The organism is uncultured Shewanella sp., from assembly GCF_947501665.1.
GTDB lineage: Bacteria > Pseudomonadota > Gammaproteobacteria > Enterobacterales > Shewanellaceae > Shewanella.
The window spans coordinates 1-57671 of sequence record NZ_CANMWS010000009.1; the positions used below are offsets into that span (position 1 = coordinate 1).

General features: G+C 38.6%; 55 protein-coding genes and 1 tRNA gene (1 of these 56 running past the window's edge). 38 read left to right on the forward strand and 18 right to left on the reverse strand.

The annotated features are described in order from the left end of the window. Positions 1-537 precede the first annotated feature (537 nt). The 3 genes from Q0976_RS08045 (at position 538) to Q0976_RS08055 (ending at position 3497) form a co-directional block, all read left to right on the forward strand. Positions 538-2028 carry an AlkA N-terminal domain-containing protein gene (locus tag Q0976_RS08045; protein WP_299492805.1) on the forward strand — a complete coding sequence of 497 codons (1491 nt, stop codon included), beginning with the start codon at positions 538-540 and terminating at the stop codon, positions 2026-2028. After that, the gene (locus Q0976_RS08050) at positions 2028-2567 is read left to right on the forward strand and encodes a methylated-DNA--[protein]-cysteine S-methyltransferase (protein WP_366525073.1); all 540 of its coding nucleotides are present in this window, start codon (positions 2028-2030) and stop codon (positions 2565-2567) included. Before Q0976_RS08045 ends, Q0976_RS08050 begins: the two co-directional genes overlap by 1 nt. Positions 2568-2648: 81 nt before the next feature. Then, the gene (locus tag Q0976_RS08055; RefSeq protein WP_299492806.1) at positions 2649-3497 is read left to right on the forward strand and encodes an isocitrate lyase/phosphoenolpyruvate mutase family protein; all 849 of its coding nucleotides are present in this window, start codon (positions 2649-2651) and stop codon (positions 3495-3497) included. A 123-nt stretch (positions 3498-3620) separates the two neighbouring features. Here the strand turns inward: Q0976_RS08055 and Q0976_RS08060 are convergent, their stop codons facing one another. Beyond that, positions 3621-4094: a type III secretion system chaperone gene (locus Q0976_RS08060; RefSeq protein ID WP_299492808.1), complete on the reverse strand. Its 474-nt coding sequence runs from the start codon at positions 4092-4094 to the stop codon at positions 3621-3623. Between the two features lie 809 nt (positions 4095-4903). Between Q0976_RS08060 and rsgA the strand changes: the two genes are divergently transcribed. The 3 genes from rsgA (at position 4904) to Q0976_RS08075 (ending at position 7182) form a co-directional block, all read left to right on the forward strand. Further along, complete coding sequence (rsgA, locus tag Q0976_RS08065) at positions 4904-5965, forward strand: ribosome small subunit-dependent GTPase A (RefSeq protein ID WP_299492810.1); 1062 nt, start codon at positions 4904-4906, stop codon at positions 5963-5965. A gap of 218 nt (positions 5966-6183) precedes the next feature. Next, positions 6184-6426 (forward strand): hypothetical protein, encoded by a 243-nt coding sequence (locus Q0976_RS08070; RefSeq protein ID WP_299492812.1) that lies wholly within the window; start codon positions 6184-6186, stop codon positions 6424-6426. A gap of 138 nt (positions 6427-6564) precedes the next feature. Then, positions 6565-7182 (forward strand): DUF6624 domain-containing protein, encoded by a 618-nt coding sequence (locus Q0976_RS08075; protein WP_299492814.1) that lies wholly within the window; start codon positions 6565-6567, stop codon positions 7180-7182. A gap of 115 nt (positions 7183-7297) precedes the next feature. Here the strand turns inward: Q0976_RS08075 and Q0976_RS08080 are convergent, their stop codons facing one another. From Q0976_RS08080 to Q0976_RS08090, 3 genes are read right to left on the reverse strand one after another with little or no spacing between them, the layout of a single operon-like run. Beyond that, positions 7298-8539 carry an FAD-dependent oxidoreductase gene (locus tag Q0976_RS08080; protein ID WP_299492816.1) on the reverse strand — a complete coding sequence of 414 codons (1242 nt, stop codon included), beginning with the start codon at positions 8537-8539 and terminating at the stop codon, positions 7298-7300. A 2-nt stretch (positions 8540-8541) separates the two neighbouring features. Continuing rightward, on the reverse strand, positions 8542-9936 hold the full coding sequence (locus tag Q0976_RS08085) for an FAD/NAD(P)-binding oxidoreductase (RefSeq protein WP_299492818.1): 1395 nt from the start codon (positions 9934-9936) through the stop codon (positions 8542-8544). 2 nt (positions 9937-9938) lie between these two features. Further along, positions 9939-10259, reverse strand: a complete 321-nt coding sequence (locus Q0976_RS08090) for a 2Fe-2S iron-sulfur cluster-binding protein (RefSeq protein WP_299492820.1) — start codon at positions 10257-10259, stop codon at positions 9939-9941. A gap of 362 nt (positions 10260-10621) precedes the next feature. On the opposite strand from Q0976_RS08090, the gene Q0976_RS08095 reads away from it, so the two are divergent. From Q0976_RS08095 to Q0976_RS08125, 7 genes are all read left to right on the forward strand, one after another. Further along, positions 10622-10698 (forward strand) — tRNA-Trp (locus tag Q0976_RS08095). A 285-nt stretch (positions 10699-10983) separates the two neighbouring features. After that, positions 10984-12099, forward strand: coding sequence for a calcium:proton antiporter (locus Q0976_RS08100; protein ID WP_299492822.1), 1116 nt, complete (start codon positions 10984-10986; stop codon positions 12097-12099). A 158-nt stretch (positions 12100-12257) separates the two neighbouring features. Next, positions 12258-12884, forward strand: a complete 627-nt coding sequence (locus tag Q0976_RS08105) for a hypothetical protein (protein ID WP_299492824.1) — start codon at positions 12258-12260, stop codon at positions 12882-12884. 740 nt (positions 12885-13624) lie between these two features. Next, positions 13625-13798, forward strand: a complete 174-nt coding sequence (locus tag Q0976_RS08110) for a hypothetical protein (RefSeq protein ID WP_299492826.1) — start codon at positions 13625-13627, stop codon at positions 13796-13798. Between the two features lie 132 nt (positions 13799-13930). Further along, positions 13931-14962: a nitronate monooxygenase gene (locus Q0976_RS08115; RefSeq protein WP_299492828.1), complete on the forward strand. Its 1032-nt coding sequence runs from the start codon at positions 13931-13933 to the stop codon at positions 14960-14962. 185 nt (positions 14963-15147) lie between these two features. Then, complete coding sequence (locus Q0976_RS08120) at positions 15148-16350, forward strand: multidrug effflux MFS transporter (protein ID WP_299492829.1); 1203 nt, start codon at positions 15148-15150, stop codon at positions 16348-16350. A 171-nt stretch (positions 16351-16521) separates the two neighbouring features. Beyond that, positions 16522-16884 carry a hypothetical protein gene (locus Q0976_RS08125; RefSeq protein ID WP_299492831.1) on the forward strand — a complete coding sequence of 121 codons (363 nt, stop codon included), beginning with the start codon at positions 16522-16524 and terminating at the stop codon, positions 16882-16884. Between the two features lie 72 nt (positions 16885-16956). Here Q0976_RS08125 and Q0976_RS08130 read toward each other — a convergent pair whose 3' ends face one another. From Q0976_RS08130 to lolB, 3 genes are all read right to left on the reverse strand, one after another. Next, entirely contained in the window at positions 16957-17904 is a 948-nt protein-coding gene (locus tag Q0976_RS08130; RefSeq protein WP_299492833.1) for a ribose-phosphate pyrophosphokinase, read from the reverse strand. 68 nt (positions 17905-17972) lie between these two features. Then, positions 17973-18827, reverse strand: a complete 855-nt coding sequence (ispE, locus tag Q0976_RS08135) for a 4-(cytidine 5'-diphospho)-2-C-methyl-D-erythritol kinase (protein WP_299492835.1) — start codon at positions 18825-18827, stop codon at positions 17973-17975. A 2-nt stretch (positions 18828-18829) separates the two neighbouring features. Beyond that, a complete protein-coding gene (gene lolB / locus Q0976_RS08140; protein ID WP_299492837.1) occupies positions 18830-19441 on the reverse strand; it encodes a lipoprotein insertase outer membrane protein LolB in 612 nt (203 codons plus the stop codon). A gap of 299 nt (positions 19442-19740) precedes the next feature. On the opposite strand from lolB, the gene hemA reads away from it, so the two are divergent. From hemA to Q0976_RS08165, 5 genes are all read left to right on the forward strand, one after another. After that, positions 19741-20991, forward strand: a complete 1251-nt coding sequence (gene hemA, locus Q0976_RS08145; protein ID WP_299492839.1) for a glutamyl-tRNA reductase — start codon at positions 19741-19743, stop codon at positions 20989-20991. A gap of 13 nt (positions 20992-21004) precedes the next feature. Beyond that, the gene (prfA, locus tag Q0976_RS08150; RefSeq protein WP_299492841.1) at positions 21005-22090 is read left to right on the forward strand and encodes a peptide chain release factor 1; all 1086 of its coding nucleotides are present in this window, start codon (positions 21005-21007) and stop codon (positions 22088-22090) included. A gap of 108 nt (positions 22091-22198) precedes the next feature. Then, a complete protein-coding gene (gene prmC, locus Q0976_RS08155; protein ID WP_299492843.1) occupies positions 22199-23041 on the forward strand; it encodes a peptide chain release factor N(5)-glutamine methyltransferase in 843 nt (280 codons plus the stop codon). 157 nt (positions 23042-23198) lie between these two features. Then, positions 23199-23858: a class I SAM-dependent methyltransferase gene (locus tag Q0976_RS08160; protein WP_299492844.1), complete on the forward strand. Its 660-nt coding sequence runs from the start codon at positions 23199-23201 to the stop codon at positions 23856-23858. A gap of 17 nt (positions 23859-23875) precedes the next feature. Beyond that, the gene (locus tag Q0976_RS08165; RefSeq protein ID WP_299492845.1) at positions 23876-24583 is read left to right on the forward strand and encodes a transporter substrate-binding domain-containing protein; all 708 of its coding nucleotides are present in this window, start codon (positions 23876-23878) and stop codon (positions 24581-24583) included. A gap of 41 nt (positions 24584-24624) precedes the next feature. Here Q0976_RS08165 and Q0976_RS08170 read toward each other — a convergent pair whose 3' ends face one another. Together Q0976_RS08170 and Q0976_RS08175 are read right to left on the reverse strand one after the other, a co-directional pair. After that, complete coding sequence (locus Q0976_RS08170) at positions 24625-26115, reverse strand: CoA-acylating methylmalonate-semialdehyde dehydrogenase (protein ID WP_299492846.1); 1491 nt, start codon at positions 26113-26115, stop codon at positions 24625-24627. A gap of 14 nt (positions 26116-26129) precedes the next feature. Then, entirely contained in the window at positions 26130-27473 is a 1344-nt protein-coding gene (locus Q0976_RS08175) for an aspartate aminotransferase family protein (RefSeq protein WP_299492847.1), read from the reverse strand. 325 nt (positions 27474-27798) lie between these two features. Between Q0976_RS08175 and Q0976_RS08180 the strand changes: the two genes are divergently transcribed. From Q0976_RS08180 to kdsA, 11 genes are all read left to right on the forward strand, one after another. Beyond that, a complete protein-coding gene (locus Q0976_RS08180) occupies positions 27799-28698 on the forward strand; it encodes a nitrilase-related carbon-nitrogen hydrolase (protein ID WP_299492849.1) in 900 nt (299 codons plus the stop codon). Between the two features lie 32 nt (positions 28699-28730). Beyond that, positions 28731-30200 carry an NCS1 family nucleobase:cation symporter-1 gene (locus tag Q0976_RS08185; protein ID WP_299492851.1) on the forward strand — a complete coding sequence of 490 codons (1470 nt, stop codon included), beginning with the start codon at positions 28731-28733 and terminating at the stop codon, positions 30198-30200. Between the two features lie 64 nt (positions 30201-30264). After that, positions 30265-31518, forward strand: coding sequence for a cytosine permease (codB, locus tag Q0976_RS08190; RefSeq protein ID WP_299492853.1), 1254 nt, complete (start codon positions 30265-30267; stop codon positions 31516-31518). Between the two features lie 376 nt (positions 31519-31894). Then, complete coding sequence (locus Q0976_RS08195) at positions 31895-32341, forward strand: nucleoside deaminase (RefSeq protein WP_299492855.1); 447 nt, start codon at positions 31895-31897, stop codon at positions 32339-32341. Positions 32342-32439: 98 nt separating this feature from the next. Continuing rightward, positions 32440-33882 carry a dihydropyrimidinase gene (gene hydA, locus Q0976_RS08200; protein WP_299492857.1) on the forward strand — a complete coding sequence of 481 codons (1443 nt, stop codon included), beginning with the start codon at positions 32440-32442 and terminating at the stop codon, positions 33880-33882. A gap of 74 nt (positions 33883-33956) precedes the next feature. Beyond that, complete coding sequence (locus Q0976_RS08205) at positions 33957-34511, forward strand: hypothetical protein (RefSeq protein WP_299492859.1); 555 nt, start codon at positions 33957-33959, stop codon at positions 34509-34511. Positions 34512-34625: 114 nt separating this feature from the next. Next, positions 34626-34946: a hypothetical protein gene (locus Q0976_RS08210; protein WP_299492861.1), complete on the forward strand. Its 321-nt coding sequence runs from the start codon at positions 34626-34628 to the stop codon at positions 34944-34946. A 113-nt stretch (positions 34947-35059) separates the two neighbouring features. Further along, positions 35060-35455, forward strand: coding sequence for a SirB2 family protein (locus Q0976_RS08215; RefSeq protein ID WP_299492863.1), 396 nt, complete (start codon positions 35060-35062; stop codon positions 35453-35455). After that, positions 35455-36243, forward strand: a complete 789-nt coding sequence (locus tag Q0976_RS08220; RefSeq protein WP_299492865.1) for a tetratricopeptide repeat protein — start codon at positions 35455-35457, stop codon at positions 36241-36243. Before Q0976_RS08215 ends, Q0976_RS08220 begins: the two co-directional genes overlap by 1 nt. Positions 36244-36413: 170 nt before the next feature. Beyond that, positions 36414-37670 (forward strand): DUF819 family protein, encoded by a 1257-nt coding sequence (locus tag Q0976_RS08225; RefSeq protein WP_299492867.1) that lies wholly within the window; start codon positions 36414-36416, stop codon positions 37668-37670. 90 nt (positions 37671-37760) lie between these two features. After that, on the forward strand, positions 37761-38609 hold the full coding sequence (kdsA, locus tag Q0976_RS08230; RefSeq protein ID WP_299493147.1) for a 3-deoxy-8-phosphooctulonate synthase: 849 nt from the start codon (positions 37761-37763) through the stop codon (positions 38607-38609). A gap of 518 nt (positions 38610-39127) precedes the next feature. Here the strand turns inward: kdsA and Q0976_RS08235 are convergent. Continuing rightward, positions 39128-39229: a MetS family NSS transporter small subunit gene (locus Q0976_RS08235; RefSeq protein WP_299492869.1), complete on the reverse strand. Its 102-nt coding sequence runs from the start codon at positions 39227-39229 to the stop codon at positions 39128-39130. Beyond that, positions 39229-40740, reverse strand: a complete 1512-nt coding sequence (locus Q0976_RS08240) for a sodium-dependent transporter (RefSeq protein WP_299492871.1) — start codon at positions 40738-40740, stop codon at positions 39229-39231. Before Q0976_RS08240 ends, Q0976_RS08235 begins: the two co-directional genes overlap by 1 nt. A gap of 253 nt (positions 40741-40993) precedes the next feature. Between Q0976_RS08240 and Q0976_RS08245 the strand changes: the two genes are divergently transcribed. Then, a complete protein-coding gene (locus Q0976_RS08245; RefSeq protein WP_299492873.1) occupies positions 40994-41449 on the forward strand; it encodes a DUF6515 family protein in 456 nt (151 codons plus the stop codon). Positions 41450-41900: 451 nt separating this feature from the next. Here the strand turns inward: Q0976_RS08245 and Q0976_RS08250 are convergent, their stop codons facing one another. Together Q0976_RS08250 and Q0976_RS08255 are read right to left on the reverse strand one after the other, a co-directional pair. Then, positions 41901-42833, reverse strand: a complete 933-nt coding sequence (locus Q0976_RS08250; RefSeq protein WP_299492875.1) for a 2-dehydropantoate 2-reductase — start codon at positions 42831-42833, stop codon at positions 41901-41903. A gap of 69 nt (positions 42834-42902) precedes the next feature. After that, positions 42903-43259 carry a VanZ family protein gene (locus tag Q0976_RS08255; protein ID WP_299493149.1) on the reverse strand — a complete coding sequence of 119 codons (357 nt, stop codon included), beginning with the start codon at positions 43257-43259 and terminating at the stop codon, positions 42903-42905. Between the two features lie 146 nt (positions 43260-43405). On the opposite strand from Q0976_RS08255, the gene Q0976_RS08260 reads away from it, so the two are divergent. Then, complete coding sequence (locus Q0976_RS08260; protein WP_299492877.1) at positions 43406-43891, forward strand: YajQ family cyclic di-GMP-binding protein; 486 nt, start codon at positions 43406-43408, stop codon at positions 43889-43891. A gap of 64 nt (positions 43892-43955) precedes the next feature. On the opposite strand, the gene Q0976_RS08265 is transcribed toward Q0976_RS08260, so the two are convergent. Beyond that, entirely contained in the window at positions 43956-45326 is a 1371-nt protein-coding gene (locus Q0976_RS08265; protein ID WP_299492879.1) for an MFS transporter, read from the reverse strand. Between the two features lie 152 nt (positions 45327-45478). Between Q0976_RS08265 and Q0976_RS08270 the strand changes: the two genes are divergently transcribed. Further along, a complete protein-coding gene (locus Q0976_RS08270; RefSeq protein ID WP_299492881.1) occupies positions 45479-46756 on the forward strand; it encodes an MFS transporter in 1278 nt (425 codons plus the stop codon). 83 nt (positions 46757-46839) lie between these two features. Here Q0976_RS08270 and Q0976_RS08275 read toward each other — a convergent pair whose 3' ends face one another. The 3 genes from Q0976_RS08275 to Q0976_RS08285 form a co-directional block, all read right to left on the reverse strand. Then, positions 46840-47160, reverse strand: coding sequence for a hypothetical protein (locus Q0976_RS08275; RefSeq protein ID WP_299492883.1), 321 nt, complete (start codon positions 47158-47160; stop codon positions 46840-46842). Positions 47161-47309: 149 nt separating this feature from the next. Next, the gene (locus tag Q0976_RS08280) at positions 47310-47897 is read right to left on the reverse strand and encodes a peptidylprolyl isomerase (RefSeq protein ID WP_299492885.1); all 588 of its coding nucleotides are present in this window, start codon (positions 47895-47897) and stop codon (positions 47310-47312) included. A gap of 10 nt (positions 47898-47907) precedes the next feature. Next, complete coding sequence (locus Q0976_RS08285) at positions 47908-48513, reverse strand: YajG family lipoprotein (RefSeq protein ID WP_299492887.1); 606 nt, start codon at positions 48511-48513, stop codon at positions 47908-47910. Between the two features lie 204 nt (positions 48514-48717). Between Q0976_RS08285 and Q0976_RS08290 the strand changes: the two genes are divergently transcribed. The 6 genes from Q0976_RS08290 to Q0976_RS08315 all read left to right on the forward strand — a co-directional run bounded on the left by Q0976_RS08290 (position 48718) and on the right by Q0976_RS08315 (position 56922). Then, entirely contained in the window at positions 48718-49791 is a 1074-nt protein-coding gene (locus tag Q0976_RS08290) for a DUF2804 domain-containing protein (RefSeq protein ID WP_299492889.1), read from the forward strand. 122 nt (positions 49792-49913) lie between these two features. After that, the gene (locus tag Q0976_RS08295; RefSeq protein WP_299493151.1) at positions 49914-50825 is read left to right on the forward strand and encodes a sterol desaturase family protein; all 912 of its coding nucleotides are present in this window, start codon (positions 49914-49916) and stop codon (positions 50823-50825) included. A gap of 396 nt (positions 50826-51221) precedes the next feature. Continuing rightward, on the forward strand, positions 51222-52760 hold the full coding sequence (locus tag Q0976_RS08300) for a hypothetical protein (RefSeq protein WP_299492891.1): 1539 nt from the start codon (positions 51222-51224) through the stop codon (positions 52758-52760). A gap of 509 nt (positions 52761-53269) precedes the next feature. Beyond that, entirely contained in the window at positions 53270-54724 is a 1455-nt protein-coding gene (locus tag Q0976_RS08305; RefSeq protein WP_299493153.1) for an alanine/glycine:cation symporter family protein, read from the forward strand. Between the two features lie 671 nt (positions 54725-55395). Further along, positions 55396-56253 carry an alpha/beta hydrolase gene (locus Q0976_RS08310; RefSeq protein WP_299492892.1) on the forward strand — a complete coding sequence of 286 codons (858 nt, stop codon included), beginning with the start codon at positions 55396-55398 and terminating at the stop codon, positions 56251-56253. A gap of 276 nt (positions 56254-56529) precedes the next feature. Beyond that, positions 56530-56922, forward strand: a complete 393-nt coding sequence (locus Q0976_RS08315) for a hypothetical protein (RefSeq protein WP_299492894.1) — start codon at positions 56530-56532, stop codon at positions 56920-56922. A gap of 61 nt (positions 56923-56983) precedes the next feature. On the opposite strand, the gene Q0976_RS08320 is transcribed toward Q0976_RS08315, so the two are convergent. Then, positions 56984-57671: the 3' portion of a methyltransferase gene (locus tag Q0976_RS08320; RefSeq protein WP_299492896.1), read on the reverse strand. The gene runs 491 nt beyond the window's last position; the window shows 688 of its 1179 coding nt (coding positions 492-1179); its start codon lies off the right edge, out of view; it ends in the stop codon at positions 56984-56986.

Here is a 57671-nt window from a genome sequence, read left to right on the forward strand (position 1 = left end):
TTTTTAGGTTATCCATAACAAACCATAAAGCGAATGTAATAAATACAATTAGATCATATTTTTACTTAGATTGGTATCATTTCATGTGATAGTAGGGTGAAGAGTCTGCGGTTATCAAGCAAAGCTTGATGCTGGCTCTGGTAGAAAATTATTCCCGACATTGTCTACATTCCTCACATCCCTGTGAGTCTACGCGGAGGGTGGTGACCTATATGGATATAGGGAATGCCAGTCTATGCAGGATGCAGATTGATGGCCCCGTAGCTGGCCATGATAGGCGCCCTCTTGTTTTTATATCAATCTAGAAAACTAACTGATTAACTTAGCCCACTCTCTAGAGCATATTTTGTCACTTGCCCAGTGTTTCAATGAACATGTTCCAAGCATAAAAATATTATCGACAATATCGTTATCATTTTTGAGTACTTCCTTTCGAGGCAAATTTTTTTATCACATTCAGTTCCGATTCTGGCTAGTTTACTTTCTGAGTCAGGATATACTGGTTTCATAAAGTCTGAGAGAAGGAGGGGACGCTTAATGTTGGATACGAGTATTTGTCAGAAAGCGAGATTATCGAGAGATCCTCGCTTTGATGGACAGTTTTTTACTGCAGTAAAAACGACGGGGATCTATTGCCGTAGTATTTGCCCTGCAAGCCCTCCAAAAGAGGAAAATGTACAATACTTTTCTTCTGCTATTGAGTGTGCAACTGCGGGATTCAGACCTTGTTTAAGATGTCGTCCTGACAGTGCACCTTACTCGCCAGCATGGAAAGGTGTCAATGCGACATTAGATAGAGCAATGCGTTTAATCGATGAGGGGGCGTTGCAATCTCTATCATTGGCACAGTTATCTGAGCGGTTAGGGATCAGCGATCGTTATTTGAGGCAAGTATTTAAGCAACATTTAGGCATGTCGCCGAAGCGTTATTCCCTTTATCAGCAGTGCTTGTTTGCTAAGCAATTATTACAGCAAACTCAGTTACCTATTATTCAAGTGGCACTAGCAAGTGGTTTTGACAGTATTCGACGTTTTAATGATTGCTTTAAGGCCGAGCTTAAATTAACGCCCTCTCAAGTACGCAAAACGGGGGGGGATAAGTTTAATCAAGTGACATTGAAGCTTTATTATCGGCCACCATTTGATTGGTCTTTAATGCAAGGAACCCTAGCAGCTAGAGCGGTAGATAAGCTCGAATGGTGTGATGAACACTCTTATGGGCGCACGTTTAATTGGTATGGCACTGTTGGGTGTTTCACTGCTAAGCATCATGCCAAGCAGAATATGTTTGGGGTGAATATTGAGTTAAATGAGGTGAAACATCTTAAAGCGATTATTAATAATATTCGTCGTATTTTGGATTTAGATCTTGATGTACAAGCTGTTGAAGCAGATTTAAAAGCGTGTTTACCAGCTTCTTTTCCTTTTAAATCTGGTGTGAGATTACCAGGCATTTGGAGCTTATTTGAAGCTGGTATTCGTGCCATTTTAGGTCAGCAAATTTCGGTGACAGCAGCGCGTAATTTGGTGACAACGTTGGTTAACGAGTTAGGTGAGTCTTATGGGGAACATATCTTGTTTCCTTCACCTCAAGCCATTGCGATGAGTGAGCTGGCTTTTTTAAAAATACCAGGCTCTCGTAAGCAAACTTTGCGTAATTTGGCGCAACACTATTGTGACATGGCCGCTCAGGGCTATTGTGATATGACGGCCAACAGTGCTTGTGATAAAACCACTCTGGGGAATTTTGAAGGTACACAAAACGGGTTAGAAGAAAGGGTAGTAAACGATACCAGTCAATGGTTGACGTTAAAAGGTATTGGGCCGTGGACTGTTGAATATGCTCGCATGAGAGGCTTAAGCGATCCAGATATTTTTTTAGTGGGAGATTTAGGAGTTAAAAAGGCATTAGCCAAAGTGTTAATCAATAAGAATGGTGATGAAAAAGATCCTATAGAGGAACTAAGTTCAGAGCAAGTTTCTCCTTGGGGCAGCTATTTAACTTTTCAATTATGGAGCCAGTTGTAATGTCGATGTATACCGATTATTTAGAGACACCACTTGGTTTGATGGAATGTAAGGCATCTGATAGTGGTATTCGCCAGTTAATATTCTGTGGCTCAGATAAAGGCGTCGAGAGTGCTAATAATGTGACAGATGACTGTAAGGTGCAATTACTTGAATATTTTAATGGATCACGTCAAGGCTTTGATTTACCCATTGATGCGCAAGGCACGAATTTTCAAAAAGCGGTTTGGCAGTGTTTGAGTCAAATCCCTTTTGGGCAAACCGTGACCTATGCTGATATTGCAAAAATGGTGAATAAACCTAAAGGCGCACAGGCGGTGGGAGGGGCAAATGGTCGAAACCCTATTAGTATCATTGTGCCGTGTCATCGTGTCATTGGTGCCAATGGTTCGCTCACCGGTTATGCTGGCGGACTTGAACGTAAGTTATGGTTATTGCAGCATGAAGACATTGATATCAAACAATCAATTTCTCAGTCTTATAGTGATGTTGGCTCTATTATTTCCAAGCGTCAGGCGAAAACACAGTTTCTAGATTAATTTGACCTGAACTTGGGTAAGAAGTGCCGTTAAATATCGCTACTTTTTAATAATAAAAAAATTATATCAACGGAGTGACAAATGAATGCTTATGATAATTTTAAAAAACTGCACGCACAAGAAGCACCACTTTTACTGCCGAATGCATGGGATGCACTCTCTGCTCTTATTTTAGAACAAGCTGGCTTTAAGGCAATAGGAACCACAAGTTGGGGAATGGCCAATAGTCTAGGGTATCAAGATGGTGAGATGATTTCTTTTCAGGCATGTTTATCGATTGTCGAGAAAATGATGGCTGTGGTCAGTATTCCGGTGACCGTTGATATTGAGTCGGGTTTTGCAGAGACAAATGATGAGATTATAGATAATGTGATAACACTGGCAAACCTAGGTGTAGTTGGCATCAATATCGAAGATTCATTTAAACCTTTTGCCAGTCATTTGGCTGACAGTGTTGAAGGTGGTCTGAAAGATACCGCTGCTCATGGAGAGCTTATCAAGTCAATTCGCTCGGGATTGGACGATGCGGGTTATCAGGATTTTTTCATTAATGCCCGTATTGATGCTTATTTTCATGCTAAAGATCCGCTTCAAGAGACGATAACGCGGGGCAGTTATTATATTGCCAGCGGGGCGAGCGGTATCTTTGTGCCCGGCATGATTCAAAGTGATGACATTAAGGCGGTGACTCGCAGCATTGCGGCCCCCGTTAATGTTATGTCGCTACCGGCTCTTACTGATATAAGTCAGTTACAAGATTTAGGTGTGAAGCGTTTTAGTATTGGTAATGCGCTCTCAGATCTGACAATTGCTTTTATTGAGCATACCGCCTCTACTTTGCTAAAGCAGAGCAACACGGCTGCCTTATATCAAAACCCTGCCTTTAATACGCAAGTTAGTACAGTTTTTAAAGTTAATGCGTCTGTGTAATCGGTGATATTGAGGAGGGCTTTTGGCACTCTTTATTTGTTAATGAGTGCATAAGTAAAATAGACTGAAATTTGAGAATAGTGTTTGAGTGTTGCAAGTTCCCATCTAGAGGTTTGTTTTTTATTACATAGAAATAAAAGAAAATTTATTAGCGGGGATCTGGTGTTTGTCTTGATATTTTGTTTTAGTGAGTGTGTCTTGCAAAAGATCATTAATGTGTTTTTTCCAAGTTATAATGGCGTCGTTCAAGTTGTTTATCAGGACTTCTAATGTGTTTGAGTTAATCACGGACTCATCAATTGATCTTGATAAAAGTAACCAATGCGTTTCTGGGTGAATATTAAAGTTGAACTGATGGGTGTCTTGGTTTAAAAAGTTTTCTGTTAATAACTTAAAGAGTAAATTAGCAGATTTTATGCTAGTTAAATCAGCAACTTCTGAATAAAGGGCTACAGCATCCCTATTCTCATTAATTTGACAGTGAATTGTGTGTTGATCGTTCAGGGTTATGGGTAAATAACCCTCGCCGTTAAATTGTAGTTCACCTATTTTTAGTGACAGTCCCAGTTGTTCAAAGGCCGTAAGAATTCTTTTCATTCTAGCATTTATCCTAATAACAATAATTTACGACCATGGTATACGACTTTGGTTTAATATCTATCAAAAAAGTCATCAATTTTAAATTTTATCTTATATTATTTTTTATGTTTTTAACTTATTGATATTTATTGGTTTGATTTTATTAAATAACCTGAAATCGGGATCATGAGTGTCAAAGAATATTGGTAATCCATTTAAAGTTAATAGGGTTAAAATCATTCAACTAATTCTTTATTGTTTAATATGGCTAAATAGCGCTATTAAGCGGCGCTGCTTACCCCGAGTTCAGGTTAAATAGTGTTAACGATAGTGATTTTTATTGAAATTGACTAGGCGAGAATATTCTTGAGGAAAAGGTCAATCGAATAATTGACAACTTAAAGCAGGATTGAAACAAACGTGTATTGATGACATATTTTGTCACTTTTTATTGTGGGAATAAGCTCAAAAAAACAGCATCGGTACTGTTGCTATTACTGTTTTTCTGGTAGGCTTTTTGAGTCAATAGATAATGAGAGGATGTAAGATGATTGTAATTAATACCTTATATACGGCAGTAAAAGTCATACGCGTATAAATGGGAATGATAAAGCAGTGATGTTAGATTAAGTGTTTTTTATTTTAAGGTTTGCTTATCAATTATTTCTTATTGGATAACTTACTATCCCTTTGGTTCCTGTTTGCGTTTCTTTTACCCAGTGTATGTTTGGAGCCGGGGTCATAATACCTAAATTAGACCCTAACTTAATTGTTTTTGATGTTGCGAAACTGTCGATAAGTTTACGCATATGTCTAGGGTAAAACCAATGAATACTGAAACACTATTTACTTATCCCGTTACATTACACCAACTTGGTTGGAGAACGTTTTTTCAACAACAGCTTACAGTAATTGATATAGAACACTCGACTATTGCTAAAGTGATTGCTCACTATAGAAGTGGTTACCTATTGGCCACTGAGCAAGGCGAAATATCGATACCTGTACATCAAAGCCAACCTTTGATGAGCGTGGGTGATTGGGTTGTTTTAAATGAAGCGCAAGTGTTTGAAAGGTTATTAGAAAGACAATCATTGTTCAGTCGTAAAGCTGCGGGTAGTAAAGTCGCGGAGCAATATATCGCAGCCAATATTGATACTGTGTTTATTGTGGCTGCATTGGATCATGATTTTAATTTGAACCGAATTGAGCGGTATTTAGCGCTTGCTCATGAAGCACATGTTGAGCCTATCCTTGTACTGACTAAAGTTGATCTTTGTGATGATGTCGAGGATACAGTTAAACAAGCTAAACAACTCGATAGTCAATTAATGATTGAAGCGGTTAATAGTCTTGATGTGACATCGATAAAGGTGCTGTTATCTTGGTGTAAAATGGGGCAAACCATCGCGTTAATGGGATCGTCTGGTGTTGGCAAGTCGAGTTTAATTAATGCATTACTAGGTCAAAAAGCACAAATCACAGCAGGTGTTCGTGAAGATGACAGTAAAGGGCGTCACACTACTACGTCGCGTTCGCTGCATTTATTAGCAAGCGGAGGCTTATTACTCGATACCCCCGGCATGCGAGAGTTACAATTAGCAGATTGTAGCGTCGGTGTACAAGAAACGTTTGCTGATCTTAATGCGCTGATATCTCAGTGTCGTTTTACTAACTGTCAGCACCATACAGAGCCTGGTTGTAAAGTGATTGCAGCTATTGACAGTGGTGCCTTGACTGAAAGACGCTTTAACAATTATCAAAAGTTATTGCGAGAACAAATGCGTAATGGTGCGACTTTAGCTGATAAACGTTTGCGCAATAAACAATTGTCTAAGATGTATAAAAAAGTGCAGTCGACAGGGCGTAAGCTAAAGCAAGAGGGCTAGTCATCTGATAGACATTTAGTGCTAATTCAATGCCGCTACGTTAGTGGCATTGTTTACTTTAGAGCACTCACTTATTTCTCCTAACCCAATAGTTTATTCAATAAGCCATTCTTTAGCGTTAGCTAATCGTTTATGACTTACGATTAAAGTGATATTTATTTCTCAGCCTGCTTAAGGAATACTGTTATTCTTAATTAAATAATGATGTTAGGGATGACATGCACCGTTTTATTTTAATCTTGAGGTTAATACCCACAATAGTCGGTATTGTATTACTGCAAGCTTGTTATTCAACTGCAATAACTACCAATACCAATGAGAGCCGTTTTCCGGATCACAGCCAGCAACAAGCAGAAGTGAGTAACGAAGGACAAAAGATGAGTGTCATTTTTCCTATGGGTCAACAATATGAACAGTCCAATGATGAATGTTGGGGGCATGATATTGATGTCGTTAGTTAGGTAAGTATTTAAAATATAGTAATAAAAAAGTTAAAATATCAGTTTTTTAGTTTTGACTAATCATTTATCGCTTACGATTAAAGTGATATTTATTTTTAAGCCTGCTTAAGGAATACTTTTATTCTTAATGAAATAACGATGTTTAGGGATGATATGCGCCGTTTTATTTTATGTTTTGTTTTAATTAGTACAACACTATTACAGCAAGGTTGTAGCTCAACAGAGATAGTGAGTGCTGAAAGTGACATTCATTTACCTGCGGTAAGGAAAGTATTGCTTGAAATGGTGGAGAGAGATCAAGAAGTACGCTTTAAATTCATTTATAGTAAAAATAGGGAGCATGACGATGAGATTGAACAACTTGATAACAGCAATACAGAAAAATTAAAAAAAATCATCCATCAATATAAACGGCTCAAAAGCAGTGATATAGGAACAGATGGCTTAAAAGCGTTTAGCCTGCTTACGTTGCATCTCACCGACTTTCACTTTCAAGAACAAATGCTCCTTTTAATTAAGCAACGGTATCTGGCTGGAGAATTAGAAGGACAAGACTATGCATTATTGTACGACAAGGTATTGGTTCATAAAGGCAAGCCGCAATATTACGGTACCCAATTTATTTTTGAGAAAGGAAAGTATGTTCCTGATGAGATAGAAGATGAAGAAAATGTGGATCTACACAGAAAAGCAGTGGGTTTACCCAGTTTGGCTGAGTATTCTCAATTCTTAAATGATTTTTATTTGGGGAGTTAATAGAGAGGGCTCCCTCAGTCACGGGTGTATGTACATTAATAGCCTTAACATTTCAAAGATGAAGCGTTAAGGCTAGGTATTACATGCTTAAATACACTTATTGGAGTTTAAGCTGTTAAGCCTGTTTTTTATGTTGCTCATTAAAGCGCGCATGTTTAAACGGAGTAATGTCTAAATCCAGTGGTAGGCCACGATAGAGATCGTTAATGAGTTTACCTGTAATCGCAGAAGTTAAAATGCCTGTTCTAAAATGCCCGCAAGCATTAAGGTAGCCATCAACACCTTCCATTTCACCTAAAATAGGCAGTTCGTCTGGGGTGCCGGGTCTGAGGCCAGCCCAACAACGTTTGATGTTCATGTCATTCAATACAGGTAGACAGCGCATCGCGCCATTGGCCAATTCTTTCAGCTCAGGCAGAGTATTGGTCGTATCAAATCCTTTTTCTTCAGTGGTGCTGCCAATTAATACTTCCCCATTGTCTTTTTGGGCGATATAGCAGTCTGTCGTTGAGACACAGCCTTTAAGGACTTTAGGTAATTTTTCTGAAAGAATAATTTGCCCTTTAACAGGGTAAACTGGGATTTCAATACCCGTTGCCATTTTACTTAACTCTGCTGCCCAACTGCCAGCGGCATTGATGAGCATGTCACATTGCAGGCTACCTTTAGTGGTGTTGACGCCTGTAATACGATTTCCTAGTTTTTCGATGCCAGTGACTTCAGTTTGTAAAAATAGCTCGACACCATTTTGTCTAGCCGCTTCCATATAGGCTTCGTTCAGGCGATAAGGATTGACTTGATGATCACATTTAAATTCAAGTGCACCAATGGCATTGGCATTAATATAGGGCTCATCTTTAGCGAGATCTTCGCTACTAAGCCAATTTATTTCGTCACGAAGACCGGGGATTTGTTCCACAATCGAGTCAGCATAGAGCTTGTCATATTTGTCATACATGATGTATTTAAGACCCGTTTTTTCAAATTTGAAGTCGACACCATGTTTATCTTTTAATTCTTGCCAAAGTGCGGGGTACATGTCATTACTTTTTAAAGCAAATTCAAAGAAGCTATCAGGTAGAACATGGGGGCGCATGGGAGGTAAGTCTTCCCCTTGTGACTCGGCTCGTTGCATTGACATACGTTTAAAGAAAATCACTCCACAACCTAAGCCAACTGACTCACCAATAGCCCATAGACCACCTGCTGAAGCGCGTGAGGCATTTCCAGGCTTTTTTAAATCCACTAGGGCAATATTAAGATCTTTGTCTTTACTTAAAAAGTAAGCACAAGCTGCACCAATGACCCCACCGCCGGCGATCACGATATCATATTTTTTATTTGAGAGAGTAGGCATACTTATGCACCTTCTGATAATGCTGAAAAAGGAATAGGATCAAGTGGAAATCGAGGTTTGACATATCCAACATCGAGTGTATCAAGCTCTTGTCTGAGCCTGTCTTGACAGTAGCTATTACAGGTTTTTCCTTGGCAATCACCCATACCTACGCGGGTCCGCATTTTTAAGGCGGTAATATCTTTTATTCCTTGATCAATGACTGTATCAATATCTGCGCGGGAGACATTTTCACAACGACAAACTAGCGTTTCAGGCTTAAGTAGCGATAATAGTCCTTCTCGGCGACGGCCGACGCGATCAAATCCAGCTCTAAACAATTTCACTTTATTAAGTAAGTTAAAGTATTCGTTGGCTTTTTCTTTAGCGACAATCGATGACATGACTTTTAAATTTTGGGCAATGGCTAAAGCAGCTATTCGACCTTCCATCATTGCACCTTCACCACCTAATATCCCCACACTGTCTCCTGCAATATAAGTATTAACGCGAGAGCTCATTTGCCATTCGTTGACCTGGGGTTTAAGACCACTAAAAGAACACACATCGTGTTCTATACCCATGAGTTGAGATAATTGGTTGCGGGAGACAAAACCATATCCCACGGCAAGGCTGTCGACTTCAATCTGTTTTTCAGTATTTTGAATGGGATACCAATCTTCATTGTATTGAGCAACAGTGATGTTTTTTAGGCTGTCTTGTCCTGTGGCAGAAACAATGCCCCAGCCGTAATGAATGGGGATAGCATGTGCTTTAAGGTAGCTTAATAATCCCATTCCTTCGAGTGTGAGTAGAGGGCGGTTTAAAAAAGCACGACTTTCCTTAGCGAAGTCACTAAACTTTCCAGCTTCATAAACACCGACAACATGCACACCAGCTTTGTGCAATTGACAAGCGACCAGAGGAAGTAGTGGACCTGTTCCTACGATAGCTATTTTTTGACCCGGCTTGACTAATCCTGATTTAAGTTGAAGTTGTACTCCACCAAGCAACATAATACCGGGAAGCTGCCAGCCATCAAAAGGAATGCTGCGTTCATGGCAACCTGTTGCAATGATAAGTTGCTCATAAGGGATTTCGAACACATCATTTTTGTGACGGACAAGTAATGCGTTATCCCCAGATGGCCCCAATACTCTGGTTTCTAACATCAATTGAATTTGGGATTGATTTTCCTGATAGAGTTGACGTATGTTGGCAATTTTTTTACGGAGGTTATTATCAAGGTGAGGTAGCTCTATGGCTTCTCGAAACGGACCACGAAAAACAGCGCCACCAATTCTAGGCGCTTCATCTATTACTATGGAATGAATACCTGACTCTGCTAGCTCAGCTGCAGCAGAAATACCAGCAGTGCCTGCACCGACAATCACAACAGGCTGTATTGATTGAGGCATATTTATAATCCCTCTTCTTGCAAGCGATTTACTTGAGTGGTGATTTGCATTTCTGGCTCGATGAGAGTTTGGCATGCTTTTACTTTATGTTGTCCGTTAACTTTAACCGTACAACAATGACAAACACCCATGCCGCAATAGGCGCCAGTGATCTTTCCGTAATCATTTTTTGTTATTGTTCTTTTGCCCACAGCAAATAGGACACTGAGAATGTTTTCTCCTGGAATGGCATCAACAGCTTGTTCATCAACCCAAACTCGAGTTGATTGGCCGCTGGTAGGGACAATATCATGGTTTCTTAGTCGTTTTTCATTGTTATTCATTAGTAATTCCTACGTCTAAAGCTCAAATATACAGATAAATATATGGCTGCGGCTGAGGGTACTGGTTTTAATGTATTTAATCGATAACGAAAGTGTGACAAATGTATGAATAGGTATCAGTTTTGATTGTTATTTAATCTTTCTTTGATCTAGATTAATTAATATCGATAAAATCAGAGGAATTTTGGAAAGTAAAATAGATAAATAAAAATGTCTTACGTTGAAATAGTTTGTCTTTGATATTGATGGGTTGTTGTTGAGTAACAAAACATCATAGCGGTTGAAAATCATTCGCTTAAGCATTTATTGTAAAAAAGTACTTTACCTTTGGCAAGCTTTTCAGCATAATGCGTTTCGTCAACAGGGGTGTAGTTCCAATTGGTAGAACAGCGGTCTCCAAAACCGATGGTTGGGAGTTCGAGTCTCTCCACCCCTGCCAAATTCAAGAAGGCCTAGCATAACTGCTAGGCCTTTGTTATTTTTAGAGTTTTAATTTTCCTTCCTTTCCGTTTTATGCCTTTTTATTCTTGGATTGTGCTAAGCGATGCTCTATTAGGTGCTGTCATTTGGAGATATTGTTACTGAATATAGGAATGCAGTATTGTCTTGTAGAAAGTATTTAATAATACAGCTCGTCACTGTAAATTGTGATTGCAGATCATAATCGTTAACTATGCTTATGATAATCACTAAAGCAATGATGATTATAAGCAAGGAGCGATAAATGAAAATAATACGGCAAGAGCTTGCAACAGTATGCTGTTTTTTATTATTAATCGTTTTGTTGTTTTTAAAGGACAGTTTGTCTCCAGAGAGACTAGGAAATAACCAGAGTGTTGTTGTGCTACTCGCTGTTTTTTTTATTATGCTTTGGTGTGCATTTAATGTGGTGCGTCATGCTGAGTCATTAGCCGTTATTTTAGGTGAGCCCTATGGCACCTTGATTTTAACTCTTTCTGTTATTCTCATTGAGGTCGCATTGATTTCTTCTGTCATGTTAACTGGAGCCGACAGTCCAACATTAGCCAGGGACACAATGTTCTCTGTTGTGATGATTATATTGAATGGATTAGTGGGGATAAGTTTATTACTGGGTGGTTGGCGTCATAAAATGCAAAGTTATAATGTGCAAGGGGCTAATGTTTATTTATCTGTTTTAATTCCACTGGCCGTATTAGGTTTAGTGATGCCTAGTTATACTGATTCAACGCTTGGTGGAACATTATCACCGTTATTGGCTATTTTTTTGGGTGTTGCAGCGACGGTTTTGTATGGTGTCTTTTTGGCGATTCAAACGACGACCCATAGTGATATTTTTCAGCCACCGGAAAATAAACGAAAACAAGTCACATCAACTGAAAATCATGAGCATAATTTAATAGTTAAGACCTTGTCTTATCATATTATTATGTTAATTGCTGCTATTTTGGTCATTGTGTTTTTGTCTAAAAAACTGGCGGTGTATATTGATCATGTTATCGCATTGACTCATGCACCCGTCGAATTAGGGGGATTTCTCATTGCGGCGATTATTCTAACGCCGGAGGGATTAAGTGCAGTGAATTCAGCGCTGGCTAATAAGTTACAACGATCGGTGAATATTTGTTTGGGATCGGCGTTAGCTACAATAGGGTTAACCATTCCAGCAGTATTATGTGTGAGTTGGATAACAGCCTTACCTGTAGAGTTAGGGCTGGCTCCTCTTGAATCTATGCTATTGGCTTTAACTTTGGTTGTGAGTGTTGTGACGTTTGTGAGCCGCAGAACCAATATTATGCAAGGTATTGTCCATCTTACGCTATTTGCTGCTTATATTGTGCTTATTTTTGATTCAGTATAAATAATATGTAAAGAGAATAAAGCATCACTTGCTTTTGTATTTTAAATTAAAAAACCATCGACACTTAGTTGAATCTCAATTAGTTTATTTAATAGCATTTGTTTTCTTTAGCTTGCTCTGTAGGCAGTAAAAGTGGATGACATTAATAAGGAGATAGTATGGGAACACATGATGTGAGTAAAAAGGGCTCAGTGGAACCCTTTGAAGGATTAAAAATAGTCGCGGATTATTCGTATTCTTACTTTTTTGGCAGTAAAACCAGTATTACAGTTGGTGATTATAACAATATTAAATTTGGTGCTTATGTGGGAATGACTGCTGGTCTTAAATTTGATGTAACTTTAGCCAGTAAATGGTCTATTGATGTATTACTGAATAAATGGTCTTTCGAACGTATTTACATTGGCGAAAATGCGACTGAAGTGACAGCGGCAAAAAAAGAATTGGCGGCTGCCAAAATTGCTTTAGCAGAAGCTGAAATGAAGTTAGTACAAGCAAAACTAGCTGCTACTGAAGAAAAAGTGGAAGTGATAGAAACAGCAGTAGACAGTATTTCAACGGAATTGGTGGCGAAAGGTAATGAAATTCGAGCTGTTGGAACTGAAATTGGGGAGGTTTCAACAAAGGTCACCGATACTGCTAATGATCTCAATACGGTAGCGACAGTGGTCAGTATAGTGGGTACTGCGGTTATGAGTAATACGACAAAAATTGAAGAAAATGCTACTAGTATCCAACAAAACGATATAGCTATTCTTGAGTCTGGAATTTTAATGTTAGATTAAGATAAACATCAATTAGTTATCCTCTTTTATTGTCAGCTGGGAGGATGAGTGTAAATGGATCACCGATTTTTGAACAGGTTGACTTTGTTTTATATTATTCTGATGTATATGACTCTATTCAATAAAATGTGGATGAATTGATTTTTCATTATTTACTCGTACATTGTATTTTATAAGGTAAGGGCTGTAATTCTAATATTATATATCCAATGTGTTTTTAAAATAACGACCATTTTTGGACTAAACTAATTTATTCTCCAAACTGACGTTGAAATTTTCAATAGATTTACTCACCTTCTCGCATCAAGCTTTTTTATCTCTTTACTTCCTGTATTCGTATTGTGTGAGTAATGATAACAGTGGTAAATTGGTATTGTCGATAGGGGGTATTATGAAGGGAGTAGTAGATGCAATAGTTGCTGCCAAATTCTGTTTGAATGTGATGGTTGAAGTAAAATTGAGCATCAGTATGACTGATTTAACTTGAACTCGGGAGAACGAGTGTCAGGTTTAAATTTAATAGCAATTAAAATCAACATCTTAATTGGATTTTTTTGTTTTTGTGTATTTCACTTTTACTAAATACTGATATTTAACGGCGCTGTTTAACCCGCGTTCAGGTTATTTAGATGTTAAAATTAACAAGGTGGCTGTAATAGAAATTGGTTTATTTGGCATAAAAACAACAGTGGCAACCGATCTTTTTCGCGAAACTGTTTCAATGAAAGGTGATTGAATATTTGATCATAGTGGTAGAAACAAAGGTGAGGGTTGATGCGACAAAAGCCAGAAGTGTGGTGACCAAAGTGGAAGTCGCAGTTGATAGTCATACAATGAAAATTGAGTCTAATTGGACGGAAATGGTGGATAATCTGGCTTGGATAATGGGAGCTGAGATGGCCGTGCTTGGTTAGAATGTGTGAGCCGTAAGAGTAAGAAAGCGGGATTGTATTTAAAAGGGTTCAAGTTAATTATTTTTTAAAAGCACATGCTTTGATTAATTTGGAGTATCTTTATTACAAAGAGATAATTTGAGAGGCGACACGATGACATTTCAAGATTTTTTCGGAATTAACTTACCGATTATTCAAGCCCCCATGGCGGGAGTACAAGATAGTGAACTGGCGATAGCAGTGGCAAAAGCGGGTGGAATGGGCTCATTGCCTTGCGCTATGTTGAGTCTTGAAGTGCTAAAAGCGGAACTTGAAAAATTAAAAGCTGCTGTATCTACTCCTATAAATCTCAATTTTTTTTGCCATCAAGTTCCTGAGTATAATCATGCTAGCGAATTAACATGGAGGTCGGCTTTAAAACCTTATTTCTTAGAATATGAAGTGAACGGAGATGATCTTGTACAAGGCGCTAAACGGGTGCCTTTTAGCCATGATATTGCTGATGTAATAGAGCCTTATCAACCGGATTTTATTAGTTTTCATTTTGGATTACCGAGTAAGGATTTATTAACACGAGTAAAGTCTTGGAGAACAAAAGTATTATCGACGGCGACAACCATTGATGAAGCTAGGTGGCTTGAAGCAAATGGAGTGGATGCCATTATTGCCCAAGGATCTGAAGCTGGTGGACATAGAGGGATGTTTTTAACTCAGGATGTGAGTACTCAAATCGGTACTTTTGCTTTATTGCCACAAATGATAAGTCAGGTTCAAGTGCCTGTGATTGCTGCGGGGGGGATTGTTGACGCGCAAACGGTTAAACTGGCTTTGTCTTTTGGTGCATTAGCGGTACAAGTGGGGACAGCGTACCTATTGTGTGATGAGGCAAAGACGAGTCAGATCCATAGAGAAGCAATCAAAAGTACCTCTTCAAAGCATACGGTCTTAACAACATTATTTTCTGGAAAGCCGGCAAGGGGGATTGTGAATCGAGTAATCACTGAAATGGGGGCTTTGAGCCCTTTTGTTCCTCCCTTTCCTTTGGCTGCAACAAGTATTACCGCTTTGCGTAAAAAAGCAGAAGCGAAAGGCCTTAAAGACTTCTCTCCATTATGGTGTGGGCAAAATGCAACAGGATGTAAATCTATCTCTGCAACGATATTGACACAAGATCTTGTTAAATAAAGTAATTGAATATCTTCTAATATGCTTTTTAAAACTGCTCTAATTGAGGCTTGTTATTAAATGAAATGTCCTAGCTTATTTTAAATAAGCTACTGGTATGTATTATTAAATATTATTCTTATTATGGGCACTGAAAACATTCGAGTCTAAGTGACTAGGGCATAAGCTGGCTGGAGAGTATGAGTATGAAGGCAAAATTACCCGCTAGTATGTTGGGAGTGTGTTTTATATTAGCGCCTATGGTGGGATTAATTACTTTATCGCTAGATATCTATGCCCCTTCACTGCCTAACATGATGTACTCTTTATTAAGCTCTCAATTTGAATCGCAATTAACGATGACGGCCTATACTTTATCTATGGGAGTTGGCCAGTTGATTTTTGGCCCTTTATCAGATCGATTTGGTCGTCGGCAAAGTGCACTTTTTGCTTTATTCTTTTATATATTAGGCTCATTATTTTGTGCATTGTCGTTAGATGTACAGAGTTTAATTATAGCCAGAGTGATCCAAGGCTTAGCGGCTTCTGCTGCAGTAGTGACAGCTTATGCGATCATTCGTGATAAATATGTGGGTGTCGAAGCCGCTAAAGGCTATGGTTTTTTATCCAGTGCTGCAACGTTAGGTACTTTAATAGGGCCTATTGTTGGTGGATTGTTGCAGGCTCAATTTCACAGCTTTAGAGCGGCATTTGTTGTGCTATTTATTTTTGGCATTGCAGCACTGCTCCTCGCACTCTTTTTTGTGGAAGATACTCGGCACTCTTTACCTAGAAAAAGAGCTGGCTTTGGAATGGTATTGAGTCATTATGTTATTATTGTAAAAAATAAAAAATTACTGAAATACAGTTTATTCAGTATTGCCAGTGTGACGTTATTTTTTACTTTAACAAGCATGTCTCCTTTTATATTAATCGAGCATTATCATGTAAGCCAAAAACTTTATGGCCTTTATTTTGCTAGTTGCGCGCTCATGTTTGTGATTGGTGCTTTTTGTTCTAATCGTTGGGTTGAGTTTCTTGGTCTTAATCGCAGTATCATGTTGGGCGTAAGTTTGATGTTGGTCGGTGCATTTTTGATGTTGCTAACGAATGTTTATCTTGCACAAAATGCAGTGACTTTTATTTTACCTGCTTGGTTACTATTTTGGGGAGTAGCTTTTTGTTTTGGGCCATCTTTATCGGCGGCAATGATGGATTTTCAGTCTATGGCAGGGACTGCAAGTGCAGTCTTAGCTTGTCTGCGTTATGGTCTTGGTAGTCTTTTAGGGACCTTATTTATGTCTCAATTTGCCAATACGGCTGTCAACTTCAGCTTGCTCTTTATTGCTATTTCATTGAGTCTATTATGGATTATTGTTAATCAATATCGGCGAGAAAATAGGTTGTAAAGTAAGCTTCATCTATCATTATGCATGGTTATGACGCTTTAGCATTAAGCCGTTTGTTTTAAAAAGTCCCAGAGTGTTGCTATTTTTATGTTTCCTTTGCATGTTTGGCACTGACTTGCCTGTTATATGGCTATCAAAGATATGTTTTTTAACATTATTTAAGGAAGAAAAATGAAAAAAATAATAAAATTATCTGCACTTATAGGCTTATCTGTATTAGGCACAAATGCGATGGCATCGACGATGGAATGTTATGTTGATACACCAGCTTATGATGAGTTTCGAAGTCGAACGTGTTTTGCGATGATTTATGGACAGCGTTACACCACAGCCGTATTTAGAATTGTTGAAGATAAAGCAATAGCATCTGTACTTTGGGGGGGAGCCGCTGCGGGTAAATGTACGGATAATGGCAATTATTGCTCTTTTACTATTCGAAGTATGAGTGCGTACAGTGTATCTGCAACCGTTCTGTATGAAGATGGAACTTATGGTACAGCGTCGGCAGTCGCTTCTTTTGAGGATGGTCGCTAATTGGTGCTGGAATGAACATGAAAAAAGCACACGGTAAAGTGTGCTTTTTAGCAAAAGCGCTAACTTTTTTATTTAGTGCTCAAACATTGCCGAGATTGACTCTTCATTACTGACGCGGCGGATCGCTTCAGCCATAACCGTTGACATGGTTAATTGAGAGACTTTATCCAGTGCTTGAATTTCTTTACTCAGTGGAATGGTATCTGTCACAATCACTTCATCAATGACTGATTCTTTAATATTTTGTACTGCATTGCCTGAAAAAACAGGGTGAGTAGCGTAAGCAAAAACGCGGTTTGCACCATGTTCTTTTAATGCTTCAGCCGCCTTACATAAAGTGCCGCCAGTATCAATCATATCATCAACAATAATACAGTCACGGCCTTGAACGTCACCGATAATATGCATGACCTGAGCCACATTAGCTTGTGGACGACGTTTATCAATAATCGCGAGATCAGAATCATCAAGTAACTTGGCGACAGCACGTGCTCTGACAACACCACCAATATCAGGTGAAACAACAACTGGATTTTCCAGTTCTTTAAGCATCATATCTTCCAGTAACACAGGGCTACCAAAGACATTATCGACTGGCACATCAAAGAATCCTTGAATTTGCTCTGCGTGCAAATCGCAAGTTAATACTCTATCCACACCGACACTGGATAAGAAGTCTGCAACCACTTTTGCTGTGATGGGCACACGGGCACTGCGTACTCGACGATCTTGACGCGCATAGCCGAAATAAGGGATAACGGCTGTAATACGACCTGCAGATGCACGGCGAAGTGCATCAACCATTACAATCAGTTCCATTAAATTATCATTGGTTGGGGCACAAGTTGATTGAATGATGAAAACATCCGCTCCTCGCACATTTTCATTGATCTGGACACTGATTTCACCGTCACTGAATACGCCAACTTCTGCGTCTCCAAGTTTACAAAATAAACGTTCAGCTATTTTTTTAGCGAGACTAGGTGTAGCGTTACCAGCAAAAAGTTTAATGTCAGGCACTGTATGAACCTCAGGCTTAAGCGTTATTTTTAGTGGCTGAAATAATTATATTATTTCAGATGCGTATTTTAACGCTGAGCTAATCTCAGCGATAATGGCGATATATTTTTTCCTTGTGCAACAAATCCACTCATTTCCGCAGGAAGTTTAGCCAGTGCGGATAGGGCTTGCTGATGTTGCTCGAATTCCCCGAAAACACAAGCACCGGTTCCGGTCATTCTTGACGGCGCATATTCTAGCAGCCACGCTAAGGCGTTGGCAACTTGAGGGTAGCGTTTGGCGACCAGTTTTTGACAATCATTATGCCAAGATGTGTGCATTAATGAGTCAATTGAGAGTTTAGGGGTCGTACGGGTGAGTTCGGGGTCTTGAAAAACTTCGGCGGTAGACACATGAACATTGGGTGTAATGACAAGATACCATTTCTCAATCGGAGTGACGGGAATGAGTTTTTCACCAATACCTTCTGCAAAAGAAGATAAGCCATTAATAAATACTGGAATATCTGCTCCAAGTTTGAGCCCAATATGGCACAGCTCTGCTTGGCTTAATTGGGTGTTCCACAGTGAATTAAGTGCAACTAATGTCGTGGCAGCATTTGAAGACCCGCCACCAATACCGCCGCCCATCGGTAAGCGCTTATCCAGATATATTTCAGCCCCTAGTGCACATTGGGTATAAGTTTGTAATGATTTTGCAGCTTTGAGAATTAAGTTATCGTTTTGAGGGACAACTTTATTTATCGTCGAATGGAGGGTCAGTGCTGGTGTTTGTGTAACGTTGAAATCAAGGTAATCACAGTAATCAATGAATTGAAATAAAGTTTGCAGTTCGTGATAGCCATCATCTCGGCGATGATTAACATGTAAAAATAAATTCAATTTCGCGGGAGCGGGCCACGCTAATGAAAGAGATGAAGTCATGTCTAGGGGGTGCTCTCAACAGGAATAATATGGCGTAAGTTATCAGCGTGTTTAGAGGCTGCTAAAGCTTGCCATTGGTTAATCTGGATTTTAATTTTGATATTGGTGTTATTCAGTGAAAGTAATTTGGGCAGTTCCGTACCATGTTGCTGTTGCCAACGTAAATAATTAATGGTCCAAATTGGATGAGTTTGTGTCATTATTTCTATGGGTCTATTTTGACTATCTTTCAATTTAATCATGTCATTAGAGCTGGATTGTCCCGTTACCCAAAGTGGTAGTGAGTCAATGGGGAGTGTCCAGCCTGTGACACGTAATAGTAGCGCTTGAGCATTACTATCCTCATAGGTTTCTCCATTGACAATTAAGCGGGCTTTACCTTGCTTTTGGGTCAGTGATAACACTTGAATACCCAGCATGGTTGTCAGTGTCAGTTCATCACTATTGGCAGTATGTAACCAGTATAAATTACTGCTTACTTTATCATTGGGAACAGTAATCGCAATTTTTCCTGTCATTTCCCATGCAGTGGCATCTGAAGCCCTATCAACGGAAACAGGACTAAGATTATTGGGCAGGTTACTACAGCCAGAAAGAAAAACTAAGCTTAGCATTAGCCATGAATAGAGTTTTTTGCTTAAGTCAGTCAAATTAGTTATTCGATATTTTTGGATTAGACAGATTATAATACGAGGGAGAGTTAAAATAGCCAATGCTTATGATGATCTTTTCATTATAATGGAAGCTAGCCTGCTTTTTTGAGTGAAAAATGAGCTGTCAGGGTGCTTTTTTTGTAAAAAATCCCAGAATTGAACATTAATCTTCGGTTTTGTTAAGCATATTCTGTTTTTAAGTAACCCAATTCAGTAGAATAGCGGCCAATAAATAAGATGGTAACAATCTAACGAGTCAGATGAGCCTTGTAGCAATCGGTATTAACCATAAGACAGCCACTGTGGATATTCGCGAAAAAGTGGCGTTTGCACCAGATAAAATTCATGATGCCATGAAGAGCCTGGCGGCACACACTTGCTCTGGTGAAGCGGTTATCATCTCGACTTGTAATCGTACAGAACTGTATTCTAATGCACCTAATGTCAGTTTAATGATTGACTGGCTTGAACAATATCATGATCTGGAACATGCCGATATCGCTTCAAGTTTGTATGCGTTGACAGATCAAGAAGCGGTGAAACATTTAATGCGTGTTTCAGCAGGCTTAGACTCTTTAGTATTAGGCGAACCACAAATTTTGGGGCAAGTTAAGCAATCTTTTGTTCAAGCGAGAGAGGCGGGTACAGTTGCATTTTCCATGGATAAGTTATTTCAAAATACGTTTTCTGTGGCGAAAAAAATTCGAACTGAAACAGATATCGGCGCGTCAGCGGTATCGGTGGCTTTTGCTGCTGTGAGTATGGCTAAACATATTTTTTCAGCCTTGAGTCAAACCCAAGTATTATTGGTGGGGGCGGGAGAAACCATAGAATTGGTGGCAAAACATTTACTTGATAATGGTGTTAAGTCAATGACTGTGGCAAACAGAACCATTCATCGCGCGCAAGCTATGTGCAAACAATTTGATGCTAAGCCTATTACACTAGAGCAAATCCCAGATTTTCTCGCTAAAGCGGATATCGTGATATCCTCTACGGCGAGTCCATTACCTATCCTTGGAAAAGGCATGGTCGAAAAAGCGCTAAAGCAGCGTCGTCATCAACCTATGTTATTGGTTGATATAGCGGTTCCACGTGATATTGAAGCAGAGGTAGCCGAGCTAGATGACGCTTTCCTCTATACAGTAGATGATCTGCAAAGCATAATTGAACAAAATATGGCCTCTCGTCGAGAGGCTGCCGAGCAAGCTGAATTAATTGCTGAAGATCAATCTCACCAGTATATGGCATGGGTTCGTTCCCTGAGTTCGGTTGACAGTATTCGCGAATATCGCAATAAGAGCATGGCGGTGAAGGATGAATTGGTTGAACGAGCCATTAATAAGTTAGCCCAAGGGGGAGACAGTGAAGCCCTTATTTTAGAACTGGCTAATAAATTAACGAATCGTTTGATTCATGCACCGACACAGGCCCTTACAGCGGCGAGTCGAGAAGGGGATTTACATTCTCTTGAGCAATTAAGAAATGTGCTTGGATTAGATAAAGACTAAGGTTAGCGTTTTAATGAAAGAGAGTGTTATTCGCAAGCTTGAAGGCTTGCTTGAGCGAAATGAAGAAGTACTGGCCTTATTGAGTGATGCTGGTGTGATTGCTGATCAAGAGCGTTTCAGGGCCCTGTCTAAAGAATATGCTCAATTAGAAGAGGTCGTTAAAGCTTTTACAGCATTTAAACAAGCTGAAGAGGATCTTGCTTCAGCAAAAGAAATGCTGGCTGAAGATGATGCCGAGCTGAAAGAAATGGCTCAGGAAGAAATTAAACAAGCCAAAGAAGTCATTGAATCACTTGAAGATGAATTACAAATCTTATTACTTCCTAAAGATCCCAATGATGATAACAATGCTTTTGTTGAAATTCGTGCAGGAGCAGGAGGAGATGAAGCGGCTATTTTTGCGGGAGATTTATTCCGTATGTATAGTCGTTATTGTGAGGGAAAACGTTGGCAAGTTGAAGTCATGAATGCTAGTGAAGGTGAACATGGCGGATATAAAGAAATTATTATTAAAGTATCGGGTGAAGGCGTTTATGGTAATTTGAAGTTTGAATCCGGTGGGCACCGTGTTCAACGCGTGCCTGAGACAGAATCCCAAGGCCGTGTGCACACCTCTGCGTGTACTGTGATTGTCTTACCTGAAATTCCAGAAGCAGAAGCAATAGAAATAAACAAAGCCGATTTAAAAGTTGATACTTTTAGGGCATCGGGTGCGGGTGGACAGCACGTCAATAAAACTGACTCTGCTATTCGTATTACTCATATACCCACTGGGATTGTTGTTGAGTGTCAAGATCAGCGTTCACAACATAAAAATCGTGCTCAAGCAATGAGCGTATTGTCGGCTCGAATTCAAGCGGTTGAAGATGAAAAACGTCGCAGTGAAGAAGATTCGACCCGTCGCAGCCTTGTGGCCAGCGGCGATCGCTCAGAACGTATTCGCACTTATAATTTTCCACAAGGGCGTGTCAGTGAGCACCGTATCAACTTGACCTTATATCGATTAGGTGAAGTGATGGAGGGTGATTTAGATACGATTATCGAGCCCCTAATACAAGAGAATCAAGCAGACTTATTAGCCGCGTTATCTGACGAATAGTCACACGATAGTCATAAAATAAAAGCCCTTAAAGGGCTTTTATTTTATCTATTTTACTTGTTATTCCAATACCTATTAATCTTGTGTTCATAATGAAAAGGATATGCAGTGCAACTTATTATTGTTAAAGCGCTTGAATGGGCTTCATCACAATTGATGGATATTTCTGATACCCCTCAATTAGATGCTGAAATTATGTTATTACATGTGATTAATAAGCCGAGAGCTTACCTCTATACTTGGCCAGAAAAGAGTATAAGTTCAGAGCAAGGCTCTGAATTTAAAAGAATGCTTGCTAAGCGATTAGAAGGTAACCCCATCGCACATATTGTGGGTGAAAGAGAGTTTTGGTCATTACCTTTTAGAGTGAATCCAACAACGTTAATACCGCGACCTGATACCGAAATTTTAGTAGAAACTGCACTGAACTTACCTTTATCGGAGTCTGCACGTGTATTGGACTTAGGGACGGGAACCGGAGCGATAGCGCTTGCGTTAGCTCATGAGCGGCCATTGTGGCGAATGACGGGAGTGGATAAGGTGACAGATGCTGTTGAATTAGCGAAATTAAATCGCCAATCTCTTCATTTAGAACATGTCGATATTTTACAAAGTGATTGGTTTGATGCTATCAATTGCTATGATTTTAATCTAATAGTATCAAATCCTCCTTATATTGATGAGCAAGATCATCATCTCAATGAAGGGGATGTGAGATTTGAACCGCAAAGTGCACTTACTGCTTCAGAGTCTGGGTTTGCCGATTTGTATCATATTGCCGCAGCAGCGCGAGATTATTTAGCACCTGGTGGTTATCTGTTATTAGAGCATGGTTATCAGCAAGCCATTGCAGTCCGTGAGAAATTAATCGAATTAGGCTATGAAAATGTCTCGACGGTGAGGGATTTTGGCAGTAATGATCGATGTACTTTGGGCCGTTGGTCGAGATAAAAATACATCACTGAGTATTCATTATTCCCTTTAAGATGAGTTAATCAAATATTGACTCATTTTTTATGCCTGTACTAAAAGTAAATGTTCTATATTTATCCTTATTCGCTCATTATTCTATTGAATGACGGGTTTCCTATTTGAAAAAGGGTACAGGATGGAGTCACAAGACGATCCGAGTTATGCTGGTCAAGCGGTTTATACACGTAGGATGCTTTTGATTTATAACCTGTGGGTATTGGGTTTTTCTAACACATATTTATGGCGTTGCCCCACGACTTTTTTACGGGCGCAATTTCATAAAAAAATCAGTTCAAATCATCTTGATGTGGGTGTTGGAACGGGTTACTACTTACAGAAAAGTTTGACGTTAGTTCCAAGAAGAGTCGCTTTACTGGATTTAAATCCAGTGAGCTTATCAACGGCAGCGGCGAAGATAAAATCTTTTAACCCTGAAATTTATAAGGGCAACGTATTAACGCCTCTTGAGCTTGATTGTGAACCGTTTGATTCTATCAGCATGAATTACTTATTACATTGCTTACCCGGGAATTTAGTTGCTAAATCAGTTGTTTTTCAACATTTAAATGAATATTTAAATGAAGGTGGGGTCTTGTTTGGTAGCACCATATTGGGCCAAGGAACTCAGCCGGGCTATTTTGCAACGAAGTTGATGAATTTTTATAACAGCAAAGGTATTTTTGACAATTTGGACGATGATTTAACTAGCTTAGAAACCGTTTTGAATGAGAATTTTCAGCAAGTTCAAATTGAAATGCGAGGTTGTGTTGCTATATTCTCAGGTGTTAAAAAATAATGGTTATCGGGGGGAGCATGTTACTACGATGTGTTTTTTATTGTGTGCTCTGTGTGAGTTTTTATGCCCAAGCGGCGCAAACTCTACGAGTCGGGACCACGGGAGATTATCGCCCATTAACGTGGTTTGATAAGCAAAATAAAACGTTTAGCGGAGATGCGATCACCTTGATTAAACGTTTCGCTAAAGATGAGCAATATGACATTGAGTTTGTCCAAACACATTGGTCTGACTTATCAACAGATCTGGAAAATAATCGATTTCAAATAGCCGTTGGAGGGATTTCAGCCTCTGAGCAAAGAGCGAAGCAATTTTTATTTTCATTGCCTATACAGGTTTTTGGTAAAACGGCATTAATGCGTTGTAGCGATCAATCTCGTTTTAACACTTTCAATGATATTGATGTAACGGGAGTGAGGATAGTTGAAAATCGTGGGGGGACGAATGAAACATTTGCCTTATCTCAAGTTAAACACGCCACATTAATTATCGTGCCCAATAATCATTTACCATTTACCTACCTCCTTGATAATAAAGCAGATGTGATGTTTACAGATTCCATTGAAGTGGATTATATGCACAGCATTAATCCGTTATTGTGCGGCTTAAAATCAAAAAAATTATACACTCAATCTGAAAAAGTTTTTTTGTTTAGAAAAGATGAGCGTGGGTTACAGCAGCAATTTAATGTTTGGTTTAAAAAGCAAAAGACCACAGACAAATAAATAACGCGATTTGATTTGTTTGTGGCGTGCTGGGTTGAGGGCTACTTCATGGTGGGCATGACAAACTCTGTTTGATTATGCATAACTGTTGGCCAACGTGCAGTTATGGCTTTGCGTTTAGTATAAAAACGAACACCATCAGGTCCATGCATATGTAATGGGCCAAATAAAGAACGTTTCCAGCCACCAAAACTATGAAAGGCCATTGGAACGGGGATTGGCACATTGACTCCGACCATGCCAACTTGAACATGGTGACAAAAATGGCGTGCGACTTCGCCATTTTGGGTGAAAATAGCAGTACCATTGCCAAATTCGTGTTGGTTAATCAAGGTAAGTGCTTCATCATAATCCTTGACTCTCACGACACAGAGTACAGGACCAAAAATCTCTTCTTGATAGATCCTCATATTGGGTGTGACATGATCAAATAAGCAACCGCCTAAAAAGAATCCTCCCTCTCGGTCTTTTATTGATAATTGACGGCCGTCAGCGACAAGTTTTGCGCCTTCTTTAATCCCTATTTCAAGGTAATTTTCGACTTTATTTTTATGAGCACGGGTGATCAGTGGACCCATGTCCATTTCAGGTGTCATACCGTCACCTATTTTTAACGCATTAACTTTCGGTATTAGCTTTTCAATAATAGAATTTGCGATATCACCAACGGCAATAATAACAGAGATGGCCATGCATCGCTCTCCAGCAGATCCAAAAGCGGCGCCTGTTACGGCATTGACGGCTTTATCAAGCTCGGCATCAGGCATTACTACCATATGGTTTTTAGCTCCGCCGAGTGCTTGTACACGCTTACCGTGGGCTGATGCGGTCGAGTAAATATATTCTGCAATGGGGGTTGAGCCGACAAAACTAACGGCTTTGATATCGTTATGAGTTAGTAAGACATCGACAGCTTCTTTATCACCGTTGATGACATTCAGTACGCCATCGGGCGCACCTGCCTGAGTCAGCAACTGAGCAATACGAATAACCACTGTGGGATCTTTTTCAGATGGCTTTAAAATAAAGCTATTACCACAGGCGATGGCGATGGGAAACATCCACATAGGTACCATAAAAGGAAAATTAAAAGGTGTAATGCCCGCAACGACACCTAAAGGTTGATTCAACGTCCAAGCATCAATACCACTGCCAACTTGCTCTGTGTGCTCTCCTTTTAAAAGGTGCGGGATCCCACAAGCAAATTCGATGACTTCTAATCCACGAATGACTTCACCTTTGGCGTCATCATGCACTTTTCCGTGTTCTTGTGTAATCAGCATTGCCAGTTCGTCAATATTATTTTCAATGAGAGTTTTAAATTTAAATAAGATACGAGAACGATTTAAAGGAGTGACTTGAGACCAAGTTTGCTGGGCAATTTTTGCATGTGAAATGGCATTTTCTACTTCTTTTTGGCTCGCCATAGACACTTTAGCTTGTATGTCACCCGTGGCAGGGTTGAAAACGGCTTGCGTACGGATACTGTCTTTAGTTTCTTGACCATTAATATAGTGTGTGATTATTTTCATTGATTATTCCTGGGTTAATCGGCATGGCTAATAGCATCGGATAAGATGCCAATGAGGTTGTTAATTTCATCTTTTTCAATAATTAACGGGGGAGATAATGCAATTGTATCGCCGGTGACTCTGACAAGGGCACCACGGTAAAAACAATCTTCAAAAATAGTAAAGGCGCGTTTGCCTATTCCTGCATGACTGGGGGCAAATTGAATAGCACCAACTAAACCAAAATTACGAATGTCGATAACATTTTTTAAGTCTTTTAAACTGTGAATAGCCTCTTCAAAATAATGCTCTAATTGACGACTTCGCTGAAAAAGTTGATCGTTTTGATAAATATCCAATGTGGCCAAAGCCGCTGCAGCGGCAACGGGATGTCCTGAATAGGTGTACCCATGAAAAAGCTCGATAGTATCATCTGGCGCATTCATACAGGTATCATAAATCATATCATCGATAAGAACTGCCCCCATTGGCACAGTACCGTTAGTGAGCCCTTTCGCTGTGGTGATCATATCTGGAATGACTCCCCATCGCTCACTTGCAAAGCTATCTCCTACTCGTCCAAAAGCAGTAATGACTTCATCGAAAATGAGTAAAATACCGTGTTTTTGAGTGATTTCTCTGATCCGTTTTAAATACCCTTGTGGAGGGAGTATGACACCTGCTGAGCCAGCTAATGGTTCAATAATGACTGCGGCAATATTCTCAGCACCCTGTAAGAAAATGATTTTTTCCAAGGCGTCTGCTTTTTCAATACCCTTTTCAGGTAAGCCTTTACAAAAAGCATTGTTTTCTATATCCAAGGTATGAGGTAAATGGTCAACGCCTTGTAAAAGCTGAGCGCTAAAGTTTTTCCGGTTGGCAGGGATCCCACCGACAGAAATTCCGCCAAAGCCGACACCATGATAGCCAAGCTCTCGACCGATAAACCGATTTCGACTGGCTTCGCCGTTTGCTCTATGAAAATTCAGAGCGATTTTTAAAGCGCTATCGACAGATTCCGAGCCCGAGTTAGTAAAAAAAACTTTATTAAGTCCTTTGGGGCTGATACTGGCTAGGCGCTGAGCCAATTGAAAAATAAGTGGGTGACCCATCTGAAACGAGGGAGCAAAGTCCATTTCTTTTATTTGATGAGTGACAGCATGAGTGATTTCATTTCTGGAATGACCCGCATTGCAACACCAAAGACCTGCAGTGCCATCTAAAATAGTGCGACCTTCACTATCTTGATAATAGGCACCGTTTGCTTTTGTTAATAGTCTAGGTTTTGCTTTAAATTGTCTATTAGCCGTAAAAGGCATCCAATAGTTTTCTAATGAAAGTGTGTCTTTTGAACTGGCTTGTGGATCTTGTAATGTCATATACCCTATCCTCAATATTCTTTGAGTTATGTTTATTTAATGTGTTGATTTAATTGTTAAATACTACTTTGCATGGAATGGCGACATAGGCATTTGTCACTGACTACATTATTTTAAGAGACTTAATACTATTGCTGCCTATATTCTAGAATACACCAAGCTGTTTAAATAATGTGCAGTGAATGGTAACAAAATATACATAGATGTTTTTTTAAGCTAATGTATGCTTGTGTTAATTTTTTGTGGTTTTTTGGGGGCTGGTAATGACGTTAAGTCTGGGCTCTGGCAGTCGTGCTATCTTATCTCGAGTAATAGGAACAAAATAATGACTAAAGTTAAATGCGGTTTAATTCAAATGAGTTTAAAAGCTGATACTTCAGAAAGTACTGAGGTCATCAGGAAAGCGATGCTTGATGCTCATCTTCCTTTGATTGAGTCGGCAGCAGAGCAAGGTGTTCAAGTACTTTGTTTTCAGGAAGTATTTACTCAATCTTACTTTTGTCCTAGCCAAGATAATAAATGGTATCAAGCTGCGGAGAAGATCCCCGAGGGGCCAACCGTTAAATTGATGCAAGATTTAGCTAAAAAACATGCCATGGTATTAGTTGTGCCTATCTATGAAGAAGATATTACTGGTGTTTATTATAATACGGCTGCGGTAATTGATGCAGATGGCCGTTATTTAGGCAAGTATCGTAAAAATCATATTCCAGATGTTGCCCCAGGCTTTTGGGAAAAGCATTACTTTAAGCCCAGCAATTTAGGTTATCCCGTCTTTGATACAGCCTATTGTAAGCTGGGGGTTTATATTTGTTATGACAGGCACTTTCCTGAAGGTTGGCGAGCGCTGGCATTAAATGGTGCTGAATATATTGTCAATCCCTCTGCGACTGTGGCGGGGTTGAGTGAATACCTTTGGGAGCTTGAACAGCCAGCTTCGGCTGCGGCGAATGGTGTGTTTATTGGCGCCATTAATCGAGTGGGTAAAGAAGCACCATGGGATGAAAAAATGGGAGAATTTTATGGCTCTAGTTATATTGTTAACCCTAATGGAAAAATTGAAGCACAGGCAAGTAGGGATAAAGATGAACTATTGGTGCATGAAATTGATTTGAATATGGTGAAACAAGTTAGAAATGGTTGGCAGTTTTTACGAGATAGACGTCCTGAAAGTTACGGCGATTTAACCGAAGGTTACCAATGGAATGGTAACAAAATACGCTAGAAATGTATTAATGAAAAGTAATAGGAGTGAATATGGAGACTTCGGTATCACAGCCGATGAAAAAAGGGCACTTATATGAGTTAAACCTTGAAAAGGATGTGCTAAACAGTTCTCACTTTAATCATGATATTGCTCCTACAAAGGTTAATGAGAGAACTTGGACAAAATGGAATGTAGCTGCACTTTGGGTTGGTATGGCAGTGTGTGTACCGACTTATACTTTAGGAGGGGTATTAACTAGCTTTTTTGGCCTTGACGTAAAAGAAGCCTTATTCACGATTTTAATCGCGAATATAGTTATTCTTATTCCATTGACATTAAATGCCTGTGCAGGCACAAAATACGGTATTCCTTTTCCAGTGTTATTGCGTTCATCATTTGGAATGATAGGTTCGAATGTACCCTGTTTGATTAGGGCTGTGGTGGCTTGTGGTTGGTTTGGTATACAAACTTTGTTTGGAGGGATTGCCATTCACTTGCTGTTGTCCCATTTAGTGCCTGGCTGGGGATCACTTGCTGGTCATGGGGAAGTGATTGGATTTTTTATTTTCCTTTTTTTGAATGTTTATATTGTGATTAAGGGATCGGAATCGATTAAAATTTTGGAGTTATTGTCAGCGCCTATTTTATTGGCCGTTGGAATAGGTTTGATGATGTGGGCATACCCTCAAGTTTCGATGACAGAGTTATTAGCAGAACCCGCTAAACGCCCAGAAAATGCCTCCTTTTGGCCTTACTTTTTTGGTGGTTTGACTGCGATGGTTGGGTTTTGGGCGACATTGTCATTGAATATTCCTGATTTTAGTCGTTACGCAAAATCACAAAAAGACCAAATTTTAGGGCAAATATTGGGTTTGCCAGTGACCATGTTTTTTTATGCTTCATTAGGGGTGATATTGACTGCGGCTTCACAAGGATTAGTCGGTGAAACGATTTCAGATCCCGTCAATCTTATTGGTAAAATCAATAATCCTTTGGTGGTGTCCATTGCCATGCTTTTTATTATTATTGCGACATTATCAACGAATACTGCGGCAAATGTGGTCTCTCCAACGAATGACTTTCAAAATATTGCGCCAAAAAAAATTAATCATACCAAGGGTGTTTTGCTAACGGGATTAATTGGTTTTATTTTAATGTCTTATGATTTAGTGCAGAGAATGGGGTGGATTAATTCTGATTTTCGTCTTGAAGATATGTATTCAAACTGGTTATTGGGATATTCGAGTTTGCTGGGGCCAATAGCAGGTATAATGGTGGTTGATTACTTTATTATTCGCAAACAGTATTTAAATTTACCTGAACTTTATAAAACCCAAGGTATTTACAAAGGGGTGAATTATTCAGGCATGTTTGCTTTTATTTTTCCTGTTTGTTTAACATTAATTGCGGTGAATGTTGATTCCTTTTCATGGTTTTACCACTATGGTTGGTTTACAGGCTCTATTTTGGGGGGAGTCATTTATTATTTGCTTTGTAAAATGAAAAGAAACAATGAATAAATTTATTTTGATTAAATTATCAAAATTCATTTTTGCTGACTCATTTGATTGAAATGGCGTATAGATGAAAAGTCAAGATTACCCTTTATCAGCAGTACCGCTATCGAGTCGAAAAACATTATTTTCGCTCAGTTGGGTGTTAATGGGGTTTACCTTATTTACTGCAACCATGTTTGCAGGAGGAAAAGTGGGGATTGCTTTTCCTTTTTGGCCTGATCTGATCATGATCCTTTTAATCGGTAATATGCTATTAGGAGGCTATGCTGCTTTTTTAGGTAAGATTGCTTTTCACACAGGATTGAATACCCAATTGTTAGCACGTTTTAGTTTTGGGCGCTTAGGTGCTGGGCTGGTGGATTTAGTGCTTGGGTTGACGCAAATTGGTTGGTACGCTTGGGGGACGGCGATGCTCGCTGTATATAGTCTGCAAATGATGGAGGTGCCATCAGAGTCGAGCCATTATTCACTGTATTTAAACAGCATTATTATTTGTGTCGGCATGGCATTTTGTGTCACAGCTTTTATTGGTTATAGAGGGCTGGAAAGCTTATCGATATTGGCTGTGCCATTAATGCTTGTGTTTATCATGATCAGTTTATATCACAGCTATGAGACCAGTATTATGGCGACCTTTTTACCATTATCTTCTGGGTCGTCGACACTGTCTTATAGTATGGCGATTACGTTAGTGTTCGGTACATTTTCAAGTGGAGCAACTCAGTCAACGAATTGGACTCGATTTTCGTCTTCCTCTAAGGGGGCAGTGTATTCCAGTTTATTAGCATTTTTAATTTGTAATGGTCTAATGGCATTTGTTGGCGCTATTGGTGCTTATGTCTATGGTGAACCTGATGTCGTTAAGGTATTGCTATTACAAGATTTATTCTGGTTTGGCTGTTTGATGTTAATCTTGAGTCTTTGGACGACTCAAGACAATACTATTTATAACTTTTCTTTAGCTGCTTGCCATTTATTTCGGACTCATAATAGGCGACTCTGGACAGTAATTGGGGCTGGAGTTGGCATTATCTTAGCTCTCTTTCGTATCGATCAACATCTGGTTGAATTTTTATTGCTTTTGGGCGTATTTATCCCTCCAATTGGAGGCGTGATTATTGGAGATTATTTTTTTGTTAGAAAGCAACACTATCCTCAAATAGACTGTTTTTTTTTCCCGAGTATTAATATAGCGGGATTAGGAGCTTATTTTATTGCCTGTTTTATTGCCTATGTGAGCCCAGGTATTGCTCCGATTAATGGCATAGTGACGGCTATTATTCTTTATAGTTTATTGGGCAATTGGCTTAGGCGTTATTAAACTTTCTGGTGATTTTTACAGCGGTTTGTGATTTATTGATACTGCTAGGGATTGTGGTTTATTGATACTGCTAGTGGTGGGCTTGTACGATCGTTGTTATTCTTGGCATGGACTCAAATGTTATGTTATCTCTTCCACTTATGGGGTCGTACATAAAAGTGATAGTGTCGTAGAACCTTGCCATAAACGCTGTTAGTAGGATTCGGCAAAGCGTACTTTACTCTTTGTTGAGAAGCCCTCTTTTGAAAGTACGGGGTCTAGGATGACTGAGTATCATAGCTCTTACTGCAAATAAAACACGTTTATTACGGGGGGAATTTAACCATTAAATAACAACAGTTTCTAGATCATTTCATCGCCACTAAGAGAGAATATAATGAGTCGAGATCATGATTTTATGAAAGAAGCGTTATTAGAAGCAAAGAAAAGTTTATCTCAGGGAGGGATCCCTATTGGTTCTATTTTAGTGATCGATAATCACATTATCGCTAGGGGCCATAACCAGAGAGTACAAAAGAACAGCGCTATTTTACATGCTGAAATGGATTGTTTAGAAAATGCAGGCCGATTAACCGCTGCTCAATATCAGCAATCCACACTGTATTCAACGTTGTCTCCTTGTGCGATGTGTAGTGGCACATCTTTACTTTATTCTATTCCGAGAATTGTTATCGGTGAAAATATAACTTTTAAAGGACCTGAAGAATACTTGATGTCACAAGGTATTGAGTTATCAGTGTTAAATGACAGTCAATGCATTGACTTAATGACTCAATTTATCGAGCAGCAACCCACTTTATGGAATGAAGATATTGGTATATAACTGATATTGAAGCCAGTGTCATGGGGAATTTGAATTATTGCGTCACTTTTTATGGAGTTGTTTGTATTTCCATTTTATTCATAAAATAGGAGAGCTGCATGTCAATTTTAATAAGAGGCGGCACAGTCGTGAATGCCGATACTCGTTTTATTGCAGATGTTTATTGTGAGAAGGGATTGATTAAAGCGATAGGTGAGAACTTATCGGTGCCGAGTAATGCTGAAGTGATTGATGCTAGCGGACAATATGTGATGCCAGGTGGGATAGATCCCCATACTCATATGCAGCTACCTTTTATGGGAACGGTGGCCAGTGAAGATTTTTATACTGGTACAGCAGCAGGGTTAGCGGGGGGGACAACTAGCATTATCGATTTTGTTATTCCAGGTCCCAAACAGCCATTAATGGAAGCATATAACGAATGGAGAGGCTGGGCTGAAAAAGCGGCTGCTGATTATTCTTTTCATGTGGCGGTGACTTGGTGGGATAAATCGGTTCATGAAGATATGGGAAAGCTGGTTAATGAGCATGGAGTAAATAGCTTTAAGCATTTCATGGCATATAAAAATGCCATTATGGCTGATGATGAAATTTTAGTGAATAGTTTTCGTCGTTGTGTCGAACTAGGTGCAATCCCTACGGTACATGCGGAAAATGGGGAATTAGTTTTCCAATTGCAAAAAGAGTTATTAGCTCAAGGGATCACCGGCCCAGAAGGCCATCCTTTATCCCGCCCGCCCGCGGTTGAGGGGGAAGCGGCTAATCGAGCAATTAAAATTGCTGAAGTGATGAATGTGCCACTTTATGTCGTGCATGTATCATGTAAAGATTCGCTTGATGCTATCGTTCATGCACGAAATGCGGGTCAAAGAGTCTATGGGGAGTGTTTAGCTGGTCACTTATTGATTGATGACAGTGTTTATCGCCATCCCGATTTTGCTTATGCTGCTGCGCATGTAATGAGCCCACCTTTTAGAAGTCAGTCGCATCAAGATGCATTGTGGCAGGGGCTACAATCAGGCAATCTACAAACGACTGCTACGGATCATTGCTGTTTTTGTGCCGATCAAAAGGCTATGGGTAAAGATGATTTCAGTAAAATCCCTAATGGTACAGCAGGTGTTGAAGATAGAATGACCGTTCTTTGGGATGCGGGTGTAAATAGCGGCCGTTTAACCATGAATGAATTTGTGGCAGCAACTTCGACTAACGCAGCGAAAATATTTAATATTTATCCAAGAAAAGGTGCAATCAATATTGGATCTGATGCCGATATTGTAATTTGGGATCCAGAAGGAACACGGATTATTTCTGCAAAAACCCATCATCAAAATATCGACTTTAATATTTTTGAAGGACGTAAGGTTAAAGGGGGAGCTTCTCATACAATAAGTCAGGGCAGCCTTGTGTGGGTCGATGGCGATTTAAGAGCCGTTAAGGGAGTCGGCCGTTATATAAAAAGACCGGCATTTCATCCGATGTTTAAAGCCATGAATACCTTTAAACAGCAGCATGCACAAGGCGCTGTAAAACGAAAATAGCAAGAAATATCGCAAGCTACACTGATATACTCCTTGAATATAATGGATAAATATTCAAGGAGTGAACATCTACTATGTATTCAATATTACCCAATAAAGCACTTAATCCTCACGGAACACTTTCTGATATTTTTATCGGTATGGGGTTTGAGTCTTTCCATCAAATCTGTGAATGGATTTGGCATTTACCCTATGGGAGAACTCATCATAGCCATCAATATATGAGTGTGATTGAAGAGCAGAAAGGCACCTGCAGTACTAAACATGCCTTATTAAAAGCATTAGCTGATGAGTTGGGCATTGATGTGGTATTAACCGTCGGTATTTATGCGATGACAGAAGCGAATACTCCAGGAGTTGGAAAAGTGCTTGAGCAATTTAAGCAGGATTTTATTCCTGAAGCACATTGTTATTTAACTTATCAAAATCATAGAGTTGATTTAACGCGCTTCATGCTTGTTACCAGCGAACCTATCACTGAATTTTTTGTAGAAAAAAGTATTACCGCTAATGAATTAAGCACTGCTAAGTCTACTTTTCATTATACGTTTCTAAAGAATATGTTTGGCCGAGAAAAAGCGGCGAAGATCTGGATGATAAGGGAGCGGTGTATTCAAGCTTTGAGTTAACGGAGATAGCATGTAATAAACTGTAATAAGAGGTGAGTGTTTACTGACTATAATCACAGTTGTGCATCATCAAAAACAGTCAGGTAAATGAGACCATAGGAGCTAAGGAAGGCAATGAAACTAAAATTAACGAGGAATGCTGGTTTATTCGCAGATTATAGTGCTTATGCGACTGATAAAACCAAGGTGTTATTTTATATCCATTCTACCGAACATTGGGCCCTATCCAGTGCTGATGTGAAAACAGCTTTCATGAAAAGACAGATAACCGTTGCATTAAAGCCCAATGAAAAAGGCGAAGGGGCTTTTTCGTTAGGTACTGCAATTAACTGCCGTTATTGTCTTAAATTACACCCAAATCCCTGCCTGTTTTATATTCAGCTTTTAGAGGTGATGTTATTTGCCTTAAAGGGATCGAACGTGATCCAAGAGTAAGCAAGATGTGATGATAAAGTGAGCAGTTTTTGTGATTTTTTTTTGGAATTGGTGATGCGAGAAGGGATCGGGTACACTAATGCCTTTCTTAGCCACTTGATAGATACTTTAACATGGAATTTTTAACGGGTTTATATCCTGGCATTAAGCACTTACATCTTACTCTGGTTGCAACAAGTGTGTTGTTTTTTATTTTTCGATTTGTGCTGCATTTACGTGATTCAGTGATGTTGGATAAGAAGTGGTTGAAGATTTCACCCCATGTCATTGATACTTTCTTATTGTTGTCAGGGGTGCTTTTGTGTTTCATTATTCAACAATTTCCCTTTGTCGATCCTTGGTTGACTGAAAAGTTAGGTGCGGTTGTAGCTTATATTGTACTGGCGACTATTGCGTTGAAAGCAAATCGAGGGAAACTCTTTAAGGTTTTTGCTGCATTTGGAGCGCTAGGTTGGGTTGTATATGCTGCAAAAATAGCAGTTTTTAAACAGGCAATATTAGTAGGTTAATGACAAAATTAATTCTTAGTGATGCGATAAAGTTACCTGAGATCGCATTTGACATAACGCAGCATCTTGGCTTTTCAAAAGTACAAAGCACACAATGGGCTTGGTATGCATTGGCCGGTTCAGTATTAAGCCATTACGTGGTTGATAGACATGAGCGTTTATCGGCTTTACTTTATTGGTTTTTTCAAGAGAAAGGTTTTTGTGCAAGAGAAGATTATTTCAGTGTTGAAGCGGCTGATTTAGGACGTTGTTTAGTGACGCGCCAAGGCAATAGTACAACATTGGCAACCTTATTGATGCTACTGGCAAAACAACTCGATTTACCGGTAGATTTAATTCTATTACCGGGTTTTACGGCTTTGTGTTGTCGAATCGACAACCAAGTTTATTATATCGATCCCTTAACGGGAGAGCGTATGAACAAGCATCAATTGCATGTACTTGTTCGTGGGGAGTTGGGTAATGCTGCAAAGTTAAAGCCTAGTTATTTAAAGCCTGCGACGCCTAAGCGTATTGTGTCTCGCATGATCCATGAAATTAAGGCAGGTTGTATTATTTCACGTCAATTTGAACCTGCGATGGAGTGCAGTAACTTATTGCTTCAGTGGCACAGTGATGATTTGAATCTGAATAGAGAGCGTGCTTTTATTGCTCAGCAGCTAGGGTGTTTAAGTTTAGCCACTGCAGATTTAGAATACTTCATTGATAATAGCCCGAACGATCCTCTGATTGAACTGGTGAAAATACAACTGAAAGAGTTACGCAGTGAAGTTGAAGTGTTTCATTAGCTCAGATTAAATGACTACCTGCTCATAATGTAAACTAGTGCCCTTATTTTAAGGGCGCTGTTATATCTCTAAGCCTAAAAATAGGCAGTACAAAAGTGGATTAAGTTTATTCAATTCTTTAGATGGAAAAATAATAATAAAGCAGCCATGACTGCAAGGGAGAAGTATTTATGAATGAAACAGCTTTAGTGACTAACGACGCGATTGCGTTAGGTATGTTAACGACGATTCTAGGGGGGATTTTTTATACCAGTACCAGTTCCCATCCATTTTGGAAAAAGTTTTATCGCTTCATCCCTGCTTTGTTATTGTGTTATTTTTTACCTTCACTGCTAAATACTTTTGGTATTGTGGATGGTGATACCTCTAAACTTTATTTTGTCGCATCACGTTATTTATTACCTGCTTGTTTAGTATTGTTGATTTTAAGTGTCGACTTAAAAGCCATTTTATCTTTGGGTCCTAAAGCATTAATTATGTTTTTGACAGGAACTGTGGGTATTGTTATCGGTGGCCCCATTGCATTATTGATCATTTCTTCTCTTAACCCAGAGGTATTAGGAGGCCATGGCCCAGATGCTGTTTGGCGAGGCATGACCACATTAGCAGGAAGTTGGATAGGTGGCGGCGCCAATCAAGCAGCAATGAAAGAAATTTATGGTGCGGGTGGCAATATTTTTTCAGTCATGGTGACGGTTGATGTTATTGTGGCCAATATATGGATGGCTGTATTGTTATTTATGGCTTCTAAAGCAAAAGAAATTGATGCAAGAACAGGAGCGGATACTTCAGCTATTGACGTATTGAAGTCAAAGGTTGAGCAATATCATGCTGAACATGCTCGTATTCCCAGTTTGCGAGATTTGATGCTGATTGTGGCGATTGGTTTTGGTGTGACAGGGCTGGCACATTTTGCTGCTGATTTCCTCGGGCCTTACTTTGAGGCGAATTATCCTTGGACACAAGCCTATAGCTTAACGTCTAAATTCTTTTGGTTGATTGTCCTTGTAACGAGTGTAGGACTTGCTCTTTCTTTTAGTCCGGTGAGACATATTGAAGCGGCAGGGGCATCAAAAGTGGCTTCTGCTTTTTTATATATTTTAGTGGCAACCATAGGCTTGCATATGGATGTGTCTAAGCTAGCCGATGAAGCCAATCTTTGGTATTTTGCTATTGGTATTATATGGATGTTAGTGCATGCGACTTTCATGTTGTTGGTGGCTAAGTTGATTAAAGCACCATTATTTTATATGGCAGTGGGTAGCCAAGCGAATGTGGGAGGAGCGGCATCTGCGCCTGTTGTTGCTGCAGCATTTCATCCGGCTCTAGCCCCAGTTGGTGTGCTATTGGCTGTATTGGGTTATGCTTTAGGGACTTATATGGCTTGGCTTTGCGGACAAATTTTACAGCTAATTGCTGTGTCATAAAATAGAATATAGAGAAACATTATTTTTATCCATGGGGAACTTGTATGATGATTTCCCCAATAATGAATGGCTTTTTGAAGAGATATAATGATGAGTGATAAAGTGATAAAACTAGGTGAAATTGAAATTGCCAATAATAAGCCATTTGTTTTATTTGGTGGTATGAATGTGCTTGAATCCCGCGACTTAGCCATGAGTATTGCTGAGACCTATGCGGAAGTAACACAAAAATTAGGGATCCCTTATGTATTTAAGGCTTCATTTGATAAGGCAAATCGCTCTTCAGTGAACTCTTACCGTGGGCCAGGCATGGAAGCAGGACTGAAGATTTTTGAAGAAATTAAATCCACTTTTAATTTACCCATCATTACGGATGTGCATGAAGTGCACCAGTGCGCACCTGTTGCTGAAGTCGTTGATATTATTCAGTTACCTGCTTTTTTAGCTCGTCAAACAGATTTAGTGGTCGCGATGGCAAAAACGGGTGCGATTATTAATGTGAAAAAGCCACAATTTTTAGCACCTCATGAAATGCGTCATATTATTACCAAGTTTAATGAAGCGGGTAATGATGAGATTATTCTATGTGAGCGTGGAAGCAGTTTTGGTTATAATAACTTAGTGGTTGACATGCTGGGCATGGATGAGATGAAGCAATCAGGCTATCCGGTTATTTTTGATGCAACGCATGCTCTGCAACGTCCAGGTGGGCGAGCTGACTCAGCTGGAGGCCGACGTGCTCAAGCGACCGAACTGGCTCGAAGTGGTATGGCTTTAGGTTTAGCGGGGTTATTTATTGAGGCCCATCCAAACCCTGATCAAGCGAAATGTGATGGCCCTTGTGCTTTGCCTCTGCATCAATTAGAAAATTACTTAACGCAAATGAAAGCGGTTGACGATTTGGTTAAATCGTTTGCGCCTATTGATACCAGTAAATAAATATTATCACCTTGAATAGGTTGCGTTGATGAAAAGCAATAAGGCCGCTAGGATCTGTTGATCTTTAGTGATCAAATTGTGTTCAGATAAACGTGTTTTAATCGCGGCGAGAGGTGTGATGCCTAGTCATTCTAAGCCCTTTCTTTAAACAGAGAGGCTCTCAACAAAGAGTAAAATACGTTTAATGAACCCTACTTTATAAAAGAATGAGGACAGTGATTGTCCCTCCTTATCTACGGTGTTATTACTTATTGATGGACGACCCCATGAATGGGGGGCAGAGCGACGTTTGGAACCCAAGCCGACGACGCCAAGGATGGAGAAGGTAGAGCGACGTTTGGAACCCAAGCCGACGACGCCAGGGATGGAGGAGATAGAGCGACGTTTGGAACCCAAGCCGAGAATAACGATATCACATAAGCTCTGCCTCGTATAAAGAAACGACAAACTGCTGCAGAAATGATCGCCAAAGAACAACAGGCCCTAGTACCATTAGCGGCTTTTTATCCTTGCCAAACTTACTTTTCTTGTTTGTGGATGGCGATGGCGATACAAACTGCAGCTCCTCCCCAAGTCAGGGCTAAACCAATACACATCATAATAATTGCTGAAGTTGTCATTACTTTTTCTCATTTTTGATAGAGGAAGATTGATTAAAAGGTTTGGAGCAAATATTAATGATGATAGCAATAATCAACATTACAATGATGAGTCCCCATCCCAGAAAAAGTTGCTCGCTTAAATCATATTCTCCATACCCTTGGGTTAAAGTATTAAATAAATTTCTTATTAGGATGATTAACAATAAAGCTGGGCTAATATAGCGTAAGCAAAGCTCCATCCATCTTCCGACGGAAAAATCTGAAAGTTGATTAGCGTAATGCCTGATACTTGATGCTTTGATAAACCAAGCAATAAGAATAACTTCGACTAGGCAGCTGAAGAGTAGCGCAATATTATTGATAAAGTAATCGACTAAATCGAGTAATAATATTCCCCCATTTGTTGCAAATAATAAAGAAAGGGCAAAACCCAGTCCACATATGAGTGTGGCGACCTTTTTTCTTGGGTAGGAGGATTTATCTATTATCGCAGAAATGACGGCTTCCATAATGGAAATATGAGAGCTGAGCCCAGCAACCACTAAAGTAAAAAAAAATAACGGTCCTAAAATATAAGGAATGGGTAAGTGAGTAATGGCTTCGGGGATTGTGACAAAAGCGAGGCCGACACCTGATGAGATAACATTGGTGATGGGTTGAGCTTGTTCATTGGCCATATGGCCTAAGACGCTAAAAATAAGAATACCAGCAAGAATAGAAAAGCCACAATTGATAAATACCGTTATCATTGCATTATTGTTGATATCAGATTTTGTCGGTAAGTAACTAGAGTAAGCAAACATAATGGCAAATCCGACACTTAAAGTGAAAAATATTTGACCGTATGCTGCTGACCAAACCTTACCGCTAAATAATTGATTAAAATCAGGTTGAAAGAGATAGTTTAATCCATCTTGTGCACCAGGAAGAAAGGCGGTTTGAGAAATAAGAAATAGCACCATAATGAGTAATAGTGGCATTAAGAGTTTATTCGCTTTTTCTATCCCCCCTTTAACGCCAGTATAAACGGCAAAAAAAGTAATACTCCATGCAATGAGCATCGGAATTGCAATATGCAGTAATAAGTCACCTAGCTGTGAGGGGGAATGTTCCCCTAGTTGTAAGAATTGTGTAAAAAAGAATTCATTAGTGTCACTTCCCCAATTTTGAGTGAAAGATAGACCTAAAAAAGAAATAGACCAACCTATTATTGCGACATAATAAATGCCAATAACAGCGGCAATCATGACTTGAAACCAACCGAGCCACTGTAAACGGGTATTAAGGCTTATGCCAAGTTGTTCAAATACCCCAGGAGCGGCTTTGCGTAATTTATGTCCTAAACCAAACTCCATGATCATAAAAGGGATCCCAGCGGAAAGCATGGCGAACAAATAGGGGATAAAAAAAGCGCCCCCACCATTTTCATAGGTAATATACGGAAAGCGCCATATATTCCCTAAACCAATGGCAGAACCCACTGCTGCGAGTATGAACCCCGTTCTTGTATTCCATTGCTCTCTTGCCATAAGTATTCCTTATTATTTGTATTTATAAAGTTTAGTTACATTTCTTTCCCTTTGTTGAATGAATTTAGATTAAATTTGATATTCATTTTTGAGTTAGATATAAATTCAAATTGCTCAGTGAGGAAATATTATAAAAATTATTTTTTATAGGGTGTTAGCTTTGCTTTACGTTGATTTTATTATTGTTGGCACTTATTTACCTTTTTTCGAGATACAATCTTTTATTTTTAGGGTTAACCCTTTTGAGGTCGTTATGAAATTTTTTAGTCGATACAGTATGTTGTTAATAATACCTTCAATTTTTTTCAGTCCATTAAGTTTGAGTGAACCCCATGGTCATGGTGAAAAGCATGGAAATAAAAGAAATGATAAAGTGGTTGTTATCGTTAAAGAGCCTAAACACAAAGTGGGTTATAAAAGGAAACATATGCCCAAGGGGTCGACTCGCATTGTAGTGAAGAAGAGCAATTATTATTTCTATGATGGTTTTTACTATCGCTCGATACGCGGTCAATACCAAGTTGTTGCGAGTCCTTATGGCGCTCGAATTCAGAGATTACCAGTGGGGTATAAAAAGATTGTGATTGGCGTGACGCCTTATTTTATGTTTGAAGGCACTTATTACGTATATAAAGAGAGTACGCGAGATTATATGGTTGTTGAGAAACCTCATTCAAATAATCAAGTGATCATAGTGTCAGAACACTAGTGTGCTGGTGAGATTTATTTTTTATTACTTGAAAAAATTGCGTCGGTTCAAAGGTATAGAATGATATTTTTCAGGTGTGGCTCACTTTATTTTTGGCCATTAGTCACGAAAAGGAGTGTGGCCTATCTTACTGTCACATTGAACCGACTTGAAAAGAGTTTGGATAAAGTGTCTCAATATACGAACGGGTCATGTTGGCTTGTTCAAGCAATATAACTAACTTAATATAAAATGGCATATTTCGCTGGAATGAGAAGAGGTTTAGGCTAGACAATTTGTTGAAGGAATAATGAGACTTCGGCAGGAACAATCCATAACGTATGTTTTGTGAAATATCGGTATTTTTATCGACATTAAAGGTGATTTTTCCATCTCATAGCCCCTAGGATAAAGTCCAACACAAATAGGGGCAAAATAGCGGTATTTAGAGGAGTTTTTAAAACATTCAAGTTCAATCGTTATTTATTGATTCAATTTGCTTAATTCGACGGTAGAGATATCTATTTTCTGGAACGGCTATTTGATACTTTTCTGCTTGTTGAATAAGATAACCGTTAATATTGTCAATCTCACTTTTTCTATGATGCTTAATATCTTGATACATAGAAGAATAATTATTTTTAGTGAGAGAAATGACATCAAAAATACGCTTAAGTAGAGGCGCTTTTTCTAATTGAATACCATCATGTTTTGCGACTAAAATGACTTCGTCTGTGAGCTTGTCTATTGTTGAGTAATATTGATCGGCTATTAGTTGTCCATTCTTACACTGTTCAATCGCCGTGAGTGGATTGATTGTGGCATTGACGGCGAGTTTTTGCCATAACATGGGGAGAATGGGATCGCAGAATTGAATATTATCAAGGCTATCTAACAATTTTTGTTTTAACTTAGTACTCATTTTTGGACCATAATAGTGGCCAAATTGAGTGAGCCCTCTACCCGTCTGTTCTATATGCCATTTATCATGTTTAAGGGCCCCTTGGGATGTTGTGCCTAAACTTAAACCTAAGGTGGGGTAGGAGTCTTGCAATATTTTCTCAATAATGAGATGGGGTCCCATTCCATTATGGAATAATAAAATATGACATTGGGGCTGAAGTTTATCGAGTAATGGCAATAATGCGTTAGTGACTTGATAGGCTTTGACACAGACTATTAACAGTTGAATATTGCTTAGCTTTTCAGATGGATTTTGTGCACTGACAAAATGGGCCTCGTATTCAGCTTTAATACCGTTATTTGTTGTGTGGGCTATGTGTTGACTCCGTGTATTGTGCCGATCAATTAAGTGAAGTGAGTCAGTATGTGTTTTAGGTTGGCTTAATTGAAGATGGAGGAGTTGGCCAATGGCTCCGGCACCTAATATTCCGATATGATTCATATTAAGAGCTCTACGCAGTTCTATAGGGAAATCCTTGCCCATTATACTTCAAATGTACTCTTGAAAAACTTATTTTCTCTTTAAGTGATTTCTGAGTTTATGTGCCAAAAGAAGTATATAAAAGCTGGATATACCAACAAAATCTGCGATGAGATCGCCCAAGGAAGCAGTTCGATAGGGAAGTGCTGATTGCACGACTTCTATTATGATGGCATAGCTGATTAAAAAGGCCATGATAAGATAATATTTAGGTTTAAAAGCATAATAAGTCAGTAATGTTAATATAAAAAAACTAAAGGCATGAGCGAGTTTATCGAAATGTGGGATCCAAGATGGACTATAATTGGGACGTGAAAAGACTAAATAACTGATTAGTATTAAACTGATAAATAGTGCAATTTTAAATATTAACGGTTTTCTAATCACAATCGAAGACATCATGTTGTTTGGCTTCATCATAGGCTAAATTACAGTTAAAAGTCATCTACCCAGTTATTTTATTCGTAGGTAGCTTCAACTTTATCGATTCCATGGGTAGACTAGACCTTTTTGAGTAATAGGACAAATACATTATGCCTTCTATGGATATCGTCTCTGAAGTTGATGACGTCGAATTACGTAATGCGGTGGATAATTCGCGGCGAGAACTCAGTAATCGTTTTGATTTTCGTGGCAAAGAAGCCAGTATTGAATATAAAGATCACGTGGTGACGTTATCAGCTGAGGATGATTTCCAATGCCAGCAGCTGGTTGATATTTTACGTATGCAGTTAAGTAAAAGAAATGTTGACCCTGCGGCTATGGACGTTGATGATAAAGCTGTTCATAGTGGAAAAACATTTTCTTTAAAAGTGAATTTCAAGCAAGGAATTGAAACTCTCATTGCTAAAAAGTTGGTGAAATTAATTAAAGACAGCAAGCTTAAAGTACAATCATCAATTCAAGGGGATTCTGTCAGAGTGACAGGTAAAAAGCGTGACGATCTTCAAGCTGTGATGGCATTGGCGAGAGAGTCCGACTTAGGACAACCTTTTCAATTCAATAATTTTAGAGATTAGTGTTCATTATTTTGAGCCCTCATTCACTGAGGGCTTTGATGCTTTCGAGAGTCCATAACCCTGTTTATTCAGGATGAGGTGCATATTTGTTGACTAGATAAATAAGCCCTAACACGGGGAGACCAATTGCACTGGTGGAAATGAAGAAACTAATATAGTCAAAATGATCAATATACACACCGGAGAATCCAGCAATAAATTTTGGGAATAACAGCATAATGGATGATAGTAAAGCATATTGAGTCGCACTGAATCCACTGCTTGTTAAACTAGATAAATAAGCAATGAAGGCTGAAGTGGCGATACCTGAGCAGAAATTATCTACTGAAATAATCCCTGTGAGTAACGTGACGTCATAACCGACCATGGCTTGATAGGCAAATAAAACATTGGTAACAGAAGCCAATAGAGCGCCTAAAAATAGAATTTTCATCGTACCATACCGGGCAATCAAAAGGCCGCCGAATCCCGCACCAACTAAGGTCATGATGAGCCCATAGACTTTGGTAATGGTCGCAATTTCTGTTTTAGAAAACCCCATATCAACGTAAAAGACATTTGCCATTATTCCCATGACAATATCAGATATTCGGTAGCAAGAGACCAGTAATAAAATGAGAATAGCGCTGCGGCCATAACGTTTGAAAAAGTCGATAAAAGGTAAGGCTGCTGCGGTATATAACCAAGATAAAATACCCGCTATTTTTTCTGGGTAGTGTGACGACAATGTCTTTTTTAATTGTGCTTCTTGTGCATCAGTACTACTGGTCTCAACAACAGGTTCACGGCAAAAAAGTGTGGTAAATACGCCCACCAGCATAAAGCCTGCCATAACAAGATAAGCGGTTTGCCAAGCATGTAAGTTATACAATTGACTGTCAGGTTCAACCCATGCTGCTATGGTGAGAGCCCCTGCGGTAGAGATTATCATGGCACAGCGATAACCGACTTGATACGCTGCGGCAAGTGCAGCCTGCATTTTTTGTGGTGCGGATTCAATGCGAAAAGCATCAATCACAATATCTTGAGTGGCAGAAGAAAATGCGATCAAAAAAGCAAATAGAGCTAAGTTTTGTAAGTTTGCAAGCGGGTCACTCTGACTCATAGCCACAATGGCTAAAATCACTAAGCTTTGGGCAAATAACATCCACGCACGCCTTCGACCTAATAAGCGTGTCAAAATGGGCAAGGAAAGTCTATCAACGAGCGGGGACCAAACCCATTTAAAGCCATAAGTGAGTGCGATCCAGCTAAAATAACCTATTGCACTGCGGTCAACGCCTGCTTCTCTGAGCCAAAATGACAGCGTTGAAAAGACCAACATAAGGGGAAGGCCTGATGAAAATCCCAAAAAGAGTAACACAAGAACACGTTTATGGCGGTAAATAGAAAAGGCTTGTTGGATACGTTGTAATCGAGTGCTGGGAATAGTCATAAAATCACTACTTAAAATTAGATAAGGCTAGCTTAAGCGGGAGAGGACTCAGGTTCAAGGGCAATCTGATCATATTGCTGAGTGCTTTTATGTATTTTGTAATAAGCTACACTTCAAGGTATGAAAAATAAGAGGTGTTTGATAGGAAGAATATGGCATTAAAACATAAAGTAGATAAAAAATTGTCATTTGCCATTATTTTAGGAAATACAGTTGCTTGGGCTGACTTTGCTTTATATGCATATTTTTCTTTAGTTTTATCAAAGGTTTTCTTTCCTTTTACATCGAGTGCCAATGCATATATTTTGTATTTTATTGTATTTGCTTTAGGCTTTTTATTTCGTCCTATTGGCTCTGCGATTGCGGGAGTGTATGCAGATAAACATGGAAGAAAAAATACATTAATGGCTACAGTGATTATTTCCTCTGTGATCACAGCATTGATTGGCTTGTTACCATCTTATGATTCTATTGGTTTTTTTTCGCCTTTATTGTTAACGGTATTACGTATATTACAGACTATGTCCATCAGTGCAGAGCCGACGAACTCGGGATCACTACTCATTGAGTCAGCACCGGAAAATCGAAAAGGCTTAGTGACCTCATGTGTTATGGTTGGTATTTTTGTCGGCTTTTTGTTGGGTATTTATTCGTTTTATTTATTAAGTCTATGGTTGACAACTGAACAAATGAGCAGCTGGGGTTGGCGATTATCATTTCTATTTTTTGCATCTCTGGGGATTATTGTTGTCGTCGTATTATCTTTTACTGAAGAGTCGCCTGTATTTTTACAAAAGAAAAAAGAAAATAAGTTGAATTCTCATCCTTTTAAAACGGCTATTGTTCAGTATCCGCGGCAAATGTTCATTGCTTTTGGGTATGCATTAATGATGGCGGTAACTAATTATTTTTTATTAGGTTATGTACCAAAATTTGCCCAACATACGCTTGGTCTATCACAAAAACAAGAAAGTTTAGCAATCACTTCTTGTTTAATGATCACGGTTATTTTAATCCCGATTATGGGGTTATTATCCGATAAAATTGGTCGACGTTGGGTGATGGGGGGAGGCGCGCTTGGTTTTTGTTTATTAGGTTATCCAATGATGTTACTTATTAATACAGGGGAGTATCACTTTTTTATCATGGCATTAGTGATTTATGGAATATTGCTAGCACCTGTTTCTGCAGTATTACCTGTGGCATTAGCGGAAATGTTTCCTTTTGAGGTGAGGTGTACAGGCGGCGCGATAGGCTATAATATTGCACTCTTATTGTTAGGGGGAACCACTCCTATTGTTGTGACGCAATTAGTGAAAGTGACAGGCACATTTTTCTCGGCCTTCTGGTATATTTCTGCTGTTGCTTTTATTCACCTTATGTTTATTATTTTTTCAAAAGAGACCAAGAATATTGATTTGTCTGTTTAGGTTTTTAAGTAGTTGATTATCAATAAATTAAAAAGCCTAGAATGAAGTGTTCTAGGCTTTTGCGTGGGTGAATTGATATAAAACTAGGGTCTGATCCCTATACAGCCTTGCGGAATATTGCCACCAAGACTTAAATAATCACAACAATCGTCGATTTGTTGCCTTAAAAAATGATTACCACGGATCATCCAATCAGGCCATCGATCAAAAGCGTGAAGCAGGTGCCAGAACACTTTTTCTATATCGGTTTGTGCATCCCCTTGATGGTTGTACATTTGCCATTCTTCTAAGGTGTCCCATAAATATAATTGAATTTCGCTGAATTCTAATTGTTCACCTAAAAATGCTTTTCCATACATTGCCAGCTGGGGTGCTTTATCATCAATGAACTCATTAGGTGTCATTGAGTTGCCTCCTTTTCTTGCTGTGCAATTTGAGTATAGAAGTAAACTGAGTGGCTTGAAATAAAAACAATCAAAAATGACATTTTTGTGACACGAATCACTTTTTTGTTGTTAATCTGATTCAATAAGGTTAACTTGATGAGTTAGCCTTATTTAGGCAATAACTCTGCTTTTATTAATATTACGCTTTCAATAGGGAAATCAGGCCAGTTTAATGTTTTATCGACTTGTGTTGCAACTGATGACATATGTTGTAGTACTTCTCCTCCTTGAATGATTTCACCAAAAACAGCATATCCCCAGCGGCGAGGAGAAGGGTCTAGTTGTTCATTATCGGCAATATTAAAGTAAAATTGACTCGTGGCGGAATGAGGTTCATTGTCTCTTGCCATTGCAATGGTGCCCATTGCATTTGATAGTCCATTTCCTGATTCATTGACAATGGGTGGCATTGTTGGTTTTTCAATTTTTTGTAAATCTAAGCCTCCTCCTTGAATAACAAATCCGGGTATAATGCGATGGAAAAGTGTATTGTCATAATGTCCATCCACTACGTATGTAAGAAAGTTATCCACTGTGATGGGCGCTCTGCTTCTATCTAATTCAATTAAAATAGTTCCCATATTGGTTGTGAGTTTAACTTTTGGAAATAGCGTATTCGGCTGGATATCGGTTGCAAAGGCGAATTGACTAACAAAAAATAATAAGTAAATAAGGGAGTATTTAAACGTTTTCATGATATTGACTCTACCCTTGAATGAATTGATTGAATTCAGCATCGGTCATGATTTCTTTTGTGATCAATGCAAGCTGTTGATTAATCTCAAGTTCAAGTGTTGCAAAATCAGGTGCTAGTGGTTTTTTCAACATAGCTTTAATACGAAAGCGTTTATTAAGGGTATTCGTTTCTGTTTGCGTTGCACCGTTGGAAATAATATTTCGTTGTTTTTTGACAATAGCATTAATAATTATTTCAGTATTGGCGGTAAATCCAAATATACCGTCATCAACATTGGTTTGTAATTTTTCAATATTGAATGTCACTGTTGGAAATGAAGTTGAAGTGATCTGATATCCAGCTTCTTTTAAGCCTGCCTGTAATACGTCATCCATTTGGTTAACGAGTGACTCACTGGTTGTTACTTGGCGAGTAATTTTTCCATCATCGATAAAATTAACGACATAAGGCGATGAGCGCTTGTCTCTTGTATTGATGGATATGACATTGTGCTGTGCAGTTTGTATTTCGATAGCAGGCACTTGTGGGTTTAATGCAATATAACGTGGTGAATAGCTAGAACAAGCCGTTAAGTTTATTAGAATAAATAGTAAACAGAAATACTTTATTTTCATCGTGTGAATGCTCTCTATCAAAGATTTGCTTAAGGATAACAGAAATGGTTATTGATACCAGCGTACTGCAGAGTCATTTTGGGTGAACTCAAGTTAGGGGATGTGATTGTGTAGTAACGATATTTAACGTACAGTTGTTGAGTAAAGTTTATACATATCTTCAAATAAAATGTTGAACGAATATGACACAAGGAATAAAAGTGGATGCCATTATCTCAAATAATACCTTCTGTGCCTGTTTTAGGGGCAAAGAATACGCCTGATACATTAATTAATCACACTGGAGAGGTGGCTTTTGGGTATTTTGATGGACCAGTCAAACGTTTTGGTATTGAGGATTTTTATTATTTAACATCGATGGATAAGTGCGCATCAAAATTGTCTAAACATTTTGATTTTAAACAGTTCCAGTTTGTCAGTGTCGTTACCCCCGAATTTATTATTGCAGTGGCAATAGCCGATATTCGTTATTTAGGCAGTGCTTTTTGTTATTTTTATGATGTCAATAATGACAAGATTATTGAAACTCAATGGCTTAAGTTAGGTTCAGTGGGCTATCAAATGTCAAGTTCACCTATGAATGGCTCTGCTTTTATTCGTAGTCATAAGGGGGAGTTAACGTTATTGATAGAAGAAGGGCAATGGCACTTGAAGGTGAAAACAGCAAGGTTATCAATGAAGGTTAATTTGTGTTCTTCAGTATTGAGTTCTCCTTTAGTCATGTGTACGCCAACTGGATATAGTGGCTGGACCTATACACAAAAACATAATGGCCTTAACGTGACAGGTGATGTCTCTATTGACAACAGAAAGATCCCACTCAATGATGCACTGGCAAGTTACGATTTTTCGGCAGGCTTCATGCGCAGAGAAACCAGTTGGCGTTGGGGGAGTATTAATGCTTGTTTAAACGGGGACGTTTTTGGGATAAATTTAGCGGCTGGCGTGAATGAAACTGGAGCAAATGAGAACTGCTTTTGGATCAACGGGGAACGTCATTTACTCCCACCTGTACATTTTGATTTTATTCGTCAGGGGGCCGTTAAATGGGATCTAGCCTCACAAAAGTCATGGCGTATTTATTCAGCGAATAATCAGGTTAATTTAGTTTTTATCCCTAAAAATGTTAGACGAGAAAAACTCAATTTGTTCTTTCTAAAAAGTAATTTTAGACAATATGTTGGCCATTATTCTGGTACGGTAGTTGAGAATAATGGCAGAATTCACCAGCTTAATCATATAATGGGGTTGGCAGAAGATCATTTTGCTAAATGGTAATGTCTAAATAATTTTATGGGTTGAATAATTTAGGAAGCTTTATTAGGGACTGTTTATCTTGGGCATCATTTAATAATGAAAGGTCAACAGGTGCTAAGGGAATGAATAAGGAAAATGATAATATGAATATCAATGGATTAATTGAATATCCCGAATTACTACTATTAATCTTAGCGCCTATTTTTTACTTTTTTATGATGATTGAATGGTATGTTGTAAAAAAAAAGTCAAAGATAATATTAAATGCACAATATCACTTACCTGAAGTGCTTTGTAACTTTGCATTAGCAGCGATGCATCAACTGGCAGATTTATTGGCTGGGCTTTTGATTGTTAAGTTGTATTTTTATTTTTTTGATTGGCGTCTTTTTACCTTTGAGATGACATGGCATTATTTTTTTGTATTAATAGTGGCACAAGACTTTTGTTATTATTGGTTTCATCGTGCGAGTCACAGAGTGCGTTGGCTTTGGGCGGCGCATGTTGCCCATCATAGCTCGGAAATCATGAATTTTAGTACAGCGTTTCGGCAAAGTTTGCTTTATCCGTTAACAGGGATGTGGGTTTTCTGGCTTCCTTTGGTGCTGATTGGCTTCGATCCTAAATGGGTGATTTTGTCAGTATTGCTGAATTTAGGATTGCAGTTTTTTGTTCATACTCAAATGATCCGTTCATTAGGTTGGCTAGAATGGATATTCAATACGCCTTCCCATCATCGAGTTCACCATGGAAGTAATCCTCAATATATTGATAAAAATTATGCTGGAGTATTGATTATTTGGGATCGACTTTTTGGTACTTTTGAACCAGAAAAAGAGCCCGTTTGTTACGGGATCACTCAGCCTGTACAAAGTGTTAATCCTCTGGTTGTCACGTTTAAAGAGTGGCTCAATATGTGGAGAGAATTTGGTTCACAAGGATTAAAAATGGGGCAAAGGTTGACTGTTTTATACCTTCCACCAAAGAAGCATTCCATTCATCGACAGCAGAAACAAGAAAGAGATGATAGGTATATAAAAGAGAAAGTGGATTAAAACAGTGGAGTCGAGAAGCGGTTTTGAAAGACTCATATTACATTGTCATTGTCGTTAAGTGTATCATTTAAAAAATGTTTATTTTTTGTTGGTTTTTTCTTTAACAGAATGAGCCAATTTTTCTTTTCATTTGAGGAATTAACATAATAAACATTTTAATTGAGGTGTGCAAAAGAAAACCTTAACAGAGTTAAGTAAATAATGATGTTGATTAATGATTATTTATTCTTTTATTTATTTAATTATCAATTCGTTATCAGTATTTGTTACCGCCTTCCTTATTGTGGTCATACCTCTTTTCTTGATGTTTCACTTTTTTGGGTATCGGTAATGAAAGGCATCTCTATAATTTTAATCCATTCAGTTTATTGCTTTTTATATTATAGAGGATTGTAAATGCCTGTTACCTTAAACTTTTCATCGCAGAATTATAAACTTGAGGATCACAATAATAAAGAGGAGTTCTCAAATTTTAAAATTAATGATCAACGTCTGGCTAAGATGGTCTTTGGAGAAAATGAGTCAGAAGCGACATCATTAAAATCATGGAATAAATTTTCATTAAGAATGAGATCAATTTTTAGCTCTTCCAATAATCCATTAGAAACAAAAGAAAAGGGCATAAAGGAGTTACATAAACTGATTAGTCAGCCAACTAAGGTCGATGATCCAAACCCTTATGATCGGCTTAATGCTCTGGCTAAACTTACAGGACCAGACCATGGTGCTCAATTTAAGCTGCAGCTGTCGGAAAAAGATCAAACAGCAGAGTTGTTTATTGATGGTGTCGCGGTTAGAAAAGAGAAGGTGACTTCTGAACAGTTTCAACAGATGAAAGCACAAATAGGACAAACTGAAGAAAAGGGAAATATTTTACGTTCAGTTAAGGTCCTTGATGGCCATAAAAAAGACACGGCTAAATTAGAGACTTTATCCAACGATAATTTCAAAGGTGGAGGGGTTAATAAGAAGTTTGATGGGTCGACTGGCGTATTAAAAGGAATGAATGATACCGCAATGGAGGATTTTGCACTTGAAGCTGATTTACTTAAGTATAAGGGAAAACTCAGCACGACGGGGCAGGGGGCATTAGAACGTTATATTTCTTTGCAAGAGCAGATACCTGTTAAAGATTTACCTACTGGATTGGATAGCAAACAAAGAGCTAAATTTGATGCAGCCCTAAAGTATGATAAACAGCATGGAACGAATACGGCTGCAGGGGTGATGTCTGAATATGCTCAAGTTTCTATGTATAAGAAAGGTGTAAAAAGTAAAGAGTTAGATGTGTGTCTACCTAATCCGGTATTAAGTGCATCTTCTGATCCAAAAATTAGAGCTAAAGGCTTGCCTTCACCCAGTAATATGTTATCTACGCCTGAGAAAAAAGCGGTAGCAACACAGATGGTTGATATGTTGAGGGTGATGTACAACAACAAAGTGTCTCACCGTGATTTACATTCGCATAATTTGTTAGTGCACCGATTTAAAGATGAAAATGGTGAGCCTGTTACCATGTTAAAAGCCATTGATTTTGGTCGTGCAAAATACGGTGAAAAAGATTTTGAAGCCCATAAATTTGAAGATATTCGCTATATTTTTAATCGTGAAGGAGCGAGTAAAGCAGAAACTGCTGCGCGTAATCAGCTTTTACCTAAGATGGTAGATTCACGAATGGTACCTGAAAGTCAAAAATTAAAAGCGCAGGAAAAATTAGCTAAGCATTATCCCATGCATAATTTGATACCGACTCAAGGTGGGATTGGGCGTAACACTGAGATCTTTTTGGCGAATATTGGTGATACATTAGTGAGTGATTTGATTGCCGCAGGTTCGGATCAACAGAAAATCGATGCCGCTTTTTTTGCGGCTTCTCAAGCGGTTGAAAATGCCTTTTCTGATACTCGTTCAATTAATGTGACTTCACTAGTATAAACAGTATGAAAATATAATGGCTGGTGTTTAAGAGGAAATAATATTTCCTCTTTTTTATTTGTTTGGTATGGCTTAAATGAGGTTGGCTATAATGAGATAAAGTATATTGTTCAATGATCAAATTTATTCAGTTAACGATTTGGGTAAGAAGGGGAGAGAGGGGTAATGTTGAAGGTGACTTTCCGATTAAAAGAGATTATCAGGCTCATGACAATGATTCTTTATTTGTAGTAGCTCTGACCGTTAACCGTATTGAGTGAATCGTTCATGTCTGAAGCGATCTCTTTTTATTTTGGCGCTGGTGAGTATGCAGGGACGATAGTGTTTGAAGAAACACTTCAATGACACTTAATGCTCACGAACGGATCTTTATTCGAGCAATATTATGCAGTGAATAATCTCAGTACATAAATTTAGTTTCCTATATTTGATTAACATTGGTGATTGATTAATCAGGTGATTATTTTCATTTTATATGTTGTGGCGTGAAATAAGGACTGAAAATGGCAATGATAGATCCACTCTTAACGATAATTTTATCACTCTTTTTAGATTATTGCTTGGTTTTTGTATTGCTGATAATCGGCCTTTATTTTAGTTATTCGATAAAATGGACTCAAATTAGGAAAATTAAACACATGTTGTCTCTATTATTAGAGCAAGCAGGGATAGCTGGGAGTAAACAGAAACGTATTTCATCTTTTTCAACATTTTGTATTCCCTTGGCCTCTCGAGTTGGTGCTGGTAATTTTGCGGGTGTGGGTATTGCCATTAGCTTAGGGGGGGGCGGCGCTGTTTTTTGGATGTGGGTAATAGCGATTATTGGTGCCGCTTCTTGCTTAATTGAGAATACCTTAGCTCAGGCCTATAAGCGAAAATTAAAAGACGGTCGTTTCATGGGAGGACCTGCTATGTATATTGCTTTTGGGGTGAAATCAAGAAAAATGGCATTGCTATTTTCTATTCTCATGGTGGCAAGTTATGGGCTTATTTTTAATTTGGCTCAATCTAATACCATTGCAGGTGTAATGGAAGTGGCTTTTTCCGTTTCACCATTATCTGTTGGGATCAATTTAGCCGTTTTTACTGGCGTGATTATCTTTGGTAGTTTGTCTGGCGTACTCAAAATCACTCAAATATTATTTCCTATCGCTTCCTGTGTGTATTTATTGATTGCTATTATTATTTTAGTCATTAACTATCAACAGATTATTCCAATGTTAGCTCAAATAATGGAAGAAGCATTAGGCTTTTCTCAGATTTCAGCAGGGACGTTTGGCATGATGGTAATGCAAGGGATTAAACGTGGAATGTTTTCAAATGAGGCAGGCATGGGCTCGACGCCAAATGCGGGCGCCATGGCATATGTTTCTCATCCTGTTAAACAAGGATTTACTCAAGCGTTGGGTGTATTAACCACAACATTGATTTTATCAACTGCAACCGCATTTATTATCTTAGTGTCGCAAGTGAATTACATTTCACCAGAGTTAACAGGTATTGATTTAATTTATTCTGCAATGGATAGGAACTTTGGGGTATATGGGGGACATATAATAGCGATTTTAATTTTTACCTTTGTGTATAGTACTATAGTGGTTAATTATTTTTATGGTGAAACCAATATAAAGTATATGACTCATTCACCTTGGGCGCTGACCATTTTTCGATTGAGTGTCTTGCTTATAGTGATTTTAGGGGCTGTTTTACCTTTAGGATTTGTTTGGCAAGTTGTTGATTTTTTTGTTGCTATTTTAGCTTTTATTAATATTTGGGCATTAATTTTACTGCGTAAAGTGGCGCTAAAGTTATTTAAAAATTATATGCAGCAGTTAACACGAGGTGAAGAGCCCATTTTTCATAAAAAGACGATTACTGAACTGCATCATGTAGAGTGTTGGGGGGATACGGAGTATAAGGTGTTTCAAGCTGAATTAAGAGAAAGGAAACACCTTAAAGATTAAATGATTGTTTAATTATAATGTGCAGTAACTGTGTATAATTTGGTAATTATTTAGTTCTTTTTTTCCATATTGATTATTATCATTTTTTGTTAATTCGTATAGGGTTACTCCGGATGTCTCTCGCCCTTCATCGGTTGTGATGTAATCATATACGGCTTCGTAGTTTTTATTTTTTCGGGGATAAAGCTGACTAGCTTTCTGCACCAAGAGTATAAAATGCCTTCCTGAGTCGATGTTTTCCCAGGATCAATACCTGTAATACCTACGCCATTAAATTGGAATGTGAATTCTCGACTTGCAGGAATGTAGACTTCATTTTGATGTGAGTCACCAATCTCATGATTATACAGTGGCATATCGATACGACTTAGACGACGAACCAAGTTTGCCTTTAGCCCTAAAGTGGCAAGCGAAGCGGCATGTTGTTCATCAATACACTCGTTATTGTTAGGTGTAGTGACAAAATTATTGTTACTGGGAATGGATACGAGACGTCATTGAGCGTTGTCCATATTGGGTCTAGGTACCTAGGTTGTCAGCTTTTTAGTGAAGAGTACGGTTAGCACATACTGCTATGATTAATGTAATTTAATACGCGATAGGACTTAAGCTCTTATACTGAATAGAGGGCCGCTCATATTGGATGTGATCACTGCAACAGGTGAGTATTGATGAAGATTATGAGAAAAGAACATCACTATTTTCAGACGAGTGATGACGTAAAGTTGCATTATATCGATAAAGGGACCGGTCAGACCTTGTTAATTGTGCCGGGTTTTGCACAAAGCGTTGAACAATATGAAAAGCAAATTTTAGGTTTATGCGACCGTTATCGTATCCTTGCCATTGATATGAGGGGTCATGGGTATTCACAAAAAGTGAATTATGGATATAAAGTGGCTAGATTAAGTAAGGATTTATTTGAATTCATTAACTTACTTAAGCTTCATAATATTGTATTACTTGGGCACTCTATTGGCACTGCTGTTATTTGGACATACTTAGAGCTGTTTGGCTTTAGTAAAGTGGCCAAGTTAATCTGTATGAGTCATCCGGCTGTGATGGTATCTAATCCGTTATGGTCAAGTGTTGATGTTGAGCATTATGGCCCTTTAGCTTCTTCGAACTCTTTAATGGACGTTGTAAATAGTTTCAGGCATGGAAGAGGTGACGAATACAGTAATGTAATGTTAAAACGCATGTTGTCAGATAATATTTCAGCTTTAGATAGGCGATGGCTGTTAAAGTCCAGTTTGAAATTACCGAGAGAGCAAGCGGCTGATCTCATGTATAACTGCTTTCATTTAGATTGGCGCGATTTACTTCCAAGGATTATGATCCCAACACTTATTGTTGCGGGTCGTGCTGGATTAATTTCAGTGTCTTCTCAACTTTGGTTACATGAACAGATCAAGAATTCGAAATTGGTTATTTTTGAAGAAGAAGAAGGTGGGAAGCATTTTATGTTTTATGAAAACCCAAATAAATTTAATCAAGTCGTTGATGAATTTATACAATCAAATAAATGAATCGTCTTATGTGAGTATAGAGGGCTAAAGCATTTATTATTGTTGTAATAGTGTTGCTTTAACGCGTTTTGTTATTCGATAAACCGTTAAATTTATACGTTTAGCTGTACAGTGGCTTTATCTTAAGCGGAATTATCTGTGGACTCTCTTCGTTTTCTGCATAAAAATTAGGTAGTATTCATTAAATAAAATTGATGTCGGCATTGGAGAAGGTTTCATTGCCAGATTGTCGGGGTCGCTATTGATTGAGCGATGTTCAAATGGATGGAGTAGTAAATGAAAAGCGTATTAGTACTATTTGGTGCCGGTTGTGTGGGGGCATTGCTTACCAGTCTTATATTTTGGTTATTGACTTATTTAGGCTTAGGACATTATGTGAAATTTCCTTATTTTCCCGTGTTAAGCTCAGGATGGCTCTATCCTAAATTATTGTGGGGTGGGGTTTATGCATTATTACTGTTGATCCCTGTCTTAGAGTCAAAGTTATGGTTAAAAGCAATATTACTTAGTATTGTCATTACCTTAGTGCATTTATTTATTGCACTGCCATTTAGTGTTTATAAAGGGGCTGCGGGACTCAATATAGGCTTATATGCTTTCTTATTTGCTTTATTGTTTAATTTTTTATGGGCAAGTATCACAGCGTTAACTGTTAAGTTTGCGAAATAAATGCAGGGAGCTCTTAATGATAGCGTTGTTGCTATCATTAAGAGAAAATAGAAAAATATATTTAGTCTTTGTATGACTGTAAAATGACAAACTTTCCGTTTGATGCGACGGTCGTGCAATTTTTAAAAATACGTTTTAATTTTACATGATAAGCCAAGTGACGGTTACCGACGATATGCAATATGCCGCCTTTAGCTAAACGACGTCGAGCCTCTACAAACATTTGCCATGCTATATGATCGGTTATTGCCTCCCCTTGGTGAAAAGGCGGATTACAAATAATAAGATCAGGCTCCACTTCTTCAGGCAACTCACTTAAGCAATCACTCCAGTAAAAGTATCCTTGTTCAGCAGGAAAAGAGTTTGCTCGCCAGTTTTTTTTTGCTGAAGTGACGGCCATATCGGAATCATCGATAAAGTGTATATTAGCGTCTGAAAAAAGTTGTGAAGCCCTGAGGCCTAAAATACCATTTCCACAACCTAAATCAACAATATGATTAAAGTGCCCTTCAGGCATATGGTTAAGCATAAACCTTGCGCCGATATCAAGTTTATTTGCAGCGAATACGTTACTTAAATTATGTAACGTTAATTGATATTCAGGTACTGACCAAGTATTTTCTTTTGGCGTTGAGCGGCTTTTTCCATCACTGGTGCAACGAATGATGCGCGTTTTTTTGTACGTTAAACTGGCTGTTGTTGGGCCAAGATGATTGTCGATGATGGCTAATAATGCTTTATTAATAGAC

Bases quoted from the DNA above. Each gene is read 5' to 3' on its own strand.
- Q0976_RS08045 (WP_299492805.1), top strand. From the start codon at position 538: ATGTTGGATACGAGTATTTGTCAGAAAGCGAGATTATCGAGAGATCCT.
- Q0976_RS08050 (WP_366525073.1), top strand. From the start codon at position 2,028: ATGTCGATGTATACCGATTATTTAGAGACACCACTTGGTTTGATGGAA.
- Q0976_RS08055 (WP_299492806.1), top strand. From the start codon at position 2,649: ATGAATGCTTATGATAATTTTAAAAAACTGCACGCACAAGAAGCACCA.
- Q0976_RS08060 (WP_299492808.1), bottom strand. From the start codon at position 4,094: ATGAAAAGAATTCTTACGGCCTTTGAACAACTGGGACTGTCACTAAAA.
- rsgA (WP_299492810.1), top strand. From the start codon at position 4,904: ATGAATACTGAAACACTATTTACTTATCCCGTTACATTACACCAACTT.
- Q0976_RS08070 (WP_299492812.1), top strand. From the start codon at position 6,184: ATGCACCGTTTTATTTTAATCTTGAGGTTAATACCCACAATAGTCGGT.
- Q0976_RS08075 (WP_299492814.1), top strand. From the start codon at position 6,565: ATGTTTAGGGATGATATGCGCCGTTTTATTTTATGTTTTGTTTTAATT.
- Q0976_RS08080 (WP_299492816.1), bottom strand. From the start codon at position 8,539: ATGCCTACTCTCTCAAATAAAAAATATGATATCGTGATCGCCGGCGGT.
- Q0976_RS08085 (WP_299492818.1), bottom strand. From the start codon at position 9,936: ATGCCTCAATCAATACAGCCTGTTGTGATTGTCGGTGCAGGCACTGCT.
- Q0976_RS08090 (WP_299492820.1), bottom strand. From the start codon at position 10,259: ATGAATAACAATGAAAAACGACTAAGAAACCATGATATTGTCCCTACC.
- Q0976_RS08100 (WP_299492822.1), top strand. From the start codon at position 10,984: ATGAAAATAATACGGCAAGAGCTTGCAACAGTATGCTGTTTTTTATTA.
- Q0976_RS08105 (WP_299492824.1), top strand. From the start codon at position 12,258: ATGGGAACACATGATGTGAGTAAAAAGGGCTCAGTGGAACCCTTTGAA.
- Q0976_RS08115 (WP_299492828.1), top strand. From the start codon at position 13,931: ATGACATTTCAAGATTTTTTCGGAATTAACTTACCGATTATTCAAGCC.
- Q0976_RS08120 (WP_299492829.1), top strand. From the start codon at position 15,148: ATGAAGGCAAAATTACCCGCTAGTATGTTGGGAGTGTGTTTTATATTA.
- Q0976_RS08125 (WP_299492831.1), top strand. From the start codon at position 16,522: ATGAAAAAAATAATAAAATTATCTGCACTTATAGGCTTATCTGTATTA.
- ispE (WP_299492835.1), bottom strand. From the start codon at position 18,827: ATGACTTCATCTCTTTCATTAGCGTGGCCCGCTCCCGCGAAATTGAAT.
- lolB (WP_299492837.1), bottom strand. From the start codon at position 19,441: ATGCTAAGCTTAGTTTTTCTTTCTGGCTGTAGTAACCTGCCCAATAAT.
- hemA (WP_299492839.1), top strand. From the start codon at position 19,741: ATGAGCCTTGTAGCAATCGGTATTAACCATAAGACAGCCACTGTGGAT.
- prfA (WP_299492841.1), top strand. From the start codon at position 21,005: ATGAAAGAGAGTGTTATTCGCAAGCTTGAAGGCTTGCTTGAGCGAAAT.
- Q0976_RS08160 (WP_299492844.1), top strand. From the start codon at position 23,199: ATGGAGTCACAAGACGATCCGAGTTATGCTGGTCAAGCGGTTTATACA.
- Q0976_RS08165 (WP_299492845.1), top strand. From the start codon at position 23,876: ATGTTACTACGATGTGTTTTTTATTGTGTGCTCTGTGTGAGTTTTTAT.
- Q0976_RS08170 (WP_299492846.1), bottom strand. From the start codon at position 26,115: ATGAAAATAATCACACACTATATTAATGGTCAAGAAACTAAAGACAGT.
- Q0976_RS08175 (WP_299492847.1), bottom strand. From the start codon at position 27,473: ATGACATTACAAGATCCACAAGCCAGTTCAAAAGACACACTTTCATTA.
- Q0976_RS08180 (WP_299492849.1), top strand. From the start codon at position 27,799: ATGACTAAAGTTAAATGCGGTTTAATTCAAATGAGTTTAAAAGCTGAT.
- Q0976_RS08185 (WP_299492851.1), top strand. From the start codon at position 28,731: ATGGAGACTTCGGTATCACAGCCGATGAAAAAAGGGCACTTATATGAG.
- codB (WP_299492853.1), top strand. From the start codon at position 30,265: ATGAAAAGTCAAGATTACCCTTTATCAGCAGTACCGCTATCGAGTCGA.
- Q0976_RS08195 (WP_299492855.1), top strand. From the start codon at position 31,895: ATGAGTCGAGATCATGATTTTATGAAAGAAGCGTTATTAGAAGCAAAG.
- hydA (WP_299492857.1), top strand. From the start codon at position 32,440: ATGTCAATTTTAATAAGAGGCGGCACAGTCGTGAATGCCGATACTCGT.
- Q0976_RS08205 (WP_299492859.1), top strand. From the start codon at position 33,957: ATGTATTCAATATTACCCAATAAAGCACTTAATCCTCACGGAACACTT.
- Q0976_RS08210 (WP_299492861.1), top strand. From the start codon at position 34,626: ATGAAACTAAAATTAACGAGGAATGCTGGTTTATTCGCAGATTATAGT.
- Q0976_RS08215 (WP_299492863.1), top strand. From the start codon at position 35,060: ATGGAATTTTTAACGGGTTTATATCCTGGCATTAAGCACTTACATCTT.
- Q0976_RS08220 (WP_299492865.1), top strand. From the start codon at position 35,455: ATGACAAAATTAATTCTTAGTGATGCGATAAAGTTACCTGAGATCGCA.
- Q0976_RS08225 (WP_299492867.1), top strand. From the start codon at position 36,414: ATGAATGAAACAGCTTTAGTGACTAACGACGCGATTGCGTTAGGTATG.
- kdsA (WP_299493147.1), top strand. From the start codon at position 37,761: ATGAGTGATAAAGTGATAAAACTAGGTGAAATTGAAATTGCCAATAAT.
- Q0976_RS08235 (WP_299492869.1), bottom strand. From the start codon at position 39,229: ATGACAACTTCAGCAATTATTATGATGTGTATTGGTTTAGCCCTGACT.
- Q0976_RS08240 (WP_299492871.1), bottom strand. From the start codon at position 40,740: ATGGCAAGAGAGCAATGGAATACAAGAACGGGGTTCATACTCGCAGCA.
- Q0976_RS08245 (WP_299492873.1), top strand. From the start codon at position 40,994: ATGAAATTTTTTAGTCGATACAGTATGTTGTTAATAATACCTTCAATT.
- Q0976_RS08250 (WP_299492875.1), bottom strand. From the start codon at position 42,833: ATGAATCATATCGGAATATTAGGTGCCGGAGCCATTGGCCAACTCCTC.
- Q0976_RS08260 (WP_299492877.1), top strand. From the start codon at position 43,406: ATGCCTTCTATGGATATCGTCTCTGAAGTTGATGACGTCGAATTACGT.
- Q0976_RS08265 (WP_299492879.1), bottom strand. From the start codon at position 45,326: ATGACTATTCCCAGCACTCGATTACAACGTATCCAACAAGCCTTTTCT.
- Q0976_RS08270 (WP_299492881.1), top strand. From the start codon at position 45,479: ATGGCATTAAAACATAAAGTAGATAAAAAATTGTCATTTGCCATTATT.
- Q0976_RS08275 (WP_299492883.1), bottom strand. From the start codon at position 47,160: ATGACACCTAATGAGTTCATTGATGATAAAGCACCCCAGCTGGCAATG.
- Q0976_RS08280 (WP_299492885.1), bottom strand. From the start codon at position 47,897: ATGAAAACGTTTAAATACTCCCTTATTTACTTATTATTTTTTGTTAGT.
- Q0976_RS08285 (WP_299492887.1), bottom strand. From the start codon at position 48,513: ATGAAAATAAAGTATTTCTGTTTACTATTTATTCTAATAAACTTAACG.
- Q0976_RS08290 (WP_299492889.1), top strand. From the start codon at position 48,718: ATGCCATTATCTCAAATAATACCTTCTGTGCCTGTTTTAGGGGCAAAG.
- Q0976_RS08295 (WP_299493151.1), top strand. From the start codon at position 49,914: ATGAATATCAATGGATTAATTGAATATCCCGAATTACTACTATTAATC.
- Q0976_RS08300 (WP_299492891.1), top strand. From the start codon at position 51,222: ATGCCTGTTACCTTAAACTTTTCATCGCAGAATTATAAACTTGAGGAT.
- Q0976_RS08305 (WP_299493153.1), top strand. From the start codon at position 53,270: ATGATAGATCCACTCTTAACGATAATTTTATCACTCTTTTTAGATTAT.
- Q0976_RS08310 (WP_299492892.1), top strand. From the start codon at position 55,396: ATGAAGATTATGAGAAAAGAACATCACTATTTTCAGACGAGTGATGAC.
- Q0976_RS08315 (WP_299492894.1), top strand. From the start codon at position 56,530: ATGAAAAGCGTATTAGTACTATTTGGTGCCGGTTGTGTGGGGGCATTG.